The organism is Nonomuraea sp. NPDC050663, from assembly GCF_044456985.1.
Classification (GTDB): domain Bacteria; phylum Actinomycetota; class Actinomycetes; order Streptosporangiales; family Streptosporangiaceae; genus Nonomuraea.
Window position 1 is genome coordinate 595052 of the sequence record NZ_JBITGL010000003.1, and the last position, 57671, is coordinate 652722.

General features: G+C 72.9%; 39 protein-coding genes (2 of these 39 running past the window's edge). 25 read left to right on the forward strand and 14 right to left on the reverse strand.

What is annotated here, in order from left to right:
* On the reverse strand, positions 1-1002 hold the 5' portion of the coding sequence (locus tag ACIBH1_RS11680) for a hypothetical protein (protein ID WP_397313638.1). 450 nt of this gene lie to the left of the window's left edge; the window shows 1002 of its 1452 coding nt (coding positions 1-1002); it begins with the start codon at positions 1000-1002; its stop codon lies beyond the left edge, outside the window.
* A 112-nt stretch (positions 1003-1114) separates the two neighbouring features.
* Here ACIBH1_RS11680 and ACIBH1_RS11685 point away from each other — a divergent pair, with 112 nt between their 5' ends.
* From ACIBH1_RS11685 to ACIBH1_RS11710, 6 genes are all read left to right on the forward strand, one after another.
* Positions 1115-1777: a response regulator transcription factor gene (locus ACIBH1_RS11685; protein WP_397313639.1), complete on the forward strand. Its 663-nt coding sequence runs from the start codon at positions 1115-1117 to the stop codon at positions 1775-1777.
* Complete coding sequence (locus ACIBH1_RS11690) at positions 1774-2823, forward strand: sensor histidine kinase (RefSeq protein WP_397313640.1); 1050 nt, start codon at positions 1774-1776, stop codon at positions 2821-2823. The genes ACIBH1_RS11685 and ACIBH1_RS11690 overlap by 4 nt, the downstream gene beginning before the upstream one ends.
* Positions 2824-2908: 85 nt before the next feature.
* On the forward strand, positions 2909-5137 hold the full coding sequence (locus ACIBH1_RS11695) for a hypothetical protein (RefSeq protein ID WP_397313641.1): 2229 nt from the start codon (positions 2909-2911) through the stop codon (positions 5135-5137).
* Positions 5138-5226: 89 nt separating this feature from the next.
* Positions 5227-5835 (forward strand): ATP-binding cassette domain-containing protein, encoded by a 609-nt coding sequence (locus ACIBH1_RS11700; protein WP_397313642.1) that lies wholly within the window; start codon positions 5227-5229, stop codon positions 5833-5835.
* Positions 5832-6644, forward strand: coding sequence for an ABC transporter ATP-binding protein (locus ACIBH1_RS11705; RefSeq protein ID WP_397313643.1), 813 nt, complete (start codon positions 5832-5834; stop codon positions 6642-6644). The genes ACIBH1_RS11700 and ACIBH1_RS11705 overlap by 4 nt, the downstream gene beginning before the upstream one ends.
* Complete coding sequence (locus ACIBH1_RS11710) at positions 6641-9634, forward strand: FtsX-like permease family protein (RefSeq protein ID WP_397313645.1); 2994 nt, start codon at positions 6641-6643, stop codon at positions 9632-9634. Before ACIBH1_RS11705 ends, ACIBH1_RS11710 begins: the two co-directional genes overlap by 4 nt.
* 31 nt (positions 9635-9665) lie before the next feature.
* Here ACIBH1_RS11710 and ACIBH1_RS11715 read toward each other — a convergent pair whose 3' ends face one another.
* A complete protein-coding gene (locus tag ACIBH1_RS11715; protein WP_397313646.1) occupies positions 9666-10067 on the reverse strand; it encodes a RidA family protein in 402 nt (133 codons plus the stop codon).
* 87 nt (positions 10068-10154) lie between these two features.
* Between ACIBH1_RS11715 and ACIBH1_RS11720 the strand changes: the two genes are divergently transcribed.
* Genes ACIBH1_RS11720 through ACIBH1_RS11730 form a run of 3 tightly spaced genes read left to right on the forward strand, consistent with a single transcriptional unit; the run spans position 10155 to position 12745 of the window.
* On the forward strand, positions 10155-11147 hold the full coding sequence (locus ACIBH1_RS11720) for a helix-turn-helix transcriptional regulator (protein ID WP_397313647.1): 993 nt from the start codon (positions 10155-10157) through the stop codon (positions 11145-11147).
* A gap of 45 nt (positions 11148-11192) precedes the next feature.
* Complete coding sequence (locus ACIBH1_RS11725; protein WP_397313648.1) at positions 11193-11603, forward strand: YciI family protein; 411 nt, start codon at positions 11193-11195, stop codon at positions 11601-11603.
* Complete coding sequence (locus ACIBH1_RS11730; protein ID WP_397313649.1) at positions 11600-12745, forward strand: RNA polymerase sigma factor; 1146 nt, start codon at positions 11600-11602, stop codon at positions 12743-12745. Before ACIBH1_RS11725 ends, ACIBH1_RS11730 begins: the two co-directional genes overlap by 4 nt.
* Here ACIBH1_RS11730 and ACIBH1_RS11735 read toward each other — a convergent pair.
* On the reverse strand, positions 12723-13319 hold the full coding sequence (locus ACIBH1_RS11735; protein WP_397313650.1) for a TetR/AcrR family transcriptional regulator: 597 nt from the start codon (positions 13317-13319) through the stop codon (positions 12723-12725). The genes ACIBH1_RS11730 and ACIBH1_RS11735 overlap by 23 nt on opposite strands.
* Before the next feature lie 103 nt (positions 13320-13422).
* Between ACIBH1_RS11735 and ACIBH1_RS11740 the strand changes: the two genes are divergently transcribed.
* Positions 13423-14022, forward strand: coding sequence for a CatB-related O-acetyltransferase (locus tag ACIBH1_RS11740; RefSeq protein WP_397313933.1), 600 nt, complete (start codon positions 13423-13425; stop codon positions 14020-14022).
* Positions 14019-15548, forward strand: a complete 1530-nt coding sequence (locus tag ACIBH1_RS11745) for an FAD-dependent monooxygenase (protein WP_397313651.1) — start codon at positions 14019-14021, stop codon at positions 15546-15548. The genes ACIBH1_RS11740 and ACIBH1_RS11745 overlap by 4 nt, the downstream gene beginning before the upstream one ends.
* A 125-nt stretch (positions 15549-15673) precedes the next feature.
* Here the strand turns inward: ACIBH1_RS11745 and ACIBH1_RS11750 are convergent, their stop codons facing one another.
* Positions 15674-16531 (reverse strand): aminoglycoside adenylyltransferase domain-containing protein, encoded by an 858-nt coding sequence (locus ACIBH1_RS11750; protein ID WP_397313652.1) that lies wholly within the window; start codon positions 16529-16531, stop codon positions 15674-15676.
* Between the two features lie 150 nt (positions 16532-16681).
* Between ACIBH1_RS11750 and ACIBH1_RS11755 the strand changes: the two genes are divergently transcribed.
* From ACIBH1_RS11755 to ACIBH1_RS11770, 4 genes are all read left to right on the forward strand, one after another.
* Positions 16682-17479, forward strand: a complete 798-nt coding sequence (locus tag ACIBH1_RS11755; RefSeq protein ID WP_397313654.1) for a thymidylate synthase — start codon at positions 16682-16684, stop codon at positions 17477-17479.
* Positions 17476-17967, forward strand: coding sequence for a dihydrofolate reductase (locus ACIBH1_RS11760; RefSeq protein WP_397313656.1), 492 nt, complete (start codon positions 17476-17478; stop codon positions 17965-17967). Before ACIBH1_RS11755 ends, ACIBH1_RS11760 begins: the two co-directional genes overlap by 4 nt.
* Positions 17968-17976: 9 nt before the next feature.
* Complete coding sequence (locus tag ACIBH1_RS11765; protein WP_397313657.1) at positions 17977-18438, forward strand: GNAT family N-acetyltransferase; 462 nt, start codon at positions 17977-17979, stop codon at positions 18436-18438.
* Between the two features lie 205 nt (positions 18439-18643).
* The gene (locus ACIBH1_RS11770; RefSeq protein WP_397313658.1) at positions 18644-19465 is read left to right on the forward strand and encodes an MBL fold metallo-hydrolase; all 822 of its coding nucleotides are present in this window, start codon (positions 18644-18646) and stop codon (positions 19463-19465) included.
* Positions 19466-19479: 14 nt separating this feature from the next.
* Here the strand turns inward: ACIBH1_RS11770 and ACIBH1_RS11775 are convergent, their stop codons facing one another.
* From ACIBH1_RS11775 to ACIBH1_RS11795, 5 genes are all read right to left on the reverse strand, one after another.
* Positions 19480-19980: a DinB family protein gene (locus ACIBH1_RS11775; protein WP_397313659.1), complete on the reverse strand. Its 501-nt coding sequence runs from the start codon at positions 19978-19980 to the stop codon at positions 19480-19482.
* A gap of 88 nt (positions 19981-20068) precedes the next feature.
* A complete protein-coding gene (locus ACIBH1_RS11780; protein WP_397313660.1) occupies positions 20069-21112 on the reverse strand; it encodes a DUF5937 family protein in 1044 nt (347 codons plus the stop codon).
* Between the two features lie 41 nt (positions 21113-21153).
* Entirely contained in the window at positions 21154-21738 is a 585-nt protein-coding gene (locus ACIBH1_RS11785) for a hypothetical protein (RefSeq protein WP_397313661.1), read from the reverse strand.
* 179 nt (positions 21739-21917) lie between these two features.
* Positions 21918-22679 carry an alpha/beta fold hydrolase gene (locus ACIBH1_RS11790; protein WP_397313662.1) on the reverse strand — a complete coding sequence of 254 codons (762 nt, stop codon included), beginning with the start codon at positions 22677-22679 and terminating at the stop codon, positions 21918-21920.
* Positions 22676-23260: a TetR/AcrR family transcriptional regulator gene (locus ACIBH1_RS11795; protein WP_397313663.1), complete on the reverse strand. Its 585-nt coding sequence runs from the start codon at positions 23258-23260 to the stop codon at positions 22676-22678. The genes ACIBH1_RS11790 and ACIBH1_RS11795 overlap by 4 nt, the downstream gene beginning before the upstream one ends.
* A 112-nt stretch (positions 23261-23372) precedes the next feature.
* Between ACIBH1_RS11795 and ACIBH1_RS11800 the strand changes: the two genes are divergently transcribed.
* Positions 23373-24341 carry an RNA polymerase subunit sigma-70 gene (locus tag ACIBH1_RS11800; RefSeq protein WP_397313664.1) on the forward strand — a complete coding sequence of 323 codons (969 nt, stop codon included), beginning with the start codon at positions 23373-23375 and terminating at the stop codon, positions 24339-24341.
* A 30-nt stretch (positions 24342-24371) separates the two neighbouring features.
* Here ACIBH1_RS11800 and ACIBH1_RS11805 read toward each other — a convergent pair whose 3' ends face one another.
* The gene (locus ACIBH1_RS11805) at positions 24372-24935 is read right to left on the reverse strand and encodes a dihydrofolate reductase family protein (protein WP_397313665.1); all 564 of its coding nucleotides are present in this window, start codon (positions 24933-24935) and stop codon (positions 24372-24374) included.
* A 581-nt stretch (positions 24936-25516) separates the two neighbouring features.
* On the opposite strand from ACIBH1_RS11805, the gene ACIBH1_RS11810 reads away from it, so the two are divergent.
* The 8 genes from ACIBH1_RS11810 to ACIBH1_RS11845 are packed head-to-tail and all read left to right on the forward strand — an operon-like array spanning position 25517 to position 51987.
* Positions 25517-26797, forward strand: a complete 1281-nt coding sequence (locus ACIBH1_RS11810; protein ID WP_397313666.1) for a thioesterase domain-containing protein — start codon at positions 25517-25519, stop codon at positions 26795-26797.
* A 5-nt stretch (positions 26798-26802) separates the two neighbouring features.
* On the forward strand, positions 26803-31725 hold the full coding sequence (locus ACIBH1_RS11815) for an amino acid adenylation domain-containing protein (RefSeq protein ID WP_397313667.1): 4923 nt from the start codon (positions 26803-26805) through the stop codon (positions 31723-31725).
* Positions 31722-37190: an SDR family NAD(P)-dependent oxidoreductase gene (locus tag ACIBH1_RS11820; RefSeq protein WP_397313668.1), complete on the forward strand. Its 5469-nt coding sequence runs from the start codon at positions 31722-31724 to the stop codon at positions 37188-37190. The genes ACIBH1_RS11815 and ACIBH1_RS11820 overlap by 4 nt, the downstream gene beginning before the upstream one ends.
* Before the next feature lies 1 nt (position 37191).
* Complete coding sequence (locus tag ACIBH1_RS11825; protein ID WP_181616539.1) at positions 37192-37383, forward strand: MbtH family NRPS accessory protein; 192 nt, start codon at positions 37192-37194, stop codon at positions 37381-37383.
* Positions 37384-37396: 13 nt separating this feature from the next.
* Entirely contained in the window at positions 37397-40498 is a 3102-nt protein-coding gene (locus tag ACIBH1_RS11830) for an amino acid adenylation domain-containing protein (protein ID WP_397313669.1), read from the forward strand.
* Positions 40495-46869, forward strand: coding sequence for an amino acid adenylation domain-containing protein (locus ACIBH1_RS11835; protein WP_397313670.1), 6375 nt, complete (start codon positions 40495-40497; stop codon positions 46867-46869). Before ACIBH1_RS11830 ends, ACIBH1_RS11835 begins: the two co-directional genes overlap by 4 nt.
* 32 nt (positions 46870-46901) lie before the next feature.
* Entirely contained in the window at positions 46902-50735 is a 3834-nt protein-coding gene (locus ACIBH1_RS11840; protein ID WP_397313934.1) for an amino acid adenylation domain-containing protein, read from the forward strand.
* Positions 50716-51987: an MFS transporter gene (locus ACIBH1_RS11845; RefSeq protein WP_397313671.1), complete on the forward strand. Its 1272-nt coding sequence runs from the start codon at positions 50716-50718 to the stop codon at positions 51985-51987. Before ACIBH1_RS11840 ends, ACIBH1_RS11845 begins: the two co-directional genes overlap by 20 nt.
* A gap of 4 nt (positions 51988-51991) precedes the next feature.
* Here the strand turns inward: ACIBH1_RS11845 and ACIBH1_RS11850 are convergent, their stop codons facing one another.
* Complete coding sequence (locus ACIBH1_RS11850; RefSeq protein ID WP_397313672.1) at positions 51992-53029, reverse strand: LLM class flavin-dependent oxidoreductase; 1038 nt, start codon at positions 53027-53029, stop codon at positions 51992-51994.
* A gap of 124 nt (positions 53030-53153) precedes the next feature.
* Here ACIBH1_RS11850 and ACIBH1_RS11855 point away from each other — a divergent pair, with 124 nt between their 5' ends.
* On the forward strand, positions 53154-54284 hold the full coding sequence (locus ACIBH1_RS11855; protein WP_397313673.1) for a GNAT family N-acetyltransferase: 1131 nt from the start codon (positions 53154-53156) through the stop codon (positions 54282-54284).
* Between the two features lie 149 nt (positions 54285-54433).
* Here the strand turns inward: ACIBH1_RS11855 and ACIBH1_RS11860 are convergent, their stop codons facing one another.
* From ACIBH1_RS11860 to ACIBH1_RS11870, 3 genes are all read right to left on the reverse strand, one after another.
* Entirely contained in the window at positions 54434-54856 is a 423-nt protein-coding gene (locus tag ACIBH1_RS11860) for a hypothetical protein (RefSeq protein ID WP_397313674.1), read from the reverse strand.
* 105 nt (positions 54857-54961) lie between these two features.
* Positions 54962-56221: a glucose-1-phosphate adenylyltransferase gene (locus ACIBH1_RS11865; RefSeq protein ID WP_397313675.1), complete on the reverse strand. Its 1260-nt coding sequence runs from the start codon at positions 56219-56221 to the stop codon at positions 54962-54964.
* Between the two features lie 152 nt (positions 56222-56373).
* On the reverse strand, positions 56374-57671 hold the 3' portion of the coding sequence (locus ACIBH1_RS11870; protein ID WP_397313676.1) for an MFS transporter. 61 nt of this gene lie beyond the right edge of the window; the window shows 1298 of its 1359 coding nt (coding positions 62-1359); the start codon falls outside the window, past its right edge; it ends in the stop codon at positions 56374-56376.

Genomic DNA, 57671 nt, shown 5'->3' on the forward strand with positions numbered 1-57671 from the left:
GGCGATCGCCGACGCGAGCAGTCCTGCGGCGAAGGCAGCCGTGCCCACGACGGCGGCTCCGGCGATCAGGGATCGGGGCCGCGCGAAGGCTCTGGCCCCCATGACGAGCACCAGGATCATCCCCACGGCCCCGCCGATCAGCGTGAGGTCGGCGCGCAGGCCGCCCTCCATCGTCGCGGGCCCGATGTCGCCGACGCCGGTCACGATGAACGTGCCGCCGGACTCGACGACGCCGCCCGGGTGGTGCGGGGTCCTGCCGTCGGACTCCATGACCACGCCGACGTCGTCGCGTTGCCACGGCCCGTTGGCGCCCTGCACCACGATCTTGTCGAAGGTCGCCGTGACCTGCGCGAACGCTCTGGCCATGTCCCACCGGGCGCCCGGCGAGGCGGCGAACAGCCCGATCTCCACCGTCTCCGGCAGCCCGGCCAGCTCGACGGTGCCGACCTCGGTCCACGTCCGGCCGTCGTCGGACTCGTGGCCGGTGACGGTGTCGCCCGCCCTGGTCAGGCGCAGCCACTGCGGGCCGTTGTGGGGCCCGCCCGCCACGTCGTGGACGTAGTTGTGCTGCATCCGCACGCCGTGGTCGCCGGTGAGCATGACGGCGGCGTACGGCGTGCCCCGCGCGAGGCTCTGCCTGACCAGCAGCCCGGCCTTCGCCCACGGCACCACTCCTTCCACGACGTTGCGCACCCCGGCCACGGGGTGCGGCATCCTGATCTGGCCGGTCATGCCCGAGACGCGGGCGACGACGCTGCCGTCGCCCGTGAGCGGCTGGTGCACGAAGAAGTAGCGGTCGTTGACGGCGGTCCCGTCGGGGCCGACGAGAGGCGCGGGGCAGGCGCCCTCGCCTTCCCCGGTCACGCAGGAGCTGCGCGCGCCGCCGGTGACCAGCAGGCCGAGCACGACGGTGACCAGCACGGAGGCGGCCAGGGTGAGCGCCCAGCCCCGCACGCGGCGCAGCCCGGCCCATTCCGCCCGGTAGAGGGTGAGGAAAGTCATGCCGCCGGTTGTACGCGGCTCCCGGTCGCGGCCCGGTCGCGACGGCCGCGACCTGGCTGCGACCGGGGATCTGGCATCGTTGCCGCATGGCACCTCGACCCGGCGGTGAACGATGAGGGTCCTCGTGGTCGAGGACTTCGAGGTCCTCGCCCGCTCCCTGGGCACGGGGCTGCGCCGCGAGGGCATGGCCGTCGACGTGGTCCTGGACGGCACCGCGGCCCTCGAACGGCTGGCCGCCACCAGGTACGACGTGGTGGTGCTCGACCGCGACCTGCCCGGCGTGCACGGCGACGAGATCTGCCGCCGCCTCGCTCACGGGCGCAGCCGCACACGCGTGCTGATGCTCACCGCCTCGGGCACCCTCGAGGACCGGGTCCACGGGCTCAGCCTGGGCGCCGACGACTACCTGCCCAAGCCGTTCGCCTTCGCCGAACTGGTCGCCCGGGTGCGCGCCCTGGGCCGGCGGGCGGCGCCGCCGCTGCCGCCCGTCCTGGTCTGCGGCGACATCACGCTCGATCCCGCTCGCCGTACAGCCGCTCGGGCGGGGCGGCGGCTGGAGCTGAGCCCGCGGGAGTTCGCCCTGCTGGAGTGCCTGCTCGCCGTACCCGGTCTGGTCATCTCCGCCGAGGAGCTGCTCGAACGGGCCTGGGACGAGGCGGCCGACCCGTTCAGCAGCGCCGTCAAGCACACGATGCACCGGTTGCGCGCCAAGCTCGGTGACCCGCCGGTGATCGAGACCGTGCGCGAGGCCGGCTATCGGATCGGCCCGGCATGACGCCCCGCAGGTCGTTGCGCGCGCGGCTGGCGCTGGCCTACGCGGCGGGGATCTACGCGGCCGGGGTGCTGGTGGTCGTGCTGGTCGACGTGCCGCTGGTCAGCATCGACGCGACCGTTCCCGACGGGAGTCCGGCGTCCGGCTCGGGGATCGCCCTGCCGCACCTGCTCATCGGGTCGGCGGTGGCGCTGGTGGTGCTGATCCCCGTCGCGCTGGCGCTGGGGTGGTATGTCGCCGGGCGGTTCCTGCGCCCGCTGCGCGCCATCACCGCGACCGCCCGGGTCATCTCCGCCGGCGACCTGCACCGGCGCCTGGACCTGGGGGAGCCCGCCGACGAGCTGACCGAGCTGGGCCGTACGCTCGACGACCTGTTCGCCCGGCTGCAGGCCTCCTTCGACGCGCAGCGGCACTTCGTCGCCAACGCCTCCCACGAGTTGCGCACCCCGCTGGCCGGGATGCGCACGCTCCTGGAGGTCACCCTGGCCGACCCCGGCGCCGACGCGGCCACCCTGCGCGCGGCGTGCGAGGAGGCCCTCTCGCTCGGCGAGCACCAGGAGCGGCTCGTCGAGGCCCTGCTCACCCTGGCGACCAGCGAGCGCGGCGTCACCCGCTGGGAGACCGTCGACCTCGCCGTGGTCGCCAAGCAGGTGCTCGCCTCCGGGCGCGCTGCGGGCCGCGACCTCACCGCCGACCTGGAGCCCGCGGTGACCGCCGGCGATCCGCGGCTGGTCCAGAGCCTGGTCGCCAACCTCGTCGACAACGCCGTCCGCCACAACCACGACGGCGGGCACGTCGAGGTCATCACGCGGACCAGCGGCGAGCAGGCGGTGCTCACGGTCGTCAACAGCGGCCCGGTGATCGACGGCGACCAGGTCCAGCGGCTGTTCCAGCCCTTCCAGAAGCTCGCGTCCGGACCGCACGGCTCCGGCCTCGGCCTGGCGATAGTCCACGCGGTCGCCCAGGCCCACCACGCCGGCCTCAGCGCCCGCCCCCGGCCCGGGGGCGGCCTGTCGATCACGGTGAGGTTCGCGGTGGCGCCGGGCTGAAATATCGCCATGTCCCCGTCAAGATCGGCTGTGCCCCCGGCCGTGTCCCAGGCCGGTGAACCGCACGCGCTGGGATCGTGCACGCGTGAGAGTCGTGCTGCTGACCTGCCTGGCGATCGCCGCCGCGCTGACCGTGATCGTGTCGCCCTCGGCTGGGGCCAGGGCCCCCGCCTCGGCCTACACCGTCACGCTGGTGGCGCGTCAGTGCGACGACTACAGCGACATCATGGCCAACCGGGCGCGCAACAACATCCAGGAGTCGCTGCGCGACCTCGGCAAGGACTCCGTCTACGCGGCAGGCCAGCCGGTCCGGCCGGCCGTCGAGGACGCCAACGACCCGGGCTGCCGCCCGCTGAACGGCTGGACTTTCACCTTCGGCGCGCTCTTCGGACCCCAGGGCCCCGACGGGCTGACCATCCTCCGGGACACCACGACCAGCGCCAGGACGACCGCCTCCACAGCGCTCCTCGACGACCAGGGCAACCCCACCGGGGCCCAGATCGCCGGGGCGGTGACCGTCACGATGAGCGGCGAGAACCTCGACCTGGCCCAGCGCAACAGCCTGAAAGTGCAGGGCGGCACCCCCGCCGACACGCTCAACCACGCCGACTTCGGCGACCTGTACGGGTTCGGCACCCTGCGCTGCTCCAACGACAACCTCAACGCCGACAACGCCGAGTCCGTGCGCTGGCCGGTCGGCTTCACCCACGTGTTCTGCTACTACTACACGGTGGAGCAGCCGCCCGAGCCGGCGACGATCGTGGTGCGCAAGACGATCGACGGGCCCGACGACAACGTCACCTTCCACTACGACAGCAACGTCTCCTACACCTCCGGCGGCGACTTCGACCTCACCCCGAAGAGCGGCCAGGCGGGCGAGATCACCTTCCAGCGGGGCTCGACCCGTCCGGGCGACGATCCGTGGACGTTCACCGAGGATCCGCTGCCCGGATGGGAGCTCGCCTCCCTGACCTGCACCTCCTCCAGCGGAGAGAGCACGGTCGGGACGAGCGGCGCCACCGCCACCGTGACGCTGGCCGGCGGCGACACCGTGACCTGTACCTACGACAACCGCCGCTCCCTGAGCCGGCCGGTGAGCCTGTACAAGCAGACCGTCGGCGCGGTGGGCGGCCCGTTCGCCTTCACCGCCGTCAAGCCCGACGGCACCGTCGACGACCTCGGCGAGATCTCGACCACGGCCGAGCTCACGCCCGTCCTGGTCGGCGACTTCGCCGACCGGCCGCTCGGCGTCTACACGATCACCGAGACGCTGCCGTCCGACACTCCTGCGGGCGTGTGGGAGATCGAGTCGGCGACCTGCAACGGCCAGGACGTCACCGGCATCACCACGTCGGTAACCGACGAGGGCAAGCAGGCGACTGTGAAGTTCACCCTCGGCACCGAGGCGCTCAACTGCCTGGTCACCAACCGTTTCACGCCTCGCGGCTCGATCACCGTCGAGAAGATCACCGTCGGCGGGACGGGCGTCACCGACTTCGTGGTCGACTCCACCGGCCTGCCCAGGCGCGAGCTCCTGCGCACCGTGACCACCACGGAGGAAGGCGTGGGTGTCACCGCGGAGCCTCTCGAGGGCCTGCCGCTGGGGCAGTACGCCATCCGAGACCTTCCCCGCCCCAGCGATCTGGGCGACTGGGAGCTGGAGCAGGTCGACTGCGGAGGAAGGACACGCGCAGGCACCGCCACCGTCGAGCTGACCGCCGAACGGCCGAACGTGAAGTGCACCTTCACCAACCGGCTGAAAAAGTACGGCGGCATCATCGTCTCCAAACGCATCATCGACCCGGACGGCGTGCGGAGCGGGCCCGTGGTCGTCCAGCTCGACTGCCCCGGACGCAGCGGCCTGCTCTCGGTCCCGGTCGGCCGGGATCAGGGCCGCTTCCCCGGGCCGGTCCGCATCGCCCCCGACGCCGACTGCGACCTGAGCGAGCCCGCCACCGGCCTCAAGTCCGCAGACGGCACGGTGACCACGACGATCCAGGTCACCAGGAACGGGACACCGGGCGACCTGGTGGAGGGCACGCGCCTGGAGGGCATCACCGCGGGCTACGACGACGTCGTGGAGGTCGAGGTGGTCGACACCTACGTGGCGCGGCCCGTCCGTCCCACGCCGACCCCGAGCAGGCCGACCCTCCCGCCGGTGGTGGCGGTGCCTCCGGACGGCGGATCGGCGCAGCTGACCGGGGCGGGGCTGCCGTTCACCGGCTTCCCCCTCCTCGTGCTGGGCAGCACCGGGCTGGCGCTGGTCGCGGGCGGCGTGCTGGTCGTCTGGCGCCGCCGTACACGGGCGAGCTGACCCGCGGCGGCGATGCTACGTGCAACGTACTTACAACGGTTTGGGGCCGCCGGTTGTGATCGGTCCCCGTTTCACCCGATGCTCTCAGCGTGCTGTCGTGCGAAGATCTGGCCTGCCGGGCGGGCGGCCGGGAGATCATCTCCGATTTCCGGCTCGAGGTCGCACCGGGTGAGCGGGTCGCCCTCATGGGGCCCTCCGGCTCCGGCAAGACCACATTGCTGACCACGCTCGCCGGGCTGCTGCCACCCAGCCGCGGACGCGTGCTGGTGCGGGGTCTCCCGCTGGCCGAACGGCCCGACCTGCGGTCCGAGCTGGCGCTGATCTTCCAGTCGTACGGCCTGCTGTCGTCGCTGACCGCCGCCGAGAACGTCGAGGTGGCGCTGCGGGCGGCCGGCCATCACCCTTCCGAGGCGATGGACAGGGCGGCGGTCGTGCTGGAGCGGCTGAAGGTCTCGGCCTTCGCCGACCACCTGGTCGAGGAGCTGTCCGGCGGCCAGCAGCAGCGCGTCGCGGTGGCCAGGGCGCTGGCGTTGCGCACGCCGGTGCTGCTGGCCGACGAGCCGACGGCCGAGCAGGACGCGGGGCACCGAGGGGTCGTCCTGAAGGAACTCATGGAGGCGGGGGGAGCGCTGGTGGTAGCCACGCATGATCCGGAAGTGGCCGAGCTGTGTGATCGCGTCGTGGAGTTACGGCCGTGAGCATCGCCCGATGCGAGGGCGTCGTGCAGATCTACCGGGCGCAGGATGTCGAGGTCGTCGCCCTGCGTGACGTCGATCTGGTGGTCGAGGAGGGCGAGACCCTGGCGCTGCTCGGCCCGAGCGGCGCGGGCAAGACGACCCTGCTCTGGCTGCTGGCCGGCCTGCTGCGGCCGAGCGCCGGCCGGGTCTGGATCAACGGCTCCGACCTGGGCTCGCTCGACCAGCGCAAGCTCGACCGGGTGCGCGCGGCCAACCTGGGCGTGGTGCTGCAGAACCCGGGTCGCAACCTCATCCCCTACCTGACCGCGAAGCAGAACGTCGCCTTCGCCCAGCGCGGGCTGCGCCGCGACCGGCACCGGGTGGGCGACCTGCTCGACCGGGTGGGGCTGGCCGGCATCCGTGACAGCCAGGCCGGCCGGATGTCGGGCGGCGAGCAGCAGCGGCTCGCGGTCGCGGTGGCCCTGGCCAACCGGCCCAGACTGCTGCTGGCCGACGAGCCGACCAGCCAGCTCGACGGGGACAGCGGCCGCGCGGTCGTGGAGCTGATCAGGCAGGCCGCCGAGCAGGAGGGCACGACGGCCGTCGTCGTCACCCATGACAAGGCGGTGAGCGACGGGCTCAGCCGTACCGTGACCATCCGCGACGGCAGGGTGGGCGCGGAGGGACGGCGCGGCGAGGACCTCGTGGTCGTCGGCCGGGAGGGCGCGGTGCAGATTCCGCCCGAGTACCACCACCTGCTGCCGCCGGGATCGCGGGCGCGGATCGAGCCGCTGGCCGACGGCGTGGTGCTGAGGAGGGTCGAGGGATGATCCTGCGCGGCCTGTGGGAGCGGCGCACCCTGTCGCTCATCGTCCTGATCATCGCGATCATCCCGGTGGCCTCGGCCGCCGTGGGCCCGATCTACGCGGCGGCCTCGCGCACGACCGTCGTGCGCGAGGTGCTGCGCGCGGCGCCGGCCGAGGCCCGCGGCTGGCGTTACACCACCTACGGCGACGTCGGCGCGGGCGTGGCCCGGTTCACCAGGGGCATCGACTTCCTGCACCCGCCCATCTACGGCATCGAGACCCAGGGGCTGCTGCCGGCCGAGGACATGAACATCCCGCTGATCTGGCAGGAAGGCCAGTGCGCGCACCTGAAGATGCTCGAGGGAAGGTGCCCGCAGGCGCCCCTCGAGGTGATCGTCAGCGCGGCGTTCGGCGAGAAGATGGGCGAGAAGGTGACGTTCGCCAACATCGTCACCGAGATCGGCGGCCGGCCGGCGGAGCTGACGGTGGTGGGCGTCTACCGCCCGGTCTCGCACGGCGACCCGTTCTGGTTCGGCCGCGGCATGTTCACCACGGTCGAAGGCGCCACGGGCGACCAGCGCAGGGCCGAGCCGTTCTTCGTGACGCGGGAGACCCGCTCGGCGGTCACCCTCGCCGGCTCGTCGCGGAACTGGACGAACTACGCCATCCTCGGCATCGACCTGGCCAAGGTCGAGGGCGAGGACCTGGAGACCATCGCGGCGATGCAGGCGAGCGCCGTGGCGCTGGGCAGGCAGACGCAGGCGGCCGTCTTCAGCAGGGTCGACGACGTGATCAAGGTGATGCGGGCGCAGGCGAGCACGTTGTCGGTGCCGACGTACGTGGTGATCGGCCAGCTCGTGGCGCTGGCCTGGCTGCTGCTTTTCCAGACCGTCGGCGACCTGGTCAAGGCCAGGAGCCAGGAGATCGCCCTGGCCAGGCTGCGAGGACACTCGCTGGCCAGGGTGTGGCGCTTCGCGCTGACCGAACCGCTGCTTCTGCTCGCGATCGCCTTCCCCCTCGGCCTGCTGGCCGGGCGCGGGGCCGCCGACCTCATGATCGGCGCCCTGCTGCCCGGCGTGCCGCTGACCGTTCCCGCCACCGCGCCGCTGGCCGGCGCGGCGGCGCTGGCGGGCGGACTGGTCGCCGCGCTGGCGTCCGCCTGGCGTACGGCACGGCGGCCGGTCACCGAGGAGTGGCGCAGGACCCCGCGCCGGGCCAGGCCGGGCTGGGTGATCGACGCCGTGGTCCTGGCGCTCGTCGGACTCGGACTCGTCGAGCTGCTCACCGCCGGGGTGATCAGTGACGCCTCCGGGCAGCGGGCCGGCGCCCTGGCGGTTCCCGCGTTGCTGGCGCTGGCCCTGGCGCTGCTGGCCCGACGGCTGCTGCCCGTCCTGGTCAGGGCCTTCTTCGGCCTGACGAGAAGGCGTGGCGGGCTGGGCGCGTTCCTGGCGTTGAGGCAGGTGGCGCGCGGGACGGTGACGGCGGGCAGCACCGTGATCCTGGCCACCGCGTTCGGCCTGGCGACCTTCGCCGTGTGCGCGTGGACGGCGACGACCGGCAACTACGCCGAGACGGCCCGCTTCCACCTGGGCGCCCCGAGCGTCATCGAGGTCACGCCGGTCAGGCCGCACGAGCTGGCCGAGGCGGTCAAGGCGGCCGACCCGACGGCGCTGGTCGCCGCGCCGGTGGTGCGCGTGTCCGGCAGCGTGCAGATGGTGGCGACCGACCCGATCAGGTTCACGAGCGTGGCCACCTGGGACCCGGAACTGGCCGCCGGTCGCCAGATCGCCGACGCGACCGGGGCCATCAGGGCGCCCGCGATGCCGCGGGCGTGGCTGACCGGCGACCGGGTGCGGTTCACGGTGAGCCATCCCGGGCTCGGGCAGGACATGGCGGTACGCCTGATGATGACGGTGTCCGTTCCGAACCGGATCGGACCGATCGTGCTGCCCGTCGCCCACCTGACGGGCCGCAGCAGCGTGCGCGAGTGGAATCTGCCGCCCGCCTGCCGTACCGAACGGTGCGAGCTGCGCGCGCTGCGCGGCGAGCTCGACTACCTGTCGATCGTCGAGCCGGCCCCCGAGCCCACCAGCGAGGTGTTCCCGGTCACCGTCGCCAAGCTGGAGATCCGGCAGGGCGGCGCGTGGCGGGAGGTCGACGCGGGGCTGACCAGCGGCAACCGGTGGACGGGCGAGGGACAGGCCACCGAGGACGGGCTGAGGGTCGACGTCTCCGACTTCACGAATTCGTCGATCCGGATGGCCACCTTCCCGGAGGAGCTGCCCGCGATCGTGACGGGGGTGCCGGGCAGGAGCCCGGTGCCGGGACTCGACGGCCTCAACACCGTCGGCGTCAAGGCCGAGGTGCCCACGTGGGCCGCGCCCGGCCTCACCGGCACCGGGGCGATCGTCGACCTCGAGTACGCCGACCGGATCGCGTACGGCCTGCACAGCCGCGCCCGCTTCGAGGTGTGGGTGAGCGAGGGCCAGGCCGCCAGGATCGCCGAGGCGCTGACGGCGCAGGGCATGGGCGTGGTCTCCGTCACCCACCTCGCCGACCTCCAGGCCCGCTTCGCAGGAGAGGGTCCCGGGCTGGCCCTGTTGCTGCTGCTGGTCTCCGCGCTGGCGGCGGCGGTGCTCGCGCTGGGCCGTACGGTGCTGGCGTTGTACTCCTCGGCCAGGCGCAGGCGCTACGAACTGGCGGCGCTGGCGGCCTCCGGCGCGGGCCTGCGGTCGTTGCGTGCCGCGCTGCTGGTCGAGCAGCTCATCACGGTCGGCGCCGGGATGCTGACAGGGCTCGGGGCCGGGATGCTGGCGGCGCGGGTCGCGCTGGAGCGCATCCCGCAGTTCGCCGAGCCGCCGACCACGCCGCCGATGCCGTTCGAGATCGCCCCCGGCCCGGTCGCGCTGCTGGTCGGCGGCGGGGTGCTGGTGAGCGTGGTGGCGGCGGTGGTGGTCAGCGAGGTGTTGCTGCGCGGGATCCAGGTGGACCGCCTGCGGGAGGCCCAGGCGTGACGGGGGCCTCCCCGGCGGTCCACCCGCCCGATCACGCGACGGCGGTGCCCTCGAGCTCGACCATCAGGCCAGGGACGGCCAGCCGCACCACCCCGAGCATGGTCGTGGTCGGGGCCACCCCCGCCTGGCCCAACCGCGCCGCCAGCACGCCGTAGTGCTCGAAGAGCCGGTCGACGTCGGTGGTGTAGACGTTGAGCCTGACGAGGTCCGCCAGCGACATGCCGGCCTCGCCGAGCACGGCCTCCACGTTGTCGAGGCTCAGCGCCAGCTGCGCCGCCATGTCGTCGGCGTGCTCCGGCTTGCCCTCGGCGCTCATCGCGGTCTGCCCTGAGATGTAGAGAGTCCTGCTCTCCCCGGTGACGACCTCGCCCTGGTTGTAGCCCAGCGGCACCGACCACTCCCACGGGTTGACCACGGTTCGTTCGACAGCCATATCGGTCTCCATTCGTTTCGTCGAGTGGTAACCAGCCTCCCGGCAAATCACGACATCCTGTGTCGTGTATCTCTGTAGAGTTTTCGCATGCGTGCCGACCGGCTGGTCTCCCTGGTCCTGCTGCTGCGGCAGCACGGCCGGTTGTCGGCGGTGGCGCTCGCCCGCGAGCTGGAGGTGTCCACCCGCACCGTGCTGCGCGACATCGAGGCGCTGTCGGCGGCGGGCGTGCCGGTCTACGCCGAACGCGGCCGCCACGGCGGGTTCGCGCTGCTGCCCGGGTTCAGGACCGAGCTGACCGGGCTCAACCACGACGAGGCCCTCGCCCTGCTGGTCGCCGGATCCCGGCCGGGCGCACAGGCCTTCGGCCTCGGCTCGGCGCTCGCCTCGGCGATGCTCAAGGTCGTCGACGCCCTGCCGGAGAGCTACCGCGACACCGCCGCCGGCGCGGCCGAGCGGCTGCTCATCGATCCCGAGATCGACCTGCTCTCGCGCCGCCAGACCGCCGAGGAGGTGCCCGACACCGTGGTGGCCGAGGTCAGGCGCGCGGTGCTCGCCGGGCACAAGCTGCGCATCCACTACGCCGCCGCTGCCGACCAGGAACCCACGTGGCGCACGGTGGACCCGATCGGGCTGGTCACCGTACGCGACAGGGGATACCTGCTGGCCACCAGATCCGGCGCCGACCGCACCTACCGGCTCTCGCGCGTCCTGGCCGCCGAGGCGCTGCCCGAAGCCGCGCAGCGGCCGGACCGGGTCGACCTGGACCGGGCCTGGCAGGAACGCAGCACACGCTTCCGCGCCGGCGGCGACCAGGTCACCGTGCTGGTCAGGCTGGATCCCGCGCGCTGGGAGGAGCTGGCGGGCACGGCGCTGGCCATCCGCGAGGAGAAGGCCGAGCCGGACGGCCGGCTGCGGATGGAGGTGAGCTTCCAGGACCGCAGGCACGCCGTGTGGGCGCTGTGGCAGCTGGCCATGGGCGCGGAGGCGCTGGAGCCGGCGTGGCTGCGCGACTCTCTGCATCAGCGTGCCGCCGCGATCGCCGCCCGATATTCGCCCGGATCCGATGTCGAGAATCGGTGAGCGGCTCCGTCCCCGGTGCGGAACACGACACCGAAGGAGAACACGATGGCCAAGTACCTGCTTCTCAAGCACTACCGGGGCGCGCCGGCGGCGGTCAACGACGTGCCCGGCGACCAGTGGACGCCGGAGGAGTTCTCCGCGCACATGAAGTACATGCGCGACTTCGCCGACCGGCTCGTGGACAGCGGTGAGTTCGTCGACGCCCAGGCGCTCGCGCCCGAGGGGACGTTCGTCCGCTATGACGGCGAGGGGCGGCCGCCGGTCACCGACGGCCCGTTCGCCGAGACCAAGGATCTGATCGCCGGCTGGATGGTGATCGACGTCGACACCTACGAGCGGGCGATCGAGCTGGCCGGCGAGCTGTCGGCCGCTCCCGGGGCGGGCGGCCTGCCGATCCACGAGTGGCTCGAGGTGCGCCCGTTCCTGGTCGACCAGCCGCCCACGGTGGTCGAGTGAACGAGTCGCAGCTGCGGGAGCTGGTGCCCGCGGTGATCGGTGTTCTCGTCCGCCGCGGAGCCGACTTCGCGGCGGCCGAGGACGCCGTTCAGGACGCCCTCGTCGAGGCCGTGCGCACGACCTCCGACGAGGCGCTGCGCGACCCCAAGGGCTGGCTGATCACCGTGTCCTGGCGCAAGTTCCTCGACGCCGCCCGCGCGGAGTCCTCCCGGCGCGACCGGGAGCTCCGCGTCGACAGCGAGCCCGCGCCGGGTCCCTGCGAGACGGTCGACGACACGCTCCAGCTGTACTTCTTGTGCGCGCACCCGTCCCTGACCCCGGCCTCGGCCGTCGCGCTGACGCTGCGAGCGGTCGGCGGCCTGACCACGCGCCAGATCGCGCAGGCCTACCTCGTGCCGGAGGCGACCATGGCCCAGCGCATCAGCCGGGCCAAGCGCACCGTCTCCGGCGTGCGGCTCAACCAGCCGGGCGACGTCGCCACCGTGCTGCGCGTGCTCTACCTGGTCTTCAACGAGGGCTACTCCGGCGACGTCGACCTCGCGGCGGAGGCGATCAGGCTCACCCGCCAGCTGGCCGTGATGACCAAGCACGAGGAGGTCGCGGGGCTGCTGGCGCTCATGCTGCTCCATCACGCCCGCCGTACGGCACGCACCGCCGAGGACGGCCGGCTCGTCCCGCTCGCCGAGCAGGACCGCGGCCTGTGGGACACCCGCCTGATCGCCGAGGGCGTGGACGTGCTCCAGGCCGCCCTGGCCCGCGACCGGCTGGGGGAGTTCCAGGCCCAGGCCGCCATCGCCGCGCTCCACGCCGACGCCCAGGCGGCCGAGGAGACCGACTGGGTGCAGATCGTCGAGTGGTACGACGAGCTGGTGCGCCTGACCGGCAACCCGGTGGCGCGCCTCAACCGGGCCGTCGCGGTCGGCGAGGCGGACGGCGCCAGATCCGGCCTGGCCGCGCTGGCCGAGCTCGATCCGGAGCTGCCGCGCTACAACGCCGTCGCCGCCTACCTGAACGAGCGCGATGGCGACCTGGCGACCGCCGCCCGCCTGTACGCCGAGGCCGCCCGGCAGGCGCCCAGCCTTCAGGAGCGCGACCACCTCACGCGCCAGGCCGCCAGGCTCAACGCCCGGCTGCGCGGCTGACCGGGCCCAGGCCGGTGAACAGGGCGTCGAGGATCCGGTCGACGTAGGCGTGGGTGAGGGGCTCCCGCGTGATCAGGAGCTGGAAGTACAGCGGGCCCGACAGGATCGCCATCGCCAGGTCGAGGTCGAACGCCTCCGACAGCTGGCCCTGGTCGCGGGCGGCCCTCAGGCGTTCGACGGTCTTGGCCGCCTGCGGGGCGATCAGGCGCTCGTTGAGCGCGGCGGCGACCCGCGGGTCGTCCTGGGCCTCGCCGATCAGGGCGGTGAACAAGGGCCCGTACGGCGGCCCGCCCAGCAGGTCGACGGCCGCGTGGATCTGGGTGCGCAGGTCGGCCATGATGTCGCCGGTGTCGGGGTAGTCGAGCGCGGGCTCGTGCAGCGACAGCAGCGAGTCGAGCAGCAGCGCACCCTTCGACGACCACCGGCGGTAGACGGTCTGCTTGCTCGCCCCCGCCCGCGCGGCCACGCCCTCCATGCTCAGCCTGGCGTAGCCGATCTCCTGGCCGAGCTCCAGCGTGGTGCGCATGATCGCCTCGGTCCGGTCGGCGCCGCGACGGTGGGGTGCTTTGGTCATGTCATCATCTTATCGGTACGGTACGTTCCGTACTGATAATCCCTCGCGGAAAGAAGACGATCTCGTGACGTTGGTTCCCGCCGACCCGACCCTGGTGCATCCCATGCCCGGCCAGCCGCGCCTGGTGCTCCTGAAACCCCTGGTCACCTCGCCGCTGATCGAGGTGGGGGAGTTCTCCTACTACGACGACCCCGACGACCCGACGGCCTTCGAGACCCGCAACGTGCTCTACCACTACGGGCCGGAGAAGCTGATCATCGGGAGGTTCTGCGCGCTGGGGGAGGGCGTGCGGTTCATCATGAACGGCGCCAACCACCGCATGGACGGCCCCTCGACGTTCCCCTTCCCGATCATGGGCGGCTCCTGGGCCGAACACTTCGACCTCATCACCGGCCTGCCAGGCCGGGGTGACACCGTCGTGGGCCACGACGTCTGGTTCGGCTACCGGACCACGGTGATGCCAGGAGTGCGCATCGGCCACGGCGCGATCATCGCCTCCGGCGCCGTCGTCGTCGAGGACGTGCCCGACTACGGCATCGTCGGCGGCAACCCGGCCCGGCTCATCCGCCGCCGCTTCAGCGACGCCGACATCGAACGGCTGCTGGCCGTGGCCTGGTGGGACTGGCCCCTGGAACTCATCACCGAACACGTGCGTGCGATCATGTCGGGCGCCGTCGACGACCTGGAGAGTGTAGAACGATGACGAACGTCGATGTGATCGTCGTGGGAGCCGGTCCGACCGGCCTCATGCTGGCCAACGAACTGGGACTGGCCGGAATGCGACCGCTGGTGCTGGAGCGGCACCCCCATCGCCGCGACACCCCGAAGGCCGGAGGCCTCGGCGGGCAGATCCTGGAACTGCTGCGATACCGAGGCCGGCTCGACCACTTCCGCGCGGCCTGCACCAGCCCCGTCCCCGCGCCCCGCTTCCCGTTCGGCGGGGTGCACATCGACCTCACCCGGCTGGCCGATCCGCCCATGCACGCCCTGCCGCTGCCGCAGCAGGCGCTCGAGCGGGTGCTCGACGAGCGCGCCACCGAGCTCGACCTGGAGGTACGGCGCGGGCACGAGGTGACCGGGCTCAGCCAGGACGACGCCACGGTCCGCGTGGAGGTGCGAGGTCCCGACGGCGCCTACCAGCTGAACGCCCGCTACGTGGTGGCCTGCGACGGAGCGCGCAGCCGGGTCAGGGACTGGGCCGGCATCCCCTTCCCCGGCGACACCTACCCGGACGTCAACCGGCTGGCCCAGGTCACGCTGCCCGACTCGGTCACCGTGCTCGACAACGGCGACCTCGACGTCCCCGCCTACGGCGTCATCCGGGCCGGATTCACCCGCACCGGCCAGGGCCTGTTCGGCCTCGGCTCCACACCCGGCGCCCGGAGCGTCTCGCTCTACACCGTCGAGGACGAGACCACCGAGTACGACGACGACGTCCCGATGACCCTGGCCGAACTGCAGGACAGCGTCCACCGCGTCCTGGGCGCCCGTGTGCCGCTGGCCGGATCGACGCGGCTGTCCCGCTTCACCTTCAAAGCCCGCCAGGCCGAGCGTTACCGCGCCGGGCGCGTCATGGTGGCCGGAGACGCGGCCCACCTGTTCCCCGCCACCGGCGTCGCGCTCAACGCGGGCATGCTGGACGCCGTGAACCTCGCCTGGAAACTGGCCGCCGACCTGCAGGGCTGGGCCGCGCCGGGACTCCTGGACACCTACCACGACGAACGCCACCACGCCGGCGCCCGCACCATGCTGCACACCCGCGCCCAGGTGGCGCTGCGGCGCGGGCACGACGCCGCGGCGGAAGCGCTTCGCGAGGTGTTCCAGGAACTGCTCGGCGACGAGGCGCCGCTACGCCGCATGGGAGCCATGGTCGCGGGCGCCGACATCCGCTACGCCGTACCCGGCACGGACCACCCGCTGGCCGGAACCTTCGCCCCCGACCTCACCCTGCACACCGACCAGGGGATCACCGGCGTCGCCGAGCTCCTGCGCCCCGCGCGGCCCATCCTCCTCGACCTGGCCGACCGCGCCGACCTGCGCGAGGTCGCCCGCGAGTGGGGGCAGCGCATCGACGTACGCACCGCCAAGACCGGCGACCGTCCCGCCGACGCGCTGCTGATCCGCCCGGACGCCCACATCGCCTGGGCCGTGCCGGTCGACGAACCCGAGGGGAGTGCCGCACCGGCCCTGCGCGAGGCACTCTCCCGCTGGTGGCTCCGCCCAGCCTGACCCGCGGCCTGCCTCACCCGCCTGACCCCTGTCCGGCTTCACCTGCCCGATCTTCTGGCCTGCCTCACCCGTTTGATCCGCTGCCTGCGTCACCCGCCTTTGTGCGCTGCCTGCTTCACCCGCCTTCATGTGCTGGTGGCTCCACCCGCCTGATCCGCGCTGGCGATCACGTCGAGCACGAACGCGCCCGCCAGACGGGGCAGCCCGCGGGGATCGTCCACCGCGGCCGCCTCGTCCGGCGCAGGCACCCCGAGGCGCCGAGCCAGCGCCAACCGGATCAGCGGATGCCAGCGCCGGTCGAAGGTCTCCAGCGCGTAGTCCGCCGCCTCCTCCTTCGAGATCACCTCACCCGTCACGATCGTGTGGTGCAACCGAGGAGGCGCGAGCACGGTCGACAACGCCACCCGATGAGCCGGAAGCAACGGCTTACGCGGAGGCCTGTCCGACATCGCCTGACGTGCCCACGTGGCGAAGTGGCCGTGCAGTTGCCGCAGATTCCACTCGCGCAGCATGCCCGGCTCCGGATCGAGACCCAATTCACCGGGCGCCGGGCCGCGCACCGCGACGCCCTTCTCCAGGAAGATCTTCCACACCACCGGATTCACCTCGAACCCGCGCCCCCGCTGGAAGGACGGCCCGCTGTGCGAGGCGAGCGGACGGATGCGCGACACCGGCTTGCCCAGGTCGCGGGCTGCGACGAACACGCCGTTCAACGTGCCCGGGATGGTCGGCCTGCCCCGGACGAGAGCCTGCCAGGCCGCGGGGACATTGGCGACCTTGTGCAGCAACGACAACCTCCGGAGGTCCCGGTCACCGAGGTCGCCGTCCACGGCGGCGACGAAGTCGATGTCGCCGCACCCCGCCCGCCAGGCGCCCAGCGCGGCCGACCCGACCACGTAGAACCCGCGGATACGGCCCGGCACCAGCCGATCGGCCGTGGACAGGTAGCGTGATGCCGCGCGTGCCACGTCACGTGGAAGCATGGGGGCCATCCTGTCAGGGGCCTCGCCGCGGCGCTCGGCCGTCTGGCGGCGGCCTACGGTCTGCTGGTGTAGCTCCGCCGCGGGCGACGCTCGGACAGGCACTCGTCCGAATGGCCAACCTTCGCGGGCCCCTTGGCTAGGCTTGTGACCATGCCGAACACGCAGTACGAAGATCTTCTCCGCCACGTCCTCGACTCGGGCACCCGCAAGGAGGACCGCACCGGCACGGGCACGCGGTCGATCTTCGGTCACCAGCTGCGCTACCGGCTGGCTGACGGCTTCCCGCTGATCACGACCAAGAAGGTCCACTTCCGCTCGATCGCCTACGAGCTGCTGTGGTTCCTGCGCGGCGACGGGAACGTCACCTGGCTGCGCGACCACGGCGTCACGATCTGGGACGAATGGGCGGCGCCGGACGGCGACCTCGGGCCGATCTACGGCGTTCAGTGGCGCTCATGGCCGACTCCCGACGGCGGGCACATCGACCAGATCAGCGAGGTCCTGCGCACGCTGCGGGAGAACCCCGACTCCCGGCGCATCATCGTGTCGGCCTGGAACGTCGCCGACATCCCGCGCATGGCGCTTCCGCCCTGCCACGCGTTCTTCCAGTTCTACGTCGCCGACGGCAAGCTGTCCTGCCAGCTCTACCAGCGAAGCGCCGACCTGTTCCTCGGCGTGCCGTTCAACATCGCCAGCTACGCCCTGCTGACGCACATGATCGCCCAGCAGGTGGGCCTCGGCGTCGGCGACTTCGTCTGGACCGGCGGTGACTGTCACATCTACGACAACCACGAGGACCAGGTCCGCACCCAGCTCGCCCGCGACGCGCGGTCATTCCCCACGCTGAGTCTGAAGCCGGCCGACAGCCTGTTCGACTACACCTACGAGGACATCAGCCTGGACGGCTACGACCCGCACCCCGCCATCCGGGCCCAGGTGGCCGTGTGATCGGGGTGATCGGGCTGATCTGGGCGCAGTCGTCGAACGGCGTCATCGGCCGTGACGGCACGCTGCCGTGGCATCTGCCGGAGGATCTCCAGCACTTCCGGACCCTGACCACGGGCGCGACCGTCCTCATGGGGCGTCGCACCTGGGAGTCGCTGCCGCCGCGGTTCCGGCCGCTGCCGGGCAGGCGCAATCTCGTGCTCTCGCGCAGCCCGCAGGAGGGCGTGGAGACCTTCCCCGATCTGCGGCAGGCGCTCGCCGTAGCGTCCGGCGACGTGTGGGTGATCGGTGGCGCGGCCGTGTACCAGGCGGCCCTTGCCTTCGCCGACCGCATCGAGGTCACCGAGATCCGCGAGACCTTCGAGGGCGACACGCGCGCACCCGAGGTGGGACGGCCTCCGGACTCCGCCGGGCCCTGGCAGGAGTCGGTCACCGGGCTGCACTACCGCTTCCTGGCCTGGAACGGACAAAGGGTCGAAAGCGCACAATAGAGTCTTCCCATGAACCTCCGTCTCGTCCCCGTCACCCAGGCCAACATCGATCTCGCCCTCACCGTGAAGGTCCGCACCGATCAGGAGCGGTTCGTCTCGCCTGTGGCGAAATCGCTGGCCGAGGCGTACGTCTTCGGCGACGCGGCCTGGCCGCGGCTGATCCTCGACGCGGACGACAAGGCGGTGGGCTTCCTCATGGCCTTCGTCGAGATCGACTGGAACGGCAAGGGCGTCGACTTCCGGTCCGGGTTGTGGCGCCTCAACGTGACGCCGGAGGCGCAGGGCCAGGGAGTCGGGCGCTTCGCCGTCGAGGCGGTCGCCGCCGAGGTCAAACGGCGCGGGGCGCGGCAGATGTTCGTCTCCTGGGAGCCGGGAGACGACGGGCCGGAGAACTTCTACCTCAAGCTCGGCTTCCGCCCGACCGGGGAAACCACCGGCGGCCAGACCGTCGGCGTCCTCGACCTCGGCTAAAGCACCGAATCGCCTCGGGTAGGGCGCCGGTCGGCTTCGGGCAGAGGTCGGTCGGCTTCGGGCGGGGCCCTCGTCGGCAGCGGGCAGGGGACCGGTTAAGGCGCCGAACCGCCTCGAGCAGAGCGCCGAACCGCCTCGGGCAGTGCGCTGGTCCGCCTCGGGCACGGCGACGGTCCGCTGAGGCGGGCATGGCAGGATCGCGACCATGTCCCTCAGCGTTCCCCGCCTCCGGATCGGCTCGACCGAGATCATCGCCCTCGCCGATGCCGAGGGCCCCTTCTTCTCCCCGCGCGCCGAAGCCTTCCCCCAAGCCACCGACGCCCACTGGGCCGAGGCCGACCGCTACGATCCTGACGCGGTCGACACCGAGGGCCGATGGTGGCTGCAGTTCCGCGCGTACGCGATCCGCAACGACAAGGGCCTGACGCTCGTCGATGCCGGGATCGGCCCGGCCGACAGCCCGGCCAGCTCGTGGGCGCCCGTGCCGGGCAGGCTGCCCGACTCGCTGGCCGCCGCGGGCATCGACCCGGCCGAGGTCGACACCGTGGTGCTCACGCACCTGCACACCGACCACGTCGGCTGGGCGGTGGTGACCGAGGCGCCCGAGAGCACCGGCCGCCGCCCCTACTTCCCGAACGCCGACTACGTGCTGCAGCGGGCCGAGCTGGATGCCGTCGACGCGCTCAACCCGCAGCTCCGCGAGACCCTCATCGACCCGCTCGCGACCACGGGCCGGCTCCGGCTGCTCGACGGGGACACGCCGATGCGCGTTGGGCAGGCGGTCGCCACGCCCGGCCACACGCCCGGCCACCAGAGCGTCCTGGTCACAGACGGGGGAGAGGCGGTGCTCGTCACCGGAGACCTCCTGGTGCACGCGCTCCAGCTGCTCCACCCCGACCTCGCCTACGCCCACGAGGTGGATCCGGAAGAGGCCAGGAATTCGAGGAAGCGCATGCTGGGCGGCGCACCCGCCACCAGGCTGCATCTGGCGGCGCCGCACCTGACGGAGCCGTTCGTGGTGGTGTGATCCGGTAGGCGCGGCTAGCTCCCCGTCGGCGGCACCGCGCCGAGGTGGATGGCGGCATGCCAGTACGCCGGGTTCCCGGGCACGGTCCACACCCTCTGCGCCAGCGCGCCGACCCCTTCCCAGGCCTCCTCGCCGACCCTGCCGAGATCGTCCAGAATCGCGTCGTGCACCGCCCCGAACCGGTGCAGGAGAAGCGCAGGCGAAAGGTGGCGTCCGGCTTCCACCCCGCCGATGTTCAGCGATCGCCCGACGGCGGGATCCTCCCAACGCGGATCGAGGCTCCAGTGCTCCCGCCCGGCGGCGGCTTCCGCCAGCACCGACAGGTTGATCTCATCCCACATCAGGACGTGAGCGACGAGATCGTGCAAGGACCGGCAGAAGTCGCCGAGCGGGCGCGAATCCACCAGATACTCGGAGCCGAGCTGCTCCTCGGTCAACCCGTCGACGCGGGCGAGGAGGATGTCCCGATCGGCACGCAGACGGCCGATCGCCTCGCCGGAAGACAAGATCGTCATGGTGTTTCTCCCTCGATGAGCGGTTGGAGGGACTTCAACACCACCGCGGCCGGCGCGCCAGCGGACTGACGAATCCGATCAATCGTCCTCAGCGCAGCAGCAGCGACAGCACATCCCTGCCGAGTTCCTCCAGGACGTCGGCCGCGAGCTGGTATCGCACGAACCGCCCCTGCCTCTCCGTCGTGGCCAATCCCGCCCCGGCCAGGGCGCGCAGATGCCGGTTCACCTGCGTCGGGTCCACATTCCACAACATCGCGATCTCGCCCGCCGTACGAGGCTCGGTCGCGATCGCCCGGGCGACCTCCAGGCGGCCCGCGTGGGCGAGGACCTCGAGCCGCCGCCGCACCGCGGCGGCCGAGGGTACGGCGGAGCCGGCGTCGACGGGGTGGAGCAGCAGCAGGGGCCGGCCGGGAACGTCGGCCACGTACAGGTGAGGCCGGATGAAGGTGCTGGGCGCCACGACGAGCCCGCGCCTCGACACGTCATGACGGGCGGCCTGGATCTTCGCGATGTGCACGGTCACCCCTGCCGGCGTCACCTCCACCGAGGAGTCGACGGCGGCGAGCGCGGCCCCGGGCCCCTGGAGCGTCGCCATGTCGGCGAAGCGCCGCGCCCGCCCGGCCAGCACCGGCCGGATGCGCGCCCACTCGGTCTCGAACCACTCCTGCCAGCTGCGGTGCAGGAAGGCCAGAAAGTCCGCGGCCGCCTCCTTCGGCCTCTTGGTGAGCGCTTCGACGCAGGCCTGCACCGCCGGACCCCGCGAGCGAGACCAGCGGAGCGCGACCTGCCCGTCCCCGGAGGGGGCGATCGGACGGAGCAATTGCGATGCCAGTTCCTCGGCGGGGAGGGCACGGAGCTGCTCCAGCCGGTCCGCGAAGGTGTCGGCCGGTGGCGCCGGGGTGACGAAGGGCGTTGCCCTGATGGCCTGCGCCGTCCACCACCACGAGCGCGTCCGGGCCGCCAGGCGGGGGCTCATCGACGCGAGGATCTTCGCCGCCCACTCGTCCAGGCCGTGGTGGCCGGGGTCGCGCAGGACGTGCAACGCCGAGCCGAACTCGGTCAGCGCCGACACCGCCGGCAGCAGGGACCCCACCTGCATGCACCGGTCGAGGCCGGTAATCACCGTGGGCATGGCCCGATCCCATCACCCGGCGCCGAGGACCGCCATCGTCGTCACGCGCTCCACGCCTCGTGCACGGTGACGACGGCGGAGGAAGTGGGCCGGCCGTCCGTACGGACCACGACAGGGCGGCCGGGTACGGCGATGCCGTCGATCGTGATGGTGGCGTGCTCGCAAGGGATGACCTGCATGGACAGCCCGTGGTTCACTCCCCGCAGCGAGAAGTCGGCCTGCGCGAACGGCCGGGCGTCGAGGGGGCCGGTGATGCTGACCGTCATCCCGGCCGCTTCGGCGTGGGCGCCGGTCGCCGGGTCGATGCGCAGGCGCACGGCCGCCTGTTGTGCCTGTACGGCAGGCCATGACGGCAGCGCCGCGGCTTCCTCGAAGTGGCGGACGAAGTGTTCCTCGATCCACGCCGCCAGCTCGGGTTGATCGCCCACGATCCGTAGCCCGGCCGGCGTCCACACCACCATGGCCGCGCCCGCGCCGTGCGTGGACCAGTCGACCTGCCACAGCGAGGCGTAGCCGGTGGGCGCGCCGTCGCCGTCGTGGAGGGTGACGAACGGGTTGGCCCCGGTGAGCAGGGGCATGCGGGTCACGTAGCTGGTGGGGGCCTGCCCGGCCTGGACCTTGGTCACGATGGCACCCTAGGCCACCCGCCGGGCCCGGCTCGTCCGCGGGAGGTCAGGCGTGGGTGCTCGCCAGGTCGGCGAGCAGGCCGGGGGTCGGTGGGCTGCCGGTTCAGGGGGCGGGTGACAGCGGAAGTCGGGGTCCTGGCCTTCGACCTCGGGTCCAGCCGGTGGACCGGCCCTGACGATCACGCGTCCAGCAGGAAGGCCAGCGCGTCGGAGCTGAAGCGTTTGTCGGTGAAGGTGCCGCTGTGGCCGCGACCCGGGTAGACGACGAGTTGGGCGTCGGGGATGCCCTCGACGGTGGATCTGGCCAGGTCCAGCGGGTAGACGAGGTCCTTGCCGCCCTGGATCAGCAACGTGGCGGCCTTGATGGTGTGCAGCCGGCCGCGCAGGTCGAAGCCGTCCTCGGCGTTGAGAACGGTGACAGCGTCGCTGTAGTCCTTGCGGCCGCCGTCCGACAGCCACAGCAGCCACCGGAGCGCTCTCCGGCCGATCGCCGACTCGGTGACGATCTCGGCCAAGGCGGGGCTCGGCCGCCTGCCCTGGCGTGCGCGCTCGATGTAGGTGCGCTGGGCGCGCTTGCCGTCAGGTCCGAGAGTGCAGGCCGTACCGGCCAGGACCAGGCGGTCGACCAGGGCGGGATGGTCGGCGGCGAGTTGCAGGGCGATGGAGCCGCCGGTCGAGATGGCCAGGATGTTCACCGGCCCCTCGAAGGTCGCCTTGATCGCTTGCGCGTAGACGGCGGCCAGGTCGGACATCGTCGTGGTCGGCGGCAGCCCGGGCGGCCGGTTGACGACGTACACGGTGAAATGTTCGGCGAACGGCCGCACCATCCGCATCGTGGACCAACGTGCCAATCCCGTCGGGTTGGCCGCCTCGGGGGTGTAGAGCAGGACGACCAGCGGCGCTCCCGCGCCGACCGAGAGGTACGGCAGGCCGTTCATCATGGGGTGATCCCTTCTGTGACCGCGTCGATCAGGCGGTCCATCACGGCCGGATAGATGTCGGCGCCCAGGTGGTCCGCGTGCAGCGGGGTCAGCAGGACCGCGCGCAGCACGCCGAGCAGGACCTGCGGATCGCCCTCCAGGCGGGCGCCAAGGAAGCGGAGCACATCGGCCATCGGGCCGTCCGCCGCCGCGGCCAGACGCTCCGGGGTGAGCTTCGCGGCGACCGCGGCCATCTCCTGGGGGTGCGACATGAGCCGCCGGTAGAGCGGATTGGTGTCGAGCTCGGCGATCGTGGCGCGCAGGAAGCGGCGCAGCGCGTCGCGGGTGTCGGCGCCGCGGTTGAGCCCCTCGTCGATCACCCGGCGCCTGACCTGCTCGCTCTGGCGCATCATCGCCTCGAAGTACAGGTCCTCCTTGGAGTCGAAGAAGGCGTACAGCGAGGACTTGGCGATGCCCGCGGGAGCGGTCAGCTCTTCCAGGGACGTCTTGCGCAGGCCCTGGGTCGAGAAGAGGCGGGTGGCGGTGTCGAGCAGTTGCCCGGTGATCCGCGACCGCTCTTCCTCGGAGAACGCGGGCGGCATTGTGGCTCCATTTGAACAGATCGGATTTTTGTTCACAGCATACCGCTCAGAAATCCGCCGCCACGTCGTCAGTCCTGGTATCCCCTTGCGCCCCACGGAAGGATTGACGACCATGACCGACGCCAGACTGCCAGGCGACGCCGCACAGTTCGCGCTCATCACCGAGCCCTACCGGCGCGAGCTGCAGGTGCACTGCTACCGCATGCTCGCCAACTACGACGACGCCCAGGACATGACGCAGGAGACGTACCTGCGCGCCTGGAACAAGCGGGAGTCGTTCAAGGGCCATGCCGCGCTGCGTACCTGGCTGTACCGGATCGCGACGAACGCCTGCCTCGACTTCCTGGACAAGCGCAACGACCGCATCCCCGTGCCCGCCGAACTGCCGGGCGCGGGCTCGGACGTGCACTACCTGCAGCCCTACCCGGACCGGATGCTCCCGGAGGACCCGCTGGAATCGGTGGTGGCGCGCGAGACGATCGAGCTGGCGTTCATCGTCGCCGTCCAGCACCTGCCGCCCCGGCAGCGGGCGGTGTTCATCGTGCGCGACGTGCTCGGCTGGCCGGCGTCGACGGCCGCCGAAACCCTCGACCTGACCGTCCCGTCGGTGACCAGCGCACTGCAGCGGGCGCGCGTGACGATACGCGAGCAGCTGCCCGGCCGCCGCCTCGACTGGCGCAGCCCCGCCACGCACGACCTGTCGGAGGCCGAGCGCGGCGTGGTGAGGTCGTACATGGACGCCCACGAGCGCAACGACCTCGACGGGCTGGCCGCCCTGCTGCGCGACGACCTGCGCTTCACGATGCTGCCCGACCCGGGCACCCTGGTCGTCGGGGCCAAGGACGCGGTGGACGGCTGGGTCTCCGGTGGCCTGTTCCAGCGCGGCTACGACGACTGGCGCTGCATCGCCACGACGGTCAACCGCATGCCCACCGCCGCGCTGTACCGCCGCGCCCCCGGCGACCCCGAACACCGCCTGTTCACCATCGCGGTCCTGCGCATCGCCGACGGCGAGATCGCCGAGCTCACCGGGTTCGACGCCGCGGACAAACCCTGGCTGGGCCTGCCCGCGACGTTGTGAGCGGACGCGCTCAAAGCGTGGGGGCCGGGCTCATCTCCTCGTCTCGTACCGGGTCAGCAGCACGCCGCCGGGGAACGTCCGCGTCTCGACCAGGTCCAGGTTCACCCAGCTGTCGAGCGCGCCGAAGAACGGCCTGCCGCCGCCCAGCAGGACCGGGACGGTGACCAGCACGTACTCGTCGATCAGCCCGGCGCGCATGGCCGCTCCGGCGAGCGTCGGGCCGACGATGTCCATCGGGCCGCCGTCCTCGGCTCGCAGCCGGGCGATCTCGGCGACCGCGTCGCCGGTGACCAGGCGGGTATTCCAGTCGACCTTGTCGATCGTCGACGAGAACACCGCCTTCGGCATGTCCCTCCAGCGGCGCGCGTATTCGATCGTCGCCGGGGTGGCGCCCGGCTGCTCGTCGGCGGTGGGCCAGTGGGAGCTCATCCTCTCCCACAGTTTGCGCCCGTAGAGCGCCAGATCCGTCGCGGCCACCCGGTCGGACCACCACTGGAACAGCTCGTCGCTGGGCGCCCCCCAGTCGAGATTGTCGCCGGGCGCGGCGACGTAGCCGTCCAGGCTCAGGTTCATCCCGTAGGTCAGTTTCCGCATGTCGTCAGCCTCCTGTGAGTCGATCTCACAGGTACAGACGGTCACGCCGCGGAAACCTAATCGGTGCGTGCCCCTCGACCCGAAACCCTAGTAATCGTCGGTCCCTATAAGGCATGTAGACATGCATGCCATTCAGCAGAGTTGCTTTGTCTTTGTCAAGGCCCAATTTTGCAGCCGATACTCAGTCGGCCGAGTAGTCAATCCAATATTTTTCCTGGAAGTGCCACTGAGGTGGCCATTCTTGCGAACGTTAGCCGCGCTAAATAACATCGCCGTCCTGATGTGTCAATAGCTACGTTAGACGTGAATCTGTCACTGCTATTTCGGCTGCCGGGGTGGCGAAATGGCACCATTGACTGCTTGTATTTGCCTGGATATAAGAGGGTTTGTCGTATCACGATGATCTGTAGTTCATATGTAGTGACCATCGACGAGGAGCGTCACTTCATGCCGAGCACCCTCCGCCCGCTACAGCATTGCCTCCGGCCGACAGGCCACCGAGGGGGTGCTGGGCGATAACCGGACAGATCACCGCGGCGTCGCTCAGCCCCCACCCACACGGCTCGACGACTGTCCGCACGATGTTCTGCCTGCCCTTCTCCGGTGGTGGCGCCAGCGCCTACAACGCGCTCCAGCGTGCGCTCGCCACCCACGCGTCCGCTCCAGCCGACGTCGTGCCCCTCCAGTTACCGGGGCGCGAGAGCCGCATCGCCGAACCGCCCGCCTTCAGCGTCGAGGGCATCGCCGACGAGATCGCGCCGGCGACCGGTGAGCCGTACGCGCTGTACGGCCACAGCATGGGGGCCAGGCTGGCCTTCGAGGTGGTGCGTGAGCTGCGGCGGCGCGGGTCGCCGCTGCCGGTGCGGCTGTACGTCGGCGGTGCGCATCCGCCGCACGCCCGGGTGCCGCTGGCCGCCACTGCCGACCTGCCCGACGACGCGTTCATCGACCAGCTGATCCGGCGGGCCGGGGCGATGCCCCAGTTGCGGACCGAGCCGGAGATCCAGGAATTGTTGCTGCCCGTGCTCCGGGCCGACCTCGGGTGGCTCAAGCGTTACCGGTTTCGGCCGGAGGCACCCTTGGAGGTGCCCGTGGTGGCGTTCACCGGGCTGGCGGACCATGAGCTGACCCTGGCCGACGTGGCGGGGTGGGCCAGGCACGGCACCGCGGGGTTCCGGCTGCGGGTGCTGCGTGGCGGGCACCTCTTCGTGCGTGACGACGCCGCCGAACTGGCCGCCCTGATCGCCGCCGACCTGGCCGAGGGGCCGCCGAGCCCGCCCTGGGGCCTGGGGTCGCCGCCGGGCGGACCTGCCGGCGTCTGCGCCGAGGACGAGGTCCGGCTGTGGGCGGTCGCCGGTCACCCGCGCCCGGACGCGGGTGCGGTGGTGGCGCGGGACGGCGGGCTGGCGCTGGTCGCGGTCAGCGGGCGTGCCGGTGTCGGGGTGGGGGTGGCGCTGACGGGCGACGTCCCGGCGCAGGAGCTGGCTCGCTGGTTCACCCCGGCGGAGCTCGACGAGCTCGACGGCTACGCCGAGGAGGACCGTGGCTGGCTGGCCCTGCGGATGCTGACCGCCAAACGGGCACTGGCCTCCGCCCAGCAAGCGGCCCAGCAAGCGGCCCAGCAAGCGGCCCAGCAAGCCGCCGAGCCCGCCGAGCCCGCCGAGCCCGCCGCGTCCGCCGGGTCCGCCGCGCTCCCCGGACTTCCCGTGCTCCCCGATCTCGCCGATCCCGCGCCGTGGTCATGGGGCCGCGGGCAGATCTGCCACCTGCCGCTGCGCACCCCCCTGGGTGACGCGCTGGCAGCGGTGGCCACGCCGTACCCGCACCCCCGGCTGAGCCTCGACATCCCGGCAGGACAGTAATGACCGTGCCTTCCAGGCGTTCTCGTCCGCTGCTCCACGACCTCATCACCCGCCAGGCCGCCCTCACGCCCGATGCCGTCGCGATCCGGCAGTGGGAACGTTCCCTCACCTTTCGCGAGCTCACCGAGCGCGCCGCGGCGCTCGCCCACCGGCTGCGCGAGCTGGGCGCAGGCCCCGAGGTCCGGGTCGGCGTCTGCGGCAGGCGCACGCCCGAGCTGCTGGTGGCGGTGCTGGGCGTGCTGATGTCCGGCGGCGCGTACGTGCCGCTCGATCCCGCGCACCCGCCGAAACGGCTGCGCGCGGTGATCGATGACGCCGGGATCACCACCGTCATCGCCGACGAGGAAGGGTCGGCGCTGCTATCCGGCTCGGGGGTCCGGCTGCTGCCGTACGACCACGGGCGCAGTGCCGTGCCGCCGGAGATCGAGACCCGGCCGCAGGGCTCGGCCTACACGCTGTTCACCTCGGGCTCGACGGGTCGGCCCAAGGGCGTGGTGGTCAGCCATGCCTCGGCGGTGGCGTTCGTGACGATGGCCGGCGACTACTTCGACCTCGACGAGGGGTGCCGTTCGATCGGCTTCGCCGCGCTCGGGTTCGACGTGTCGGTGCTGGACGTGTTCGCGCCGCTGGCCAGGGGCGGTTCGGTGATGTTCGCGCCGGACGCCGACCGGGCCGACCCCGGACGGTTGCAGCGGTTCCTGGAGGAGCACCGGGTCACCTGGGGCACGATCCCGCCGGCGTTGTTGCCGCTGCTCGACCCCTCGCGGCTGCCCGAGCTGCGTGACCTGCTCACGGCCGGTGAGCCTGCCGGGCCCGAGCAGGTGGCCCGCTGGTCGCGGCCAGGGGTGCGGCGTTTCCACAACTGGTACGGCCCGACCGAGACGACGGTCTGCGTGGTGGGCACCCCTCTCGAAGGGCGCTGGGACCGGCCGCTGCCGATCGGGCTGGCCCTGCCCGGTTGCGCCGCGCGCATTCTGGACGAGCGGTTGCGGCCCTGCCCGCCCGGCACGGCGGGGGAGCTGTGCATCGGCGGCCCGCAACTGGCCCGCGGCTACCTGGACCGTCCCGCGATGACGGCCGACCGGTTCGTCCCCGATCCGGAGGGGCCGCCCGGTGCGCGGCTGTATCGCACCGGCGACCTGGTCGCCCTCGATCCCGACGGCCGCATCGCCTTCCTCGGCCGCCTCGACCGCCAGGTCAAGCTGCGCGGCCAGCGGGTGGAGATGGGTGAGGTCGAGGCGGTGATTCGGGCCCATCCAGGCGTACGGCACGCGGTCGCCGACGTGAGCGAGGGCGTCGGCGGCTGGCAGGAGCTGACCGCCTATCTGGCCCCGGCTGACGCGCCCGACGTGGAGCGGCTGCGCGAGCACTGTCTGGAGAGCCTGCCCGCCTACATGGTGCCGAGCCGGGTGGTCCGGCTGGACGTGCTGCCGCTCACCGTGGCCGGCAAGATCGACATGGCGGCGCTGCGTGCCCTGCCCGCCGAGGCGACCGGCGGCGGCGCGGCCCAGGAGCCGCCCGCGGCGGGCCAGGACGAGGCGCTGGTGGCGGGCCAGGACGAGGCGCTGGTGGCGGAGGCGTGGGCGGAGGCGTTCGAGTCGGCTCGCCCGTCGTCCACCACCGACTTCTTCGCCGCCGGCGGTCATTCGCTGCTGGCGATGCGGCTGGCGGCGGCGTTGCGCCGGGCGTTCGAGCGGGACGTGGCCGTCGAGGACGTGCTGACCGGCCGGACGGTCGAGGGCATCGCGGCCAGGGCCGCCGCCGCGCGGCCGCTCACCACCCGGCCGCCGGGCCTGGCCGGGGCCGCGCTGTCGCCGATCCAGCGCCGGATGTGGTTCGTCGAGCGGCTCGCACCCGGCACGCCCGCGCACAACATCGCCATGGCCCAGCGGCTGTCGGGCCCGCTCGACGTTGCGGCGCTGGAACGGGCGCTGGCGGCGGTCGCCGAACGGCACGAGGTGCTGCGCTGGCGGGTGCCGCAGAGCGCGGGCGTGCCGACGGTCGAGGTCGGCGCGCCGGGCCCGGTGCCGCTGCCGGTGCAGGAGTGTGGCGAGGCCGAGCTGGGCGCGGTGCTGGACGCCGAGGCGCGCACGGTCTTCGACCTGGAAAGCGGGCCGCTGTGGCGGGCCAGACTGCTGCGGCTGGCCGGACAGGAGCACGTGCTGGCCATCACCGCGCACCACATCGTGTTCGACGGGTGGTCGCAGGCGGTGTTGTACGACGACCTCGCCCGCGCCTACCGGGGCGAGGCGGCCGAGCCGCTGGAGGCCTCCTTCGGCGGGTACGTGCGGTGGCTGGGCGAGCGCGACGGCGCCGACCTGGACTGGTGGGCCGGGCAGCTGGCGGGCGTGCCGCCGGTGCTTGACCTGCCGCGGGACCGGCCCCGGCCGCCGGTGCAGACCTTCGAGGGCGCGTCGATCGCCGCCTTCGCCGATCCCGGGCTGGGCGCCGCGGTGCGGACGCTCGCGGCCCGGCTGGGCGCCACGCCGTACGCGGTGATGCTGACCGCCTACGCGCACGTGCTGGGACGGCTGGCCGGGCGGGACGACCTGGTGATCGGCACCCCGGTCGCCGACCGGCGCGACCCCGCCCTGGCGCCTCTCGCGGGTTGCCTGGTGCACGTGCTGCCGCTGCGGTTGCGGCTCGACGGCCAGGCGGCGTTCGCCGCGCAGGTGACGGCCTGTCAGGAACGGCTCGCGGGCGCGCTGGCCCACCTCGACGTACGGCTGGAGCGGCTGGTCGAGAAACTGGGCCCGGGGCGTGACCTGTCGCGCAACCCCCTGGTGCAGGTGCTGTTCAACATGTACGACTTCGCCGAGCCGAGGCTGGAGCTGCCGGGGGTGCGGGCCACGCCGCTGCCGCCGAGCCTGCCGGGCGCGTTGTTCGACCTGACCCTGTACGTGGCCGAGCGCGACGGCGGCTACGAGCTGCAGGCCGCCTACAACCCGGCGCTGTTCGACCGGGAGCGCATGGAGGCGCTGCTGGCCGGATACCTGCGGCTGCTGGGCGAGGTGGTGGCCGCGCCGGAGGCGCCGGTGTCGTCGGCCGGGCTGCGGGCCGGGGCCGCCGGGTTGCCGGAGTCCACGTCACCGGTGGCGGGCTGGGACGGGCCAGGCCTGGTCGAGCTGGTCATGAAGCGGGTGGCCGAGCGGCCGCACGCTCCGGCGATCGTCGGCGAGTCGCGATCGCTGGACTACGCGGAAGTCGCGGCCCTGGCGGCGGCGACCTGCCGCGGCGTGCACGCCACGCTCGGACGGCGCGAGGGCGTGGTCGCGGTTCTGGCCGCCCGGACGCCCGAGCTGCCCGCGTTGTTGCTCGGCGTGCTGGCCTCCGGTGCCAGATGGGCGATTCTCGACGCGGCGCTCCCGCCGGCCCGGCTGGCGGCGCAGGCCGCGGCGGCAGGGGCGGGTGCCCTGGTGGCGTGCCCCGGGACCAGGGTGCCGGAGGAGCTGGCCCACCTGCCGGTGGTGCGTCCCGAGGCGGTCGAAGCAGCCGGAGGGCTGGAGCCGGTCCCCGCCTCCGAGCGTGGTTACCTGGCCTTCACCTCGGGCACCACCGGCGTGCCCAAGCCGGTCGCCGCCGCCGAAGCCCCGCTCGCGAGGTTCGTGTCGTGGTATCCGGCCCACTTCGGCCTCACCTCCCAGGACCGTTTCGCCCTGCTCGCCGGTCTCGCGCACGACCCGCTGCTCCGCGACGTCTTCACCCCCCTGGTCCTCGGCGGCACGCTGCACGTCCCCGTTCAGGACCGCATCCGCGACCCGCTGCTGCTGACCGCCTGGCTCAGGGAGCACCGGATCACCGTCGCCCACCTGACCCCGCAGTTGGGCAACCTGGTCGCGGCCGCCGCCGCCCCGCTGCCCGACCTGCGGCTGGTGTTGTTCGGCGGGGACCGGCTCACCCGCGGCGACGCCGCCCGGACGGCCGCCGCGGCCCCCGGCGCCCGGCTCGTCAACTCCTACGGGACCACCGAGACCCCGCAGGCGCAGGCGCTGCACCCGCTGACCTCCGCCGACCTCGACGCCGGAGCGGGCGCGGGCGAGACGGTGCCGGCCGGACGCGGCGTCGACGGGGCCGACCTGCTCGTGCTCACCCCGTCGGGCGCGACCGCGGCGGTCGGGGAGCTGGGCGAGATCGTCGTCAGGAGCCCGCGCCTGTCGCTCGGCTACCTCGACGCCGAGCTCACCGGAGCCAGATTCGGCGCCGACGGGCTCACCTACCGCACGGGCGACCTGGGCCGCTACGACGCGCAGGGACGGGTGATCCCGGCCGGGCGCGCAGACGACCAGGTCAAGATCCGGGGACACCGGGTGGAGCTGGGCGAGATCGAGCAGGCCCTGCTCGCGCATACGGGGGTGCGCTCCGCCGCCGCGACCGTGGCCGAGCGGGCCGGCGGTCAGGTGGTGCACGCCTACGCGGTGCCCGCGAGTGCCGCCGTCCAGGCGGAGGAGCTGCGCAGGCATCTGCGTGCCGTACTGCCCGATCATCTGGTCCCGGCGGAGCTGGTGCTGCTGCCCGCGCTGCCGCTGACCGGGAACGGCAAGGTGGACCGCGCCAGGTTGCCCGCGCCCGCACGGGCGCAGGCGGCCGGAGGCGGCGAGCAGCCGGCCACGGCCACGGAACGGCTGGTGGCCGGCATCTGGCAGGAGATCCTCGGCCTGCCGCGTGTCTCCGTCGACGAGAACTTCTTCGAGATCGGCGGCCACTCGCTGGCCACCGCCCAGGTGCAGGCCAGGCTGGCCGCCTCGCTTGAGCGCGAGGTGGCCATCGTCGACCTGTTCCGCCATCCGACCGTCCGGGCCCTCGCCGCACACCTCGACGGCGAGGCTCGCCCGGCCGGTTCCGCGCGTGCCGCGAGGCGACTCGCGTCACGCCGCGCACGACCCGCAACGCAACGGCCTCACCAGGCCAGACGGGAGAACGGCCCATGACCGCCGACAGTAGCGAAGATCTCAGTGGCGTCGAACCGATCGCGGTCGTGGGGCTGGCCTGCCGGCTGCCCGGCGCGGAGGACGTGACGACTTTCTGGCGGAACCTGGTCGACGGCGTGGAGTCGGTGAGGTTCTACACGCGGGAGGAGCAGGCCGCCCTCGGTGTGCCCGACTACCTGCTCGACGACCCGACCTTCGTGCCCGCCTCGTCGGTCGCGGCCGACTACGGCGCGCTGGACGCGGCGTTCTTCGGCATGTCGCCGAGGGAGGCCGAGTTACGCGATCCGCAGCAGCGGATGTTCCTGGAGTTGTCGCACACCGCGCTGGAGGACGCCGGTTACGACCCGTCACGTTTCGACGGCGAGATCGGGGTCTACGGGACCGTCGGCTCGGACGAATACCAGTGGATGTACATTCGCAACAATCCCCAGCTGTTCACCTCCGTCGGCAACCTCGCCGTCTACACGGGCAACCACCCCGACTACCTGTCGACCCTGGTCTCCTACAAGCTCGACCTGCGCGGGCCGAGCGTCACCGTGCACACGGCGTGCTCGTCGTCGCTGGTGGCTCTGCACATGGCCGTCGAGGCGCTGCGCACGGGAGAGTGCGACATGGCGCTGACCGGCGGCGTGTCGCTGGAGCTGCCGCCGGAATGGGGCTACCAGTACCACCAGGACGGCATCTACACTCCCGACGGGCACTGCCGGACCTTCGACGCCGACGCGGCCGGGACGATCTGGGGCGGCGGCGGTGGCGTGGCCGTCCTGAAGCGGCTGTCGGACGCCGTCGCCGACGGCGACCACATCCGGGCCGTGGTCATCGGCAACGCGATCAACAACGACGGCGCGACCAAGATGGGCTTCTCGGCGCCGAGCGCCGAGGGCCAGGCCGCGGCGGTGTCCCAGGCGCTGGGGGTCGCCCAGATCGACCCGCGCACGGTCACCTACGTCGAGGCGCACGGCACCGGAACGGCGCTGGGCGATCCGATCGAGGTGGCCGCGCTGTCGAGCGCGTTCGGGCCGGGAGAGCCCGGCTGGTGCGGCATCGGCTCGGTCAAGACCAACGTCGGTCACCTGGGACCGGCGGCCGGCATCGCCGGGTTCATCAAGACGGTGCTGTCGCTGCAGCACGGCCTGATCCCGCCGAACCTGCACTACCAGGCGCCCAACCCGCGCATCGACTTCGGCCGCAACCCGTTCCGGGTGATCGCCTCGCTGACCAAGTGGGAGACCGACGACCTGCCGCGCCGGGCAGGGGTGAGCTCCTTCGGCATCGGCGGCACCAACGCGCACGTGATCCTGGAGCAGGCGCCGCCCGCGCCGCTCCCCGCCGCGCCCCCGCGCGGTGCGCACCTGCTGCAGCTGTCGGCGCGCACGCCGTCGGCGCTGGAGGAGGCTGTGCGACGGCTGAGCACCCGCCTCGCCGGTGACGAGGTGGACCTGGCCGACGTCGCGTTCACGCTGCGAACCGGCCGCAAGGCCTACCCGCACCGGGCGGCCGTCACCGCGCGCGACGCCGCCGACGCGGTGGAGGCGCTGGCCGACAAGCGGCGCCTGGTGAAGGGCAAGGCGGGCACGCCGAGGGTGGCGTGGCTGTTCTCCGGCCAGGGCGCGCAGTACGCCGGGATGGGCGCCGAGCTCTACCAGAGCGAGCCGGTGTTCGCCGCGGCGGTCGACGAGTGCGCGGCCGTCCTGCGCGACGAGCTCGGCGGGCTCGACATCCGCACGCTCCTGTTCCCCGAACCAGAGGAGAAGGAGGCGGCCGAGGCGCAGCTGCGGCAGACGTGGCTGACCCAGCCCGCCCTGTTCACGATCGAGTGGGCGCTGACCCGGCTGTGGCAGGCGTGGGGGGTGCGGCCCGCGGCGATGATCGGCCACAGCATCGGCGAATACGTCGCGGCGACGGTCGCCGGCGTCTTCACCACCGCCGACGCGTTGCGCCTGGTGGCGGCGCGCGGGCGGCTCATGCAGAGCGTGCCGTCCGGTTCGATGCTGGCCGTACGGCAGGACCAGGACGAGGTACGGCCCGGCCTGCCCGACGGGTTGTCGATCGCGACGGTGAACGGGCCGGGCACCTGCGTGGTGGCGGGTCCGACGGAGCTGGTCGAGCGCTACGCCGCCGACCTGGAGGCAGCCGGGGTGCAGCGCACCGTGCTGCGCACCTCGCACGCCTTCCACTCGGCGATGATGGACCCGATCCTGGGCGACTTCCACGAGGCCGTGGCCAGGGTCGCGCGGCAGGCGCCGACGCTGCCGTTCCTGTCGAACGTGACGGGCACGTGGATCACCGCCGAGCAGGCCGTCGACCCCGGCTATTGGACCTCCCACGTGCGCGAGGCCGTACGGTTCGGCGACTGCGTGGCGGCGCTGGTGGCCGACGGCGAGTGGCACGTCGTGGAGTGCGGCCCAGGACGGCAGCTCGCCGGGCTGGCCCGCGCGCAGCTCAAGACCGGGCCGGCGCCGCTGCAGAGCCTTCCGGCGCCGAGCGAGCCCAGGTCCGACCTGGAGGTGATCTACCAGTCCGCCGGCACGTTGTGGGCGGCGGGCGCGCCGGTCGTGGTCGAGGCGCAGGGCCGCAGGGTGCCGCTGCCCGCCTACCCGTACGAGCGGCGGCACTACTGGGCGCCGACGCCGGTCGACGGGGAGCTGATCTACCCGCGTCCGGCCAAGACCGGGGCGTTGCCGGTGGACGAGTGGTTCTCGGTGCCGGTCTGGCGGCAGGAGGCGGGCGGCGCGATCGCCGACGCCGCCGCGGAGCTGTCGGGGACACGCGTGCTGGTCTTCGCGGGCGAGCAGGCGGGGCCGCTGGTGGCCGCGTTGCGCGCGGCCGGATCCGAGGTGGTCACGGTCACCGCGGGCACGGCCTACGGCAGCGACGGCGGCCAGGCGACCGTCCGGCCCGGCGAGCGCGACGACTACGAAGCGCTCCTGGCCGCGACAGGGGTGCCGGCGCGGATCGTGCACGCCTGGACGCTCGACGGCGCGAGCGGCGAGCGCGACGCCATGGCCGCGCAGGACAGCGGGTTCTTCAGCCTGCTCGCCCTCACGCAGGCCCTGGCCGCGGCCGAGCGCGAGGGTGACGTGCGGATCGATGTGCTGACCTCCGGCACGCAGGAGGTCACCGGCGCCGACCTGACCCGCCCCGAGCACGCCACCGTGGCGGGAATCGCCAGGGTGGTGCCGCTGGAGGCCCGCTGGCTGACGGTCAACCACATCGACCTGCCGCACGGCGCCGAGCCCGACGTCGAGGAGGTGCTGGCCGAGCTGCGCGCGGCCGTCACCGAGCCGGAGCAGGGCCAGGCGCCCTCCCCGGTGGCGCTCCGGGCAGGCAGGCGCTGGACCCGGGGGTACGCACCGGCCCAGGTCCCGGACAGCGGAACGAACGGGCCCCTGCGCGAGGGCGGCGTCTACGTCATCACCGGCGGGCTGGGCGGCATCGGCCTGACCCTCGCCGAGGACCTGGCCGACCGGGTACGCGCCCGGCTGGTGCTGCTCGGCCGCTCCGGTCTGCCGCCGCGCGGGCAGTGGGACGGACTGGAGGGCAACGCCGCGCGCGCCGCCCACGCCATCACCCGGATGGAGCGGGCGGGCGCCGACGTGCTGGTGCTGGCGGCCGACGTCGCCGACGCCGGCGACCTGCGCCGGGTGCGCGAGGCGGCCCTGGAGCGCTTCGGCCGCATCGACGGCATCGTGCACGCCGCGGGCGTGCCCGGCGGCGGCATGGCCGAGGTCAAGGAGCGCCAGGCGGCCGAAGCCGTCATGGCGCCGAAGATCACCGGCACCGAGAACCTGCGGGCCGTCTTCGGCGACCTGCCGCTCGACTTCGTCCTGCTGTGCTCGTCGATCACCTCGGTCGCGGGCGGTCTGGGCCAGGTCGACTACTGCGCGGCCAACGCCTACCTCGACGCCGTCGCGCACACCTGGCCCGGCCGGGTGCTGTCGGCCAACTGGGGCGCCTGGCTGGAGGTCGGCATGGCCGCCGAGGTGGCCGCCCCCGTCGCCTTCCGGGCGCTGCAGCGTGGTGACCGGGTCACCCAGATCGAGCATCCGTTCCTGACCCACCGGCACGAGGCGGCCGGCCGCCAGCCCTGGTACGGCGGCACGCTCGCGCCCGCCACCCACTGGGTGCTGGACGAGCACCGCGTCGCCGGGGTGCCGGTGCTTCCGGGCACCGGCTACCTGGAGACGGCGCGCGCGGCGTTCGAGGCCGCCGTGCCCAGCCCCGGTCCCGCCCATCGGGTGGAGCTGACGGACGTGGCCTTCGTGGCGCCGCTCGCGGTCGCCGACGAGGCCTCGGCCGACGTGCGGGTGCTGTTCACCCCCGGCGGCGACGGCCTCGACTTCGAGATCGTCAGCGTGGTCGGCGGCGCCGCCACGCAGCACGCCAGGGGCAGCGCCGCCTGGGTGGTGCCGGACGTCACCGCCGACCCGCTGGCCGACGTGCGGGCCCGCTGCGCCCACCTGCCCGCCGACCAGAGCAACCCGTTCGCCTCCGCGTCGGGGCTGGTCGCCTTCGGCGAACGCTGGACCAGCCTGCGGGCCGTCGCCCACGGACAGGGCGAGCAGGTGGCCAGGCTGGTGGCCGGCAGCCGGGTCGCCGGCGAGCTGGAGTCGCTGCCGCTGCACCCCGCACTGCTGGACGAGGCGACGGCGTACGTCTCGGTCGCCACGGAGCACAGCTACCTGCCGCTCGGCTACGGCCGTCTGACGGTGCTGGGCGCCCTGGAACCGGTCGTGTGGAGCCACGCCAGGCTGCGCGACACCGGCGGCGGCGAGGTGCTCGCGGCCGACCTGACCCTCTACGGCGAGCACGGCGAACCGCTGGTCGCCATCACCGACTTCGTCATGCGCCGCATCGACAGGGGCGCGATGACCGAGACCGTCGGCGAAGGCGCCCGCGGCACCGCCGAGGAGCTGACGGTCGACGAGGGTTCGGCCGCGGCGGGCGTGGCGCTCGACGTCGACGGCGGCAGGCGCGGCATCGCCCCGGCCGACGGCGCCGAGGCCTTCCGCCGCGTGTTGTCGGCCAGGCTCGGCGCCCAGGTCGTCATCAGCGCCGTGGACCTGCCGGAGTTCGTCGCCCGTGCCCGCGAGCTGACGCAGGACACCCTGGTCGACGAGCTGGACGCGGCGGCGGCGGCGGAGGGCGGCGACGCCCAGGACGTCGACTACGTCGCCCCGCGGAGCGACCTGGAGACCATGCTGGCCGGTCTGTGGGGCGAGGTGCTGGGAGCCCGCCAGGTCAGCGTCGAGCAGGACTTCTTCGACCTCGGCGGCAACTCCCTGGTCGCGGTCCAGCTCATCGCGCTGATCCGCAAGAAGATCGGCATCCGGCTGCCGATGCGCAGCCTGTTCCAGGTGCCGACGATCGCCGGGATGTCCGCGCTGGTGGAGGAGATGCGCGGCAAGCAGGCCGGAGGAGACAAGCCGAAGGTGACCCCGCTGCGCCGTACGGAAAGGTCCTGAGATGAGCGAAGAGCAGTACAAGGTCGTGGTCAACCACGAGGAGCAGTACTCGGTGTGGTTCGCCGACCGGCCCGCGCCCGACGGGTGGCGGGAGACCGGGTTCGCCGGTGACAAGCAGGTGTGCCTGGAGCACATCGAGCAGGTCTGGACCGACATGCGCCCGCGCAGCCTGCGCGAGGCCATGGACGGATAGGGGGAGTCGGCCGGTGCCAGGTTTCTACGTGTTGCCCGCGTCGTTCGCCCAGGAACGGCTGTGGTTTCTGTCCCGGCTCGACCCCGGGTCCGCCGCGTTCCACATCAACGCGGTGGTCGAGCTGCCGGAGGACACCGACCGCCACGGCCTCGAGCAGGCCCTGCTCGAGCTCGTGCGGCGGCACGAGACACTGCGCACCGCGCTGGCCGTCGAGGACGGCGAACTCGCCCAGATCGTGCAAACCGAACTTCCGGTCAGGCTGCCGGAAGACGATCTGAGCATGCTGGCGCCCGGCCCGGCCGCCGCCGCGTTCGACGAGCTGGCCGTCACCGACGGGCGCCGGCCGTTCGAGCTCGACCGGGCGCCGCTGTGGCGGGCCAGGCTGGTGCGCATGCCGTCGGGGCCGCGGATGATCCTCGTCGTGCACCACGCGGTCTTCGACGCGATGTCGGCGGCGACGTTCGGCGGCGAGCTGCGCGAGCTGCTGACCGCGCGGATGGAAAACAGGCAGGCGCGGCTGCCCGAGCCGGGCATCCAGTACGCCGACTTCGCGGCCTGGCAGCGCGACTTCCTGGCCGGTGGCGGGGTGAAGCCGCACCTCGACTTCTGGCGGGCGCGACTGGCCGGACTTCCCCGGGATCTGGGGCTGCCCACCGACCGGCCGCGGCCCGCCACCCGCGGCCACGCCGGGGCCGAGCACGCGCTGCACCTGCCCGCCGAGGTGGCCGACCGGCTGGAGGAGACCGCCAGAACCGGCGGCGCCACGCTGTTCATGGTGCTGCTGGCCGGGCTGAAGGCGGTGTTGTCCCGCTGGGCGGGCCAGGGCGACGTGGTGGTCGGCACCCCGGTCGCCGGGCGCGACCTGCCGGAGTTCGAGCCGGTCATCGGCATGTTCGTCAACCAGCTCGTGCTGCGGACCGACGTGACCGGCGATCCGTCCTTCGCCGAGCTGGTGGAGCAGGTGAAGGCGACCGTGCTGGAGGCGCTCGACCACGCGGACGCGCCCTTCGACCGGGTCGTGGAGGCGGTACGGCCGGAGCGTGACCCCAGCCGCACCCCGCTCTACCAGGTGTCGTTCAACCTGCTGCCGATGGCCGAGCGGGCGCAGTTCCCGATCGGGACGGCCCAGACGGACCTGTCGTTCGACGTGATCAGGCAGGCCGACGGGATCGGGATCTGGATCGAGTACGCCACCGAGCTGTTCGACGCCTCCACCGTCGCCCGGCTCGGACGTGGCCTGGAGCTGCTGCTGACCTCGGCGGCCCTCGATCCGGGCCAACGGATCTCCGCGTTGCCGATCGTGCCGGACGACGAGCTGGAGCTGCTGGTCATCGGATGGAACGCGACCGCGCGGCCGTACCCGGGCAGGGCCCTGCACACCCTGGTCGCCGAGCGTGCGGCGGCCACGCCGCACGCGGTCGCGATCCGCGCGGCGGACGGGGCCGAGGTCACCTACGCCGCGCTCGACGCCAGGTCGGCGGCGATGGCGGCCCGTCTCACCCGGGCGGGAGCCCGGCCGGGCACGTGCGTCGCGGTCAGCCTGCCCCGCTCGCCCGAGCTGATCGTGGCGTTGCTCGGGGTGCTGCGGGCGGGCGCCCACTACCTGCCGCTCGATCCCGCTCATCCGGCCGAGCGTGTCGCCTACCTGCTCGCCGACTCCGAGGCGGCCCTGCTGGTCACCGACCGGCCGGTGGAGGGTGCGGCCACACCGGTGCTGCTCGTCGGCGGCCCGGACGAGCAGCTGGCCGGCGGGCCGGTGGCCGAGCCGGAGGTGTCGCCCGACCAGCTCGCCTACCTGATCTACACCTCGGGTTCCACCGGCCGTCCCAAGGGCGTGCGGGTGCCGCATCGCGGGGTGGTCAACCTGGTCACCGAGGTGATCGAGCGCCTGGGCGGGGCGAGCACGCTGCTGATGACGTCGCTGTCGTTCGACATCGCCGCCCTGGAGATCTTCACCCCGCTGCTGTCGGGAGGCACCCTGGTGCTGGCCCCCGACGGCGCGGGCCGTGACCCAGGGCAGATCCGGCTGGCCGCGCGCGGCGCCGAGCTGGTGCAGCTCACGCCGTCGGTGGCGGCGGTGGCCGGCGGGGAGGTGGCCGGGCCGCGCGACCTCATCGTCGGCGGCGAGGCGCTCCCGCCCGACCTGGCGGCCACGCTGGGCCGGTCGCTGGAGGGCGGCCGGTTGTGGAACTTCTACGGGCCGACCGAGACGACGATCTGGTCCACCTGCCAGCTCGTGGAGCCGGGCGGCCCGGTGACGATCGGGCGGCCGGTGGCCAACACGCGGGTGTACGTCGTCGACGACCGGCTGCGCCCGCAGCCGGTCGGCGTGCCCGGCGAGCTGCTGATCGGCGGCGACGGCGTCGTGCACGGCTACCACGGCAGGGCCGGGCTGACGGCCGACCGTTTCGTGCCCGACCCGTTCGGGCCGCCGGGCGCACGCCTGTATCGCACGGGAGACCTGGCCCGCTGGCGGGAGGGCGGGGTGCTGGACTTCCTCGGCCGCCTCGACGACCAGGTGAAGATCCGCGGCGTGCGGATCGAGCCCGGCGAGGTCGCGGCCGTCCTCAACGAGCATCCGCTGGTACGGCGGGCGGTCGTGACGGTGCGCGATGACGCGCCGGGCGGTCGCGGGCTGGTGGCCTACGTGATCGGGGCCACCGAGACAGGCGCTCCCGATCTGGCCGCCGCGCTGCGCGCGCACCTGAAGGAGCGGCTGCCCGACTCGATGATGCCCGCCGCGTTCGTCCAGGTGGACGGCTTCCCCTCGCTGCCGAGCGGCAAGCTCGACCGGGCCGCGCTACCACCGCCCGGCCAGGAGCCGCGCAGCACCGAGCCGGTGCCCCCGCGCACCCCCGTGGAGAAGTCGATCGCCGGGATCTGGGCCGAGCTGCTCGGCCGCGACCAGGTGGGGGTGACCGATGACTTCTTCGGGCTCGGCGGTCACTCGCTGCTGGTCACCAAGCTGGCCCTCAGGGTCGAGGAGGAGTACGGCGTGCAGGTGCCGCTGCGGCGGTGGTTCGACGCGACCACCGTCGAGGAGCAGGCCCTGGTCGTCCTGGAGGCGAGCCTGGCCGGGCTGGACCTCGACGAGCTGCTGGAGGAGGAACAGTGAGCGACGGCGACGCCTTGCGCGAGCGCCTGGCCAGGCTCAGCCCGCGGCAGCGGGCGGCCCTGGAGGCGCGCCTGTTGGGCGGACCGGCCGCATCCGCGGAGGGACCCGCTGCCGGAGGCGCCGCCGAGCGGCGGGGGCCCGCGCCGATTCCCGCCCGGCCGGAGGGTGAGGCGGCACCGCTGACATCCGCCCAGCGCCGGTTGTGGGTGATCGACCGGCTGGATCCCGGCAATCCCGCCTACACCCTGTCGTGGTCCTACCGCCTCACCGGCCCCGTCGACCCGGCCCGGCTCGCGGCGGCCTTCGACGCCCTGGTCGACAGGCATCCCATCCTGTCCAGAATGATCGGCGTGATCAGCGGCGAGCCGTACCTGGTGCCCGGAACGGCGCCGCGGCTCGAAGTGACCCGCGTGGACGGCACGGACGGTGGCGCGGCGTGGCTGGAGGCCGCCGCGCGGCACCGCTTCGACCTCCTGGCCGCGCCCGCGGTCCGCGCGGGGCTGGCCGCGGCCGGGCCGGAGGAGCACCTGCTGAGCCTGGCCGTCCACCACCTGATCGCCGACCGCTGGTCGGTGGCCATCCTCCTGCGCGACTGGCTGGCCCTCTACCAGGGGCAGGACCTCGGGCCCCGGCCGGTGCCGTTCACCGACTACGCCGCCTGGCAGGCCGCCCAGCCGGCCGCGGCGGGACTGGAGTACTGGAAGGACACGCTCGACGGCCTGCCCGAGGCACTGGACCTGCCCGCCGACCGGCAGCGGCCCGCGCTGCTGAGCAGCAGCGGCAGGCGCCTGCTGTTCGACCTGGACGCGGAGCTGACCGGCGCGCTGCGCGCCCTGGCCGCCGGGCAGCGGGCCACCCTTTTCATGGTCGTGGTGGCGGGGTTCCAGGCGCTGCTGTCGCGCTACACCGGCCAGCACGACATCGCCGTCGGCACGCCGATGACGGCCAGGCCGCATCCGTCGCTCGACGGCACCGCCGGCTTGTTCCTCAACACCGTGGTGCTGCGCGGCGACCTGGGCGGCGACCCCGCATTCGCCGACCTCGTCGAGCGCACGCGCGGGCGGGTGATCGACGCCTTCGAGCACGCGGCCGTGCCGTTCGAGACGCTCGTGGACGAGCTCACCACCGGCCGCGACCTGTCGCGCAACCCGCTGTTCCAGGTGCTCATCGCCTTCCAGAACACGCCCCCGCTGCCCGCAGAGCTGCCGGGCGTGCGGATGGAGCGGCTGGCCGTGCGGCCGGGCACCGCCATGTTCGACCTGGACCTGATCGTGGAGGAGCGGGCCGACGGTTCGCTGCTGTGCGTGCTCGACTACAGCGACGAGCTGTTCGACGAGGCCCGCATGCGGCGCCTGGGCGATCACCTGCGCACCCTGCTGTCGGCCGCCGCCGAGCCCGGGTCGCGCCTGTCGGAGCTGCCGCTCATGGACGAGGCCGAGACGCGCGGCGTGCTGGCCGCCGCCAGGGGGCGCGAGCTCGACGTGCCGGAGGTGGGCGTGCCCGCTCTGGTGGCGGCGCAGGCGGAACGCACCCCGCACGCGCCTGCCGTACGGGACACCGACCTCGCGGAGCTGACCTACGCCGAGCTGGTCGCGGGCGCGCGGCGGCTGGCCGTACGGCTGCGCGAGCTGGGCGCCGGCGCGGAGAAGAGGGTGGGCGTGTGCCTGCCACGCACGCCGAAGCTGGTCGTGGCGCTGCTCGGGGTGCTGGAGTCGGGGGCGTGCTACGTGCCGCTGGACCCTGGCTATCCGGCGGAGCGGCTGGCGACGCTGCTGGCCGACAGCGGGACCGAGCTGGTGGTGACCACCCCCGAGCTGGCCGCCAAGCTGCCCGCAGGCATGGCGACCACGCCGGTGGCCGAGCCGGGCGACCGGGATCCTGAGCCGGGCGAGCTGCCCTCGTGCCATCCCTCGCAGGCGGCCTACCTGATCTACACCTCCGGCTCGACGGGCCGCCCGAAGGGCGTGGTGGTGCCGCACCGCGGGCTGGTCAGCCTGCTGGAGGACCTGCGCGAGCGGCCCGGCCTGGGCCAGGGCGACGCGTGGTTGTTCCTGACGTCGGTCTCCTTCGACATCGCCATGGCCGAGGTGTTCGGGCCGCTGGTGTCCGGCGGGACGGTTCTGGTGGCCGACACGGGCGAGATCGCCAAGGCGCAGCGGCTCATCGAGGCGGGGGTGCCGCACACGGTGCAGGCGACCCCGTCGGTGTTGTCGACGCTGGTCTCGTCGCTGGCGGCCGGGCGGGTGGCGCGGATCATCAGCACCGGTGAGGCGCTGCCTTCGGCGCTGGCGGCCACGCTTTCCGGGCTGACCGGCGAGTTGTGGGACCTGTACGGCCCCACCGAGACGACCATCTGGTCCTCGGGCCACCGGATCCTGCGTCCCGGCGGCTCGTCGATCGGCACCCCGGTCGCCAACACCGCGGCTCACGTCGTCGACGCGCACCTGCGCCCGCAGCCGGTCGGCGTGCCGGGCGAGCTGGTGCTGGGGGGCGCGGGCGTGACGCGCGGCTACCACGGCAGGGCCGGGCTGACGGCCGACCGTTTCGTGCCCGACCCGTTCGGTCCGCCGGGCGGTCGGCTGTACCGCACCGGCGACCTGGTACGCCGCCACGCCGACGGGCACCTGGAATACCTGGGGCGGCTGGACGACCAGGTGAAGATCCGCGGCGTGCGCATCGAGCCGGGCGAGATCTCCGCCGCGCTCGCCACCCACCCCGGGGTACGGCAGGCCGTGGTCGCGGTGCGTGACGACGCGCCCGGCGGCCGGGGCCTGGTCGCCTACGTACGCGGGAGCGCGCAGCCCGGTGAGCTGCGCGCCCACGTGCGGGCCCTGCTGCCCGAGGCGATGGTGCCGGTGGCGTTCGTGGCGGTCGACGCCTTCCCGACGCTGCCGAGCGGAAAGCTGGACAGGAGCGCCCTGCCCGCGCCGGAGGGCGTCGTGCAGGAGCGCGTGCACGTGGCACCGCGCACGCCGCTGGAGGCCGAGCTGGCCGGGATGTGGCGGGAGCTGCTGGCGCGGGAACACATCGGGGTCACCGACGACTTCTTCTCGCTGGGCGGCCATTCGCTGCTGGCCCTGGCCCTGGTGACCCGGCTGCGCGAACGGTTCGGGGCGGAGGTGCCGCTGCGGCGGGTGTTCGAGTCGCCGACGATCGCCGGGCTCGCGCCGCTGGTGGAGGCCCTCGAAGCCGCAGGCGGTCCGGCGACGCTGCCGCCCGCCGGGCCGGGACCGGTCGCACCCACGCACGCCCAGGCCCGCCTGTGGTTCCTCGACCAGCTCGACCCGGGCAACCCCGCCTACAACGTGGCCTGGGCCGAACGCCTGACCGGCCGGCTCGACGTGGACGCGCTGACGGCGGCCTTCGCCGACGTGGTCGACCGGCACGACGCGCTGCGGACGGTCATCGTCGCCCGCGACGGCGAGCCGGAGCTGGCCGAGTGCTGCCACCGGCCGGAGCTGCGGGTGCGCGACGCGGCGCTCCTGCCGCCCGACGTGGGGCGGCAGGAGGCCAGGCACCGCTTCGACCTGGCCGAGGGGCCGCTCGTGCGGGCGCTGCTGGTGCGCCACGACGAGCACACGCATGACCTGTTCCTGACGCTGCACCACGTCGTGGCCGACCGGTGGACCCTGTCGATCCTGCTGCGCGACCTCATGGCCCGCTACCGGTCACGGCTGGGAGCCCCCGACGAGCTGCCGGTGCTCGCCGCCGGATTCCGCGACTTCGCCGCCTGGCATCGGGACCGGACCGCCTCGCGGGACGCGGACCTGGCCTACTGGCGCCGGACCCTGGACGGCCTGCCCGGCTCGCTCGACCTGCCCTCCGACCGGCAGCGTCAGGGCCTGCCCACGCACGACGGGCGGCGGCTGACCTTCCGGATCGACGCCGCCACCACGACCGCGATGCGCTCCTTCGCCGCGCAACGGCGGGCCACGCCGTTCATGGTGCTGGCCGCGGCGTTGCAGGCCGTGCTGGCGCGCTACACCGGCCGCGACGACATCCCGATCGGCACTCCCGTCTCCGGCCGCGCCCACACCGCCACCGAGAACCTGGCGGGCCTGTTCCTCAACACGCTGGTGCTGCGCGGCGACCTGTCGGGGCGGCCCGGCTTCGGCGAGCTGGTGCGGCGCACCCGCGAACGGGTGCTCGACGCGCACGAGCACGCCGAGCTGCCCTTCGAGCTGCTGGTGCAGGAGCTCGCGCAGGAGCGCGACCTGGGCCGCAACCCGCTGTTCCAGGTGATGCTCGCCGTGCAGAACGTGCCGCCCGCACCGCCGGGCGACGCGGCGCTGCGGCTGAGCACCCTCGACGTCGATCCCGGCGTCACCCAGGCCGACCTGCACCTGGTGGTGGAGGAGGCGGGTGACGAGCTGGTGGGCGTCCTGCACTACGCCACCGACGTCTTCGACCACGACCGCATGGAGCGCTTCGCCGGGCACTTCCGGCGGCTCCTGGCCGCTGCGCTGGCCGAGCCCGGCCTCCCGGTCGCCGAGCTGCCGTTCGTGACCGAGGCGGAGCTGCGCCTGATCGCCGCCGCCAACGACACCGGCGAACCGGAGCCGCCCGCCACCCTGGCCGCGCTGCTCGCCGCCCAGGCGGCCCGCACCCCGCGTGCCCTCGCCCTGTCGGCCCCTCACGAGGGCGGGCTCTCCTACGAGCGGTTCGCCCGCCGGGTGGGCGGGCTGGCGGAGCTCCTGGCCGAGGCGGGCGTGCGGCCGGGCGACGTGGTGGGGGTGTGCCTGGAGCGCGGGCCCGACCTGGTGGTCGCGGTGCACGCGGTGGTCGCGGCCGGGGCGGCGTACCTGCCGCTGGAGCCCGACCACCCGGCCGACCGGCTGGCGGGCATGATGGCCGACGCCGGAGCGCGGGTGGCGATCTCCGTCGCCGCCCATGCCGTACGGCTGCCGCCCGGCGTGGGGCGGGTGCTGCTTGACGAGGGGTGGCCGGACGGCCCGCTCCCTGCGGCGGAGATCCATCCCGACTCGCTCGCCTACGTGATCTTCACCTCCGGCTCCACCGGACGACCCAAGGGAGTCGGCGTCTCGCACCGGGCGATCGTCAACCGGCTGCGCTGGATGCAGGACGCCTTCCGGCTCACCGCCGACGACCGGGTGCTGCACAAGACGCCGTTCTCCTTCGACGTGTCGGTGTGGGAGCTGTTCTGGCCCCTGCTGACCGGGGCCTCGCTCGCGGTCGCCAGGCCAGGAGGGCACGCCGATCCCGGCTACCTGGCCGGGCTGATGGCCGCGGAACGGATCACGACCGTGCACTTCGTCCCGTCGATGCTGGCGCCCTTCCTCGACGAGGACGAGCTGCCGGACACGCTGCGGCGGGTGATCTGCTCGGGCGAGGCGCTCGGCCCCGAACTCGTCGCCCGCCTGGGCGAGCGGCTGCCGCGGGCCGAGCTGCACAACCTGTACGGCCCGACCGAGGCGGCCGTGGACGTGTCGTGGCACGCCTGCGTGCCGGGGGAGCGGTCCGTGCCCATCGGGGCGCCCATCACCGCCACCCGGCTGGAGGTGCTGGACGCCGGGATGCGCCGGGCGCCGGTGGGAGTGCCGGGCACGTTGTGGATCGGCGGCGTGCAACTCGCGCGCGGCTACGTGGGACGGCCCGGCCTGACCGCCGAGCGGTTCCTGCCCGATCCGTACGGCCCGCCGGGCGCCCGCCTGTACGACACCGGGGACCTGGCCAGATGGCGGCCCGACGGCGAGATCGACTACCTGGGCCGCGCAGACGACCAGGTGAAGATCCGCGGCATCCGGGTGGAGCTGGGCGAGGTCGAGGCGGCCCTGCGCGGGCTGCCGGGCGTCGCCGCCGCGGCCGTGCGCGCCGTGGCCGACGGCGCCGGCCTGCGCCTGGCCGCCTACGTCGTCCCCTCGGCCGGTGCGGAGGATTTCTCCCTTGAGGCGTTGCGAGGAGTGCTGCCCGCTCAGCTGATCCCCGCCACCTGCACGCTGCTCGACCACCTGCCCCTGACCCGCAGCGGCAAGCTCGACCGTGCCGCCCTCCCCGACCCCCGCGCCACCACCAGGGCGGACGCCGTCGAGCACGAGGAGCCCGACGGCCCGGCCGAGCAGGCGGTGGCCGAGGCCTGGTGCGGTGTGCTGGGCCTTGAGCGCATGTCGGCGCACGACAACTTCTTCGCCGTCGGCGGCGACTCCATCCGCAGCCTCAAGGTGCTCTCCAGGTTGCGCGAGCGCGGCTACGCCGTACGGCTGGAGCACCTGTTCCTCCACCAGACGGTCAGGGAGCTCGCCGGAGCGCTCCTGCCCGCGACCCAGGCCGAGCAACCGCCACCGACCGTGGCGGCCTTCGGCCTGCTCAATCCGGCGGACCTGGCCCGTCTTCAGGAAGGCGACGCGAGATGACAGCTGCGACTACAGCCGCGGCGTGGGGCGGAATGGAGGACGCCTACCCCTTGGCGGCCCTCCAGGCCGGCATGATCTTCCATAGCGTGTCCGAACCGGACGCCGCGACCTATCACGACCTGACCACGCTCACCCTTCGTGCCCGCTTCGAGCGCGAGGCCCTGGAGACGGCGCTGGCCCAGGTGAGCGCCCGGCACCCGGTGCTGCGCACCGCGATCGACCTGACCAGCTTCAGCGAGGCGCTGCAGTTCGTCTACAACGCGGTGACGCTGCCTCTGGAGGTCACCGACCTGCGAACCTCCGGTGACCCGCAGGCGGACATCGCCGCCTGGAGCGAGCGGGAGAAACGGCACCCGTTCGACTGGGCGTCGCCGCCGCTGGCCCGCTGCCACGTGCACCTGCTGCCCGGCGACGACAGCTTCGCCTTCAGCTTCAGCTTCCACCACGCGATCCTCGACGGGTGGAGCGTGGCGGCGCTGATGACGGAGATCCTCGGCCGCTACGAGGCCCTCCTGGACGGCAGGTCGCTGCCCGCCCCGCCGCCCGCCGCCGCCTTCCGCGACCTGGTGGCCGCCGAGCGCGCCGCGGTCGCCTCGCCGCATTCGCGCTCGTTCTGGCAGCAGCGGGTCGCCGACCTGCCGCAGACCAGGGTGCCGCAGCTGCCGGGGCCGTTCGCGGCCGAGCAGGGGGTGTCGGTGCTGCGCCGCCCGGTCCCCGCCGCCCTGCTCGACCGGCTGGAGGCGACGGCCCGCGAGCTGCGGGTGCCGCTGCGCACCGTGCTGCTGGCCGCCCACCTGCGGGTGCTGGCCCTGGTATCCGGCCAGGACGAGGTGGTGACCGGGCTGGTCACCCACAACCGGCCCGAGAACGAGGGCGGCGAGGAGGTGCTCGGCCTCTTCCTCAACACCGTGCCGGTGCGGCTCGACGTCACCGCCCCGACGTGGGGCGAGCTGGTGAAGCGGGTGTTCGACGAGGAGGTGGCTCTGCTGCCGCACCGGCAGTATCCGCTGTTCGAGATCCAGCGCCTGTCGGGCCGTACGCCGATGCTGGAGGTGCTGTTCGACTTCCGCGACTTCCACGTCTACCGCGGCCTGCCCGGCATCAGGATCGAGGGGCAGGAGTTCTTCGAGGAGACCGACCTGGCCTTCGCGGCCGGCTTCACCCGCTCGCGCGAGCACGGCGGCTTCGACCTCACGCTCACCTACGACCGGCAGAAGTACGGCTCCGCCCAGATGGAGGCCGTCGCCGGCTGCTACCTGACGGCACTGGAGCAGGCCGCCGATCCGGGCGCCGACCCGCGTCCCGCCTCGCCGTACCTCGGCGCCGACGCGGCCGCCGTCGAGGCGTGGAACGACACCGCCCGGCCGTACCGGACGGGGTTGCTGCACGAGCTGATCGCCGAGCGGGCCGCCGAGCAGCCCGGCGCGCCCGCCGTCTGCTTCGCCGGCCGGTGGATCACCTACGGCGAGCTGGCCGAGCGGGCGCGTGAGCTGGCCGGGCGGTTGCGCGCGGCAGGCGCGGGCCCTGACCACGTGGTCGGGGTACGGCTGGAGCGCGGGCCCGACCTGCTGCCGGCGTTGCTCGGGGTGCTGATGGCGGGTGCCGCCTACCTGCCTCTGGAGTCGAGCGTGCCGGACGAACGCCAGGCCGACATGATCGCCCAGGCGGGCGCCAGGATCGTGATCGGCGACGGGCTCACCCTGGACGTGCTCGACGGACCGGCCCCGGAGACGGCCGCCGGGCAGGAGGACTCGCTCGCCTATGTGATCTTCACCTCCGGCTCCACCGGGCGTCCCAAGGGCGTGGGCGTCTCGCACCGGGCGATCGTCAACCGGCTGGAGTGGATGCAGGAGACCTTCCGGCTCACTCCTGACGACCGGGTGCTGCACAAGACGCCACTGTCGTTCGACGTGTCAGTGTGGGAGCTGTTCTGGCCGCTGCTGGCCGGAGCCGGGCTGGTCGTCGCCGAGCCCGGCGCCCACCAGGACGGCGCCAGGCTGGCCGAGCTGATCACCGCCCACGACGTCGGCATCGTGCATTTCGTGCCGTCGATGCTCCAGCTGTTCCTCGACGAGCCCGAGCTGCCCGGCGGGCTGCGCCGGGTGGTGTGCTCGGGCGAGGCGCTCGGCCCCGAGCTGGCCGCCCGCTTCCACGAGCGGCTGCCGGGCGCCGAACTGCACAACCTGTACGGCCCGACCGAGGCCGCGGTCGACGTGACCTGGCACGCGTGCGTTCCCGGCGAGCGGATCGTGCCCATCGGCGGGCCGGTCGCCAACACCCGGCTGGAGGTGCTGGACGCCTCCGGCCGCCGCGTGCCCGTCGGCACCCCCGGCGAGCTGCACCTGGGCGGCGTGCAACTCGCGCGCGGCTACGTGGGACGGCCGGGGCTGACCGCCGAGCGGTTCGTGCCCGACCCGTACGGCCCGCCCGGAGCCCGGCTCTACCGCACGGGCGACGTGGCCCGATGGCTGCCCGGCGGCGAGATCGAATACCTGGGCCGCACCGACTTCCAGGTCAAGATCCGGGGCCAGCGCGTCGAGCTGGGCGAGATCGAGACCCGGCTGGCCGAACGGCCCGACTTGCGCGCGGCCGTGGTGACCCTGCGCGGTGAACGGCTGGTCGGCTACCTGGTGCCCGCCTCGGGCGAGCAGCCGCCGCCCGCCTTCGCCGTCATCGGCGCCGACCTGCGCAGGCACCTTCCCGACCACATGGTGCCCTCGGCGTGGGTGTGGCTGGAGGAGCTGCCGGTCACCGCCAACGGCAAGCTCGACCGGGCCGCGCTGCCCGAGCCCGACGCGCCGGAACGCGCGCCGTACGTGCCGCCTCGCGACCCGTTCGAGGCCAGGCTGGCGACGTTGTTCGAGGAGACGCTCGGCGTGCAGGCGATCGGCGTGCACGACGACTTCTTCGCCCTGGGCGGCCACTCCCTGCTGGCGTTGCGGCTGACCATGCTGCTGCGCAAGGAGCTGGACCGCACGGTGCCGCTGCCGACCGTGCTCACCGCCCCCACGGTGGCGTCGCTGGCGACGGAGCTGCGCAGGCCCGCGGACAACGACGCCGCCGCCGACCGGATCGTGCCGCTGCGCACCGCCGGACCACGCACCCCGATCTTCCTCTTCCACGCGCTCGGCGGGCAGGTCTTCCGCTACCTGCCGCTCTCCCGCAGGCTCGGCGCCGACCAGCCGGTCTACACCGTCCAGGCCGCCGGGCTCGCGCCGGGGGAGAGCCCGCACACCACGCTCGACGAGATGGTCGACGACTACACCGCCCACATCCGCAAGGTCAGGCCGCACGGGCCCTACATCCTGGGCGGCTACTGCATCGGCGGCAACATCGCCCTGGAGACGGCACGGCGCCTGCGCGCGCTCGGCGAGCAGGTGCCGCTGGTGGTGCTGTTCTACTCCGACGCCGACGAGCCCGTCATCCGGGCCTCGCTGGAGGACGACTCCGTGCTGCTCATGCACGCCCTGGCCGGCGGCAACGTCCGCATGGACCTCGACGAGCTGCACCGGATGCGCCCCGACGAGCGGCTGCTGGCCGTCATCGACGCCGCGGCCCGCTCCGACACCCTGCAGCCCGACGCCGCCGACCTCAACCAGGCCAGGCGGTTCCTGTCGGTCTTCCGGGCCAACGCGCACGCCGTCGGCCACTACCGGCACGAGCCCTACGACGGCGACGTGCTCCTGTTCTCGCCCACGTCGCAGGACGTCCCACCCGACGACATGGGCTGGCGCAAGGTCATCACCGGCTCCCTGCGCATCTCGCCCATCCACGGCGAACGCTTCACCGTCATGTACGAACCCCGGGTCGCCCTGGCGGCCGACGAGCTGAGGAGCACCATCGATCATGGCGTCACCCCCCACTGACGCGCCCGCCTCCCTGTGGCGCAACCCGGACTTCCTCAAGCTCTGGGCGGGCCAGAGCCTGTCACTGGTCGGCTCCCAGTTCACGCTGCTGGCCATGCCGCTGATCGCGTTCATCATGCTGGACGCCTCGGTCGCCGAGATGGGCGTGCTGGGAGCGCTCGGCCGGCTGCCGATGGTGCTGTTCTTCGTCGTCGGCGTCTGGGTGGACCGCATGCGGCGCCGCCCGATGCTGATCTGGACCGACCTGGTGCGCGCGGCCGTCCTGACCTCGGTCCCCGTGCTGTTCTTCGCCGACCTGCTGACGCTCTGGTGGCTCTACGGCGTCGTCCTGGTCATGGGGGTGGCGGGCGTGCTGTTCGAGATCGCCTACCGCTCCTACCTGCCGGCGCTGGTCGAGCCGGAACTGCTCGGCGACGGCAACAGCAAGCTGCAGCTCAGCGAGTCGATCTCGCGCTTCGCCGGGCCCAGCCTGGCGGGTCTGCTGATCGCGGCCAGGAACGCCGCCCCGGTGATCCTTCTCGTCGACGCGGCCAGCTACCTGGTCTCGGCGCTGACGCTGGGCGCGATCCGCAAGCGGGAGGACCCGCCCGAGCAGGAGGCGGGCGGCAGCATGATCCCGGCGATCAAGGCCGGGTTCGCGTGGGTGATGACGCAGCCGATGATCCGGCCCATCGCCATCGCCACCGCCGTCTACTCCTTCTTCGACATCGGCGTGCTGCAGACCCTGTACATCCCGTTCGTCGTGGCCGAGGTAGGGGTGCCCGCCGCCTGGACCGGCGGCGTCCTGGCCGTCGGCGGCGTGGGCGCCATCATCGGCGCGTGGTTGTCGGTGCGGCTGATGAAGAAGTACGGCCCCGGCCCGGTCATGGTCTGGTCGACGATCATCGGCAACAGCGCGCTCATCCTCGTCCCGCTGGCCGGCGGCCCCCTGTGGGCGGCCATCGGCGTGCTGGGCTTCTCCCAGTTGCTGGTCGGCATCTGCACGCAGGTCTTCGTCGTCAACAACATCACCGTGCTGCAGTCGGCCACCCCGAGGGAGATGGGCGGCCGCGTCATCGCCACGATCTGGGCGCTCGGGCTGGTGCCCGCACCGCTGGGCGCGCTGCTGGCCGGCCTGATCGGCGAGACGTTCGGCATGCGCCCCGTGGTGCTCGGCGCCGCCCTCGTCGGCGCCATCGTGCCGATGATCGTGTTGTGGTTCTCTCCCGTGCCGAAGATGAAAGAGGTGCCGACTGCTCCCGTCCCCGGCTGAGCCGTCACTCGTTCAGCTCGGCCAGCCAGGCCAGCTGCTCCAGGCGGTCGCCCAGGGTGGGTGCGTTGAGTCCCACGATGAGCCGCGTGGCGCCCGCCTTGCGGTAGGCGCCGAGGCGCTCGCGCACCCGCTCAGGCGTGCCGCACAGCGTCAGCGCGTCGACCAGGTCGTCGGCCAGCTCGTCGGTGGCCGCCATCAGGTCACCTTCGAAGTAGGCGTCCTGCACGGCTTCGGCCTCCTGGCCGAAGCCGAGCCGGTGCGCCAGACGGCTGTAGAAGTTGACGCCGCGGGTGCCCATCGCGCCCAGGTACAACGCGAGCATGGGCCTGATCATGTCGCGCGCGTAGTCGGCGTCGTCGTCGACCATGGCCATGACCATGGGGGAGATCTCGACGGCGCCGGCCGGGCGGCCCGCCCTGGCGGCTCCGGCGGCCAGGCGCTCGCCGAGCTCGGCGGTGTGCTCCGGCGGGAAGTGGATCGGCAGCCAGCCGTCGGCGATCTCGCCCGCCAGCTCGACCGCCCTGGGCCCCATGGCGGCCAGGTGCAGCGGCAGGGGGCGCTGCAGGGGGGCGACCGACATGCTGAGCGCCTTCCCGCGGCTGTCCGGCAACGGCAGGGTCAGCTCGGGACCGTCGTGAGCGACCGGATGTCCGCCGACGGCCTTGCGCACGACCGCCACATAGTCGCGCAGGTGCGCCAGCGGCCGCTCGTAGCGGTGGCCGTGCCAGCCCTCGGCGACCTGCGGCCCCGAGGCGCCCAGGCCCAGCAGGAAACGGCCACGCGAGAGCCGGTCGATCGTGACGGCGGTCATCGCGGTGGCGACGGCGGTGCGGGCGGTGGCCTGCAGCACGCCCGTGCCCAGGCCGATGCGCTCGGTGCCCGCCGCCAGCCAGGCGAGCGTGGCGGCCGGGTCGACGCCGTAGCCCTCCGACGCCCACACCGAGTCGTAGCCGAGCCGTTCGGCCTCGCGCACCAGGATGAGCTGATCGTCGTGGGAGGCCGCGATCGGGCCAAGGGTGCCGATGCTGAATCCGAGCCGCACGAAAGCCTCCAAAGAGTCGGTCTCACCGATCACTTTAGGGATGACATTTCGGCATTCAAGGGGGATTCGACAGTGATCATCTGGTGGGCGGCGATCCAGGACCGCCGCCCGGATCGGAGCACCCATGCCCACGCTCGCTGACCCCCTGGCCGGCCCCATCAGCCTGACCTGGGACAAGCTCGCCGGAGACCGGTTCTACTCGACCCGGCCCTGGCTCGCCTACTGCTCGGAGACCGCGCTCGCCCCCGCGGCCGCGATCGTGGTGGACCTGCCCGGCGGCGGCATGGCCGGCCTGCCCGTGTCCCTCGCGGGCCGCAACCTCCAGCCGTTCTGCGACTGGCACACCCTCCTGCACCAGCGCGGGCTGCCCCTCCCGCCGCGCTTCGGCCTGATGGCCGGACCCGTCCTCGGCCACCAGACGCACCTGCTGCGCACGCCGGGCGTCGGCAGGAAGGAGGCCGCGGCAGCCGTACGGAACTCGCTGGCCGGGACCGGGCTGCCCGCGATCGGCATGTTCTTCGTCACCCCCGACGCGGCGGCCCTGCGGGAGGCGGGCGCGCCCGTCACGCCGGTGCTGCTCGACGCCGACGCCTGGCTGGCCGTGCCCGCGGGCGGCTGGGACGAATGGCTGGCCGGGCTCAGCCGGGGCCGCCGCCACGCCGTGCGCCAGGAGTCGAGCCGCTTCGCCGAGGCCGGATACCGGCTGCGCGAGGTGGCGCTCGGCGAGTGCGCCGAGGCCATCGCCGTGCAGATGGAGGAGACCGAGGCGAAATACGGCCGCACCGGCCTGCTCTACCTCGAGACGCTGCTGTCCCAGGCCCGCCATCTCGGCGACCAGGCCAGAGTGCTGCTGTGCCTGCCGCCGGACGGCCCCGCGGTCGGCCACGTGCTGTTCTACGTGTACGGCGACACGCTCTACATCCGCTCCGCCGGCTTCCACTACGCGCGGCTGCGCGGGGTGTCGGAGTACTTCAACGTCGTCATCTACCAGATGCTGCGCCGCGCCGCCGCGATCGGGGCGCGCTGGGTGCACCTGGGGACCGGATCCAGCGAGGCCAAGGCGCTGCGCGGGGCGCGGCTCCGGCCGCTGTGGCTGGTGGACCTGTCGCCGGCCAGCGTGCTGGCGGGGTTGGACGAACAGGTGGTGGCGGCCAACGCGGCCACGCTGGCGCGGCTGTCGCCGACGGCGTTCGTGGGCGGCCAGTGGGAACTGGAGGGCGAAGCGGCGGTCTGGGCGGGGATGGCGGGGGGCTGAGTGCTGCTCCTGCGGTCACCGCCCAGGGACCCCCGACGAGATCGGCGGGGAACACGACGTAACGGAGAACGTCCTGTTCCTGGGCGGTGACCACGACGAACGACTAGATACCCGGCGCCATTGCAGGACAGCCCGTCGCCCGTGGGTGGCTATACGACCGGTGCCGGGGCCGCCGTCTTGGCGCGGCGGACCGGCTCACGGGCCGCGGTCTTGGCGCGGCGGACCGGCTCGGGAGCTGCGCTCTTCGCGCCCCGGGCGGGCACGGGAGCTGCGGTCTTCGCGCCCCGGGCCGGCACAGGAGCGCGCAGGATGGCGCCCCGGTGGTCGTACTCCTGCGCGTCCTGCTCGTCGAACCAGCGCCCTCCGTGACCGAGGTAGCGGAAGGCGAAGGTCTCGCCCCTCGGGACGGACACCGTCACGGAGTACCGGCCGTCTTTCCCGCTGACCATCGGATGGGCGTAAGGGTCCCACGCGTTGAAGTCGCCGACGACCGACACCGGGCCGGTTTCTGCGGGAAGAGCGAAGTGCACCTGCACCAGGCCGTCCCGGCTGGCTTTGCCGTACGTGAACATCTGGCCTCCTGGAAGGCGGCCCGCTCCGGGCCGCTTCGAATGAATGGCACCGTGAGCCGTACCCGTCGAGTTTTGCCGGAAAGGCGGCTATGGCACTTTTTAGGGTTATCTGACCAAGGCCTGATCAGGCATTGCACGCTCGGCGAGGCCAAAGCTGTCGCGGCTGATGACCACCACACCCGACTCGGTCACGCTGAAGCGCCGCTCGTCCTCCTCGGCGTCCAGGCCGACGACCGTGCCCGCGGGAACGATCACGTCCTGGTCGACGATGGCGCGGCGCAGATGCACGTCGGCGCCGATCCGCACGCCGTCGAGCAGCACGCTGTCCTCCACCCGCGCCCCCGACTCCAGCCGGACCCGCGGACCGGCCACGGAGCGGCTCAGCGACGCCCGGTCGGCCAGTTGCAGACCGGGGGACAGGATCGAGTCGGCGACCGCGGCCGACCGGGTGCGCTGCCCGCCGAGCAGCATCTCCAGCGCCGGGTCAGGCCGATGCTGAAGAGGCCACCTGTCGTTGTGCAAGGCGAAGGAGGGCTCGGGGCCGAGCAGATCGAGGTGGGCGTCGTAGTAGGCCTGAAGGGTGCCGACATCGCGCCAGTAGCCGCGCTGATGCTCGCCCACCCCCGGCACCACGTTGTCGGCGAAGTCGTGGACATCGGCGTGACCGTCACCGGCGAGCATAGGAATGATGTTGGCCCCGATGTCATGAGCGCTGAACGGATCGAGGGCGTCGGTGCGCAGCGCTTCGATCAACGCCTCCGTCCTGAAGACGTAGTTGCCCATCGAGGCGTGGATCTGGTCGGGCGCATCGGCCAGGCCGCGGCAGGTCTGCGGCTTCTCCACGAAGCGGTCGATGCGGCGGCTGCCCGGGACACATTCGATGACGCCGAAATGGCGCGCGAGCCCGACCGGCTGCCGGATCGCCGCCACCGTGACGTCCGCGCCCGACTCGATGTGCTGGTCGACCATCTGGCGCGGATCCATCCGGTAGACGTGGTCGGCGCCGAACACCATCACGTGCTCGGGCATCCGCGACGTCCGGGCCTGGAGGAGATGCAGGTTCTGCGCCAGGGCCTGCGCGGTCCCGGAGCAGTGCGTCCCCCCTCCGGCGGGCACCGGCCTGATGTAACCCGACGACGGGCGCCACCTGCGCGCCATGTAGTCGTCCAGGCTGCGACTCTGGTACTGCGTCAGCACCAGGATCTGCGAGTAGCCCGCATTGGTGAGATTGGCGAGCACGAAGTCGATCAGCCTGGGCGTTCCACCGAACCGCAGATATGGCTTGGCATGATCCTGGGTGAGGGGGAGCAGCCGCTTGCCTTCTCCGCCTGCGAGCACGACGGAGACGATTCCGCACGAAGTCATGCTGAGGGCTGTGCCCGCAGCCTGGGGGAATAACGCGGCGATCTATCAAGGGTTGACCACGCGTTGGCACCTACCGGCCGCATTCCGTGCACAGAGCGGGGATTGGGCCCGTGATCACCCTGTCGGGCGACGGCCTGGAGGCGCGGAGCCCGTCAGGAATGCCGGGCCTCCTCGAGGACGCGCGCGGCCTCCCGCTCATAGAAGCCGCGGGAGGCCAGCACCACCAGGCCGCCGAGGATCATGGGAACGATCAGCGCGTACATGGCCAGGAGCAGGGATCCGGTGGCGTCGGAGGTCAGGCCGACGATGAGGGGCCCGAACGCGAGCCCGATCGTCAGCAGCAACTGCAGGACGGCGAAGCCGACGCCGCGCGAACCGGCGCCCACCACGTCGGCGATGCAGGCGGTGCACGTGGGGATCGCGGTGGCGGAGAGCGTGACGGCCAGCAGCACGAGGATCACCAGCGCCACCGGAGAACTCGTCAGCAGAGCCGCGCCGAGCAGGGTCGAGCCGATGGTGATGCCGGCGCCGCCGACGAGCAGCCGGCCGCCGCTGACCCGGCCGTGCAGCCGTTTGGCCAGATAGGAGCCCAGCACGGTGCCCGCCAGAACCCCCACCAAGGTGGTGCCGCCGCTGAGGGCGCCGGCCAGACCCGCCTGCAGGCCGAAGACGCGGACCATGAGCGACGGCAGCCAGTAGTAGACGCCGCCGAGCCCGAGCGTGAGGATCATCACGCCGAGAGAGACGAGGACCAGGGTGCGGATCGCCAGGACCTGGCGGACCTGCGACCAGAAAGCCCGTTTGACGACGGCCTCGGGGGCGGGGACGGGGACGGCGGGCGAGGGTGCGGCGGTGCCGGTGGCCATGATCCTGTCGATCTGGCCGCGCTCGGGTTCGCGCAGCCGCCAGGCCAGCAGAGCGGTCAGCGCGCCGGGGATCGCCATCAGCAGGAACGCCGCACGCCAGCCGTACGCCTGCCCGATGAGGCCTCCGAGCAGGGTGCCCAGGCCGCCGAGATAGGAGGTCATCCGCGTCCAGCCGTACACCTGCATGCGGGTGGCGGCCGGGTAGAAGTCTGCGAGCAGGCTCCCGACGGCGGGGTTGTCGACGTTCTCGGCCGCGGCGAGGAGCACGCGCATCAGGTAGAAGACGGCGAACCCGGTGGCCAGGCCGCTGCCGAGGGTGGCCAGGGCCCAGCACAGGACGACGACCGCGATGATCTTCGTACGGCTGTAGCGGTCGGCGAAGTACCCGGCCGGCAGCGCGACGAGCGCGGCGGCCAGCGCGGAGGCGGTCGGGATGGAGCCTGCGACGGTGTCGCTGAAGCCCCACTCGGCTTGTACCAGGGGCAGGACGCCGGACATCAGGTTGGCTTCGATGCGGTCGACCAGGCCGATGACGAACAGGACGGCGAACGGTCCCCAGCCGAAAGGGTTGGGATCGGTCGCGC

Coding starts and splice junctions, on each gene's coding strand:
- ACIBH1_RS11855 (WP_397313673.1), top strand. CDS start 53,154: ATGCCCACGCTCGCTGACCCCCTGGCCGGCCCCATCAGCCTGACCTGG.
- ACIBH1_RS11715 (WP_397313646.1), bottom strand. CDS start 10,067: ATGGCTGTCGAACGAACCGTGGTCAACCCGTGGGAGTGGTCGGTGCCG.
- ACIBH1_RS11750 (WP_397313652.1), bottom strand. CDS start 16,531: ATGCTTCCACGTGACGTGGCACGCGCGGCATCACGCTACCTGTCCACG.
- ACIBH1_RS11820 (WP_397313668.1), top strand. CDS start 31,722: ATGACCGCCGACAGTAGCGAAGATCTCAGTGGCGTCGAACCGATCGCG.
- ACIBH1_RS11720 (WP_397313647.1), top strand. CDS start 10,155: ATGCGTGCCGACCGGCTGGTCTCCCTGGTCCTGCTGCTGCGGCAGCAC.
- ACIBH1_RS11765 (WP_397313657.1), top strand. CDS start 17,977: ATGAACCTCCGTCTCGTCCCCGTCACCCAGGCCAACATCGATCTCGCC.
- ACIBH1_RS11775 (WP_397313659.1), bottom strand. CDS start 19,980: ATGACGATCTTGTCTTCCGGCGAGGCGATCGGCCGTCTGCGTGCCGAT.
- ACIBH1_RS11805 (WP_397313665.1), bottom strand. CDS start 24,935: ATGCGGAAACTGACCTACGGGATGAACCTGAGCCTGGACGGCTACGTC.
- ACIBH1_RS11690 (WP_397313640.1), top strand. CDS start 1,774: ATGACGCCCCGCAGGTCGTTGCGCGCGCGGCTGGCGCTGGCCTACGCG.
- ACIBH1_RS11710 (WP_397313645.1), top strand. CDS start 6,641: ATGATCCTGCGCGGCCTGTGGGAGCGGCGCACCCTGTCGCTCATCGTC.
- ACIBH1_RS11755 (WP_397313654.1), top strand. CDS start 16,682: ATGCCGAACACGCAGTACGAAGATCTTCTCCGCCACGTCCTCGACTCG.
- ACIBH1_RS11685 (WP_397313639.1), top strand. CDS start 1,115: ATGAGGGTCCTCGTGGTCGAGGACTTCGAGGTCCTCGCCCGCTCCCTG.
- ACIBH1_RS11780 (WP_397313660.1), bottom strand. CDS start 21,112: ATGCCCACGGTGATTACCGGCCTCGACCGGTGCATGCAGGTGGGGTCC.
- ACIBH1_RS11770 (WP_397313658.1), top strand. CDS start 18,644: ATGTCCCTCAGCGTTCCCCGCCTCCGGATCGGCTCGACCGAGATCATC.
- ACIBH1_RS11840 (WP_397313934.1), top strand. CDS start 46,902: ATGGAGGACGCCTACCCCTTGGCGGCCCTCCAGGCCGGCATGATCTTC.
- ACIBH1_RS11810 (WP_397313666.1), top strand. CDS start 25,517: ATGTTCTGCCTGCCCTTCTCCGGTGGTGGCGCCAGCGCCTACAACGCG.
- ACIBH1_RS11825 (WP_181616539.1), top strand. CDS start 37,192: ATGAGCGAAGAGCAGTACAAGGTCGTGGTCAACCACGAGGAGCAGTAC.
- ACIBH1_RS11865 (WP_397313675.1), bottom strand. CDS start 56,221: ATGACTTCGTGCGGAATCGTCTCCGTCGTGCTCGCAGGCGGAGAAGGC.
- ACIBH1_RS11790 (WP_397313662.1), bottom strand. CDS start 22,679: ATGATGAACGGCCTGCCGTACCTCTCGGTCGGCGCGGGAGCGCCGCTG.
- ACIBH1_RS11800 (WP_397313664.1), top strand. CDS start 23,373: ATGACCGACGCCAGACTGCCAGGCGACGCCGCACAGTTCGCGCTCATC.
- ACIBH1_RS11735 (WP_397313650.1), bottom strand. CDS start 13,319: ATGACCAAAGCACCCCACCGTCGCGGCGCCGACCGGACCGAGGCGATC.
- ACIBH1_RS11725 (WP_397313648.1), top strand. CDS start 11,193: ATGGCCAAGTACCTGCTTCTCAAGCACTACCGGGGCGCGCCGGCGGCG.
- ACIBH1_RS11795 (WP_397313663.1), bottom strand. CDS start 23,260: ATGCCGCCCGCGTTCTCCGAGGAAGAGCGGTCGCGGATCACCGGGCAA.
- ACIBH1_RS11860 (WP_397313674.1), bottom strand. CDS start 54,856: ATGTTCACGTACGGCAAAGCCAGCCGGGACGGCCTGGTGCAGGTGCAC.
- ACIBH1_RS11845 (WP_397313671.1), top strand. CDS start 50,716: ATGGCGTCACCCCCCACTGACGCGCCCGCCTCCCTGTGGCGCAACCCG.
- ACIBH1_RS11745 (WP_397313651.1), top strand. CDS start 14,019: ATGACGAACGTCGATGTGATCGTCGTGGGAGCCGGTCCGACCGGCCTC.
- ACIBH1_RS11740 (WP_397313933.1), top strand. CDS start 13,423: ATGCCCGGCCAGCCGCGCCTGGTGCTCCTGAAACCCCTGGTCACCTCG.